Genomic DNA, 55,257 nt, shown 5'->3' on the forward strand with positions numbered 1-55,257 from the left:
GCGAGGTCGCGCCGAAGGTCGAGGCCTCGCCGCCATAGGCGCGCGCCGCGATGTCTGAGGTCGCCTCGCGGGCGAGCGAGGCGATGGCCCGCACGGCGGCGAGCTTCATCGCCTCGTTGATCGTCGTCGCCTGCACGTCCAGCGCGCCGCGGAAGATATAGGGGAAGCAGAGGACGTTGTTGACCTGGTTCGGATAGTCCGAGCGGCCGGTGCAGATCATCGCGTCGGGGCGGACAGTGAGCGCGTCTTCCGGCGTGATCTCGGGATTGGGGTTCGCGAGCGCCAGGATCAATGGCTTCGGCGCCATCTGCTTGGCCATCTCGGGCTTGAGCACGCCGGCGGCGGAGAGGCCGAGGAAGATGTCGGCGCCGCCGATGACGTCGCTGAGCGTGCGGGCGTCGGTCTCCTGCGCATAGACCTCCTTCCAGCGGTCCATCAGCGTGTTGCGGCCCTTGTAGACCACGCCGTCGATATCGCTGAGCCAGATGTTCTGGCGCTGCGCGCCGAGCTCGACCAGCAGGTTGGTGCACGCCAGCGCCGCCGCGCCCGCGCCGGAGACGACGATCTTGACGTCGGCGATCTTCTTGCCCGCGAGGTCGAGTCCGTTGAGGACGGCCGCGCCGACGATGATCGCCGTGCCGTGCTGGTCGTCGTGGAAGACCGGAATCTGCATCCGGGCCTTGAGCTGCTCCTCGATCTCGAAGCATTCCGGGCCTTTGATGTCCTCGAGATTGATGCCGCCGAAGGTCGGCTCCAGCGCCGCGACGACCTCGACGAATTTCTCGATGTTCTTCTGTTCGACCTCGATGTCGAAGCAATCGATGCCGGCGAATTTCTTGAAGAGGACGGCCTTGCCCTCCATCACCGGCTTCGAGGCGAGCGGGCCGATATCCCCGAGGCCGAGCACGGCCGTGCCGTTGGTAATGACGGCGACGAGGTTCTGGCGCGAGGTCAGCTCGGCGGCTTCGGAGGGATCGTCGACGATCGCCTCGCAAGCCGCGGCGACGCCCGGCGAATAGGCGAGCGCCAGGTCGCGCTGGTTGCCGAGCGGCTTGGTCGCCTGGATCTCGAGCTTACCCGGGCGGGGCTGGCGGTGATAGACGAGCGCGCCCGAGCGCAGATCGTTCGAGAGAGTGCTTTTCATCGCGCGCCTTCATCCCCGCAGTCGGAATGTTGCTGGTCGCGCGAAAGCCCCCATGCCGTCAAGCCGTCGACACCGCTAGCAGTTTCGCCGGAGCGGAAAGGGTGGCGCAGGCGCGAACTTGAATCAATTTGGCAAGATGCTGAATCGGCATGCGAGAAATTGCACGCAAGCGCCGGAAACGATTCGACAAATCTCCGGCGCCAGATCAGCTTACGATTCAGAACGCCTTGAAGGTGATGATCGTGTGGGTGTCGGCGATCTCGGGGATCGACTGCACCTTCTGCGCGACGAAATGGCCGATATCGACATCGGCCCCGACATGGAACTTGGCCAGGATGTCGTAATTGCCGGCGGTCGAGTAGATCTCGGAGGCGATCTCGCGATCGGCCAGTTCGCTGGCGACCTCGTAGGTCTTGCCGAGCTTGCATTTGATCTCGACGAAGAAGGTCTGCATCGCGCACTCCGAAACTTTGATGCCGTCTGGATAGAATCCTGGATGGGGTGAGATCAAGCGCCGGCGAGCGCGGCGATCCGGCGGGTCATCGCATTCTCGGGATCGGTCAGCCCCGCGATCACCGTGAAATGGTTGGCGTAAGGGATCGCTTCGTAACGTGTCGTCACACCTTCCAGCCCCCAGACATCGACGAGACGGCGGCTCTGCTTGTGATACTCGTCGCTCTCGACACCGCCGACCACGGCATCCATGGTCAACCGCGACGGTGCCGGCCAGAACAGCGGGCTTTCCAGCTCCGCGGCAGCGAGGTCGAGATTCAGCGCGTTGTTGATGCTGGTCTCGGTCAGCGGCTTCAGGTTGTAGAGGCCGGAAATGCCATAGGCGGCCGGCACGAGCTGGTCCGGCAGGTCGGGATCGACATTCTTCCAGTCGGTGGCGAGCGCGCAGGCGCTGAGATGGCCGCCGGCAGAGTGCCCCGTCGCGACCACGGGCAGGCCGAAGCGCCGCCAGAGCGCCGCGGCCGCCTGCTGCAATTCCCAGACGATATGGCCGAGATGGACCTGCGGGCAGAGATCGTAGCCGACGACTGCGACCGGCAGGCCGAGCCGGTTCAGCCCGCGCGCCATATGCGAGAAATAGCTGCGGTCGAGCGCCTGCCAGTAGCCGCCATGGATGAACATGACCAGCGCATTGCCGCGGATCGAATCGGGCTTGAACAGGTCGTAGGCTTGGCGCGCGCCCTCGCCATAGGAGACGTCCAGCTCGCACAGGGACTCGGCGCGATAGGCGGCGGCATCGGTCTGCCAGCCGGCGATGATGCCGGGATGTTCCGGCACGCGAGCGCGGTTGTTGTATTCGGTTTCGTAGTCGGGCGACATCGATCGTCCATCGCTGAAGGGCGCGTTTGGCTGGGCCGCACCGTGGCAGCCCGGCGCGCTTCGCGCCAGCGCTTTTGACAGGACCCCGTGTCGGCGCCAAAAGGCGGCAAGCTCGCAGCAGGCGGGCAATTGGAGGTCGCCATGGAAAACCCTGTGCTTGCCGAGGTCACGCGCGGCAATGTCGTCGAATCCCGCCATCGCGGCGCGGCGATCGTCGTCGATGCCGATGGCGGCGTGGTGTTTTCCGCCGGCGATGTCGAGCGCCCGGTCTTCCCGCGCTCGGCCGTCAAGGCGATCCAGGGGCTGCCCTTGATCGAGAGCGGCGCCGCCGATCGCTACGGGCTGACCGAGGCCGAGATCGCGCTCGCCGTCTCCTCGCATTCCGGCGAGCCGCTCCATGCCGAGACCTCGCTCGCGATGCTGCGTAAGGCCGGCCGCGATGCCGGTTGCCTGGAATGCGGCGCGCATTGGCCCTCGAATGAGCTCGTCTCGCGCGCCCTGGCCAAGTCGGGTGCCGAGCCGAGCGCCCTGAACAACAACTGCTCGGGCAAGCATGCCGGCTTCGTCTGCCTGTCCTGCAACATGGACGAGGATCCCAAGGGCTATGTGAAGGCGAGCCATCCCGTGCAGCAGGCCGTGCGCGGCGCTTTGGAAGCCGTGACCGGCGCCGCCCATAGCGCCGATCGTATGGGCACCGACGGCTGCTCGATCCCGTCCTACGCCGTGCCGCTTTCGGCGCTGGCGCTGGGCTTCGCCCGGCTCGGCACCGGCCGGGGCTTCGGGCCGGAGCGGGCGAAGGCTGCGGCGCGCATCCGGGCAGCCGCGGCGGCCCATCCCTTCATGGTCGCCGGCACGGGCCGTTACGACACGCGGCTGATGGACCTGCTCGGCGCGCGCGCCTTCACCAAGACCGGGGCCGAGGGTGTCTATTGCGCCGCGCTGCCGGAGCTGGGCTACGGCATCGCCTTGAAATGCGATGACGGCGCCGGCCGTGCCGCCGAGATCGCGCTCGGCGCTTTGATCGCCCGCTTCCTGCCGATGGACGAGGCCACGCAGGCCGCCTTCGCGCCGCTGCGCGAAACCGTGCTGAAGAATTGGAACGGCATCGAGGTCGGCCGCATCCGCGCGCCCGCGGCCTGAGACTGGCTCAGCGCACCGCGTTGTTGGCGACCACGACCCCCGATGCCTTGGCATCGGGGGTCTTCGTCAGGTCGCCGGTGACGGGCTTGCCATATTCGGTGCCGATGACCGCGCCGTCGCGGGCCTCGGCGATGACGTTGTTGGCGATCAGCGCGTTGCGCTCCTTCGGCACGAGCGAGACCGAGATGCCGATCCCGGCCTTGCGGATGATGTTGCCGGTAGCGGCGAGGTTGCGCATGCCCCAGGACCAGCCGAGCGCGATGCCGGCATCGCTGACATCCTCGACGATATTGCCAGTCACCGCCGCTTCCGCCTCGACATGGATGCCGAAGCCGCCGACCGGGTCCTTGGTGTAGGGCATGCTGGCCCGCTTCGCCCTGCGGATGATGTTGTTGGCGCAGACCGCGATCCGCCCACCCTGGTCGAGATTGGTCATCGTGGCGCCGGCCGCGCAGTCCTCGACGAGGTTATTGGCGATGATGGCGCCTTCGAAGGCGAACTCGCTGTAGAGACCGACCTCGCCGCAGCGCCGCCCCTGATTGCCGAGCATCTGCACGCCCGAGCCGGAATTGTTGCGGATGAAGGTCATCGCGCAGTCGCGCAGCTGGTTGCCCTCGATGATGACGCCGCCGGCGCGGAAGGCGCTGATGCCGTTGCCGTTCTGGCCGCTGCCGCCGCCATCGGCGCGGATGCGCAGGACATGGTTGTTGCGCACGATCGAGCCGTCGTCGCCCGGCTGGCTGCGCCAGATCTGGATGCCGTTATTGCCGCAATCCTCGACGCGGTTTTGTTCGATGGAGAGCCCCTTCGAATCGATCGAGAACAGCGCCGCATCCCGCATGTTGCGGAAGCGGCTCGCCGTGATTCGCCCACCGCAGCGATCGAGCGTCAGCCCGACCGAGCCGGCCTTGGCGAAGGCGCATTCCGAAATCGTGATCTCGCCGACATTCTCTGCCGCCAGCAAGCCGCTGCGCTGGGCCGCGGGAATGTCGAGCCCGTCGAAACCCAGGCCGGACAGTGCGGCCCGGCCAATATTGCGGGCGATCAGGACGGACTGGCCGCTAGCCGTGACGAGATGGGTTTCGCCGGGCACGCCGACGATCCGCGCATTCTCGGGCAGGGCGACGCCGCCGATCCGATAGCGGCCGGGCGGCAGCAGCAGTGGAGCCCCGCGCTCGGCGGCCTGCTTCAGAGCTGCCTGCAGCTGTCGCGACTGATCCTCGGTGGCGCCCGGGCGCAGTCCCAACTGGCCTGCGTCGAGCCCGAGATGGCCCAGCGGGCCGGCCGCCGTCCCGCGCGATTGGGCATGGGCAGGCAGAACGGCAGAGACCGTGCCGAAAAGGCCCATCGCCAGCACGCCGCGTCGGGAAAGCTCCATGGAAACTCCTGTTCCATCTGCCCGGATCAAGCCGCATGCCAGCGTGACTTGTGTCGATCTGGAACCGCGCTGCCCGGTGCAGGTGCTATAATCCAAGCGCCCGCGCGATCTCGTCGGCGGCTGCCGTCGGGGGCAGGCGCCCGGCGGCGACGGCGGCTTCAAGCTCCGGCGTGCGGGCCTTGAGCGCGGAATCGTGCCGGAGCTTGGCCTGCAGCCGGTCCTGCACCATCGCCCACATCCATTTCACGTCCTGCTTGCGGCGCTTCTCGGCGATCAGGCCCTTGGCCTCGAAGCGGGCATGGTGCCCTTCGATCTTGGACCAGAGGGCATCGAGGCCGAGCCCGGTCAGCCCCGAGATCGTCACGACCGGCGTGCTCCACAGCGGCGAGGCCGGCGCCAGGATGTGCAGTGCGGCCTTGTATTGAGCCGCAGCCGCGCGCGCAGGCGTCGCGCCGTCGCCATCGGCCTTGTTCACCGCGATCATGTCGGCGAGCTCGATGATGCCCTTCTTGATGCCCTGCAATTCGTCGCCGGCATTGGCCAGCATCAGCACGAGGAAGAAATCGGTGAGGTCGGCGACCGCCGTCTCCGACTGGCCGACGCCGACCGTCTCGACCAGGATCACGTCGAAGCCGGCGGCCTCGCAGAGCAGCATGGTCTCGCGCGTCTTGGCAGCGACGCCGCCGAGCGTGCCAGAGGAGGGGGAGGGGCGGATATAGGCGTTGGCGTCGACGGCGAGCCGGGCCATTCGCGTCTTGTCGCCGAGGATCGAGCCGCCGGTGCGGGTGGAGGAAGGATCGACCGCCAGCACCGCGACCTTGTGTCCCTTGTCCGTCAAATAGGTGCCGAGCGCATCGATCGTGGTCGACTTGCCGACGCCGGGCACGCCGGTGATGCCGACCCGGATCGCGCGGCCGGTATGGGGCAAAAGCCGCTGGATCAGAGCCTGCGCCTGCACGCGATGGTCGGCGCGGCGTGATTCCGCCAGCGTGATCGCGCGTGCCAGAGCCGCCCGCTCGCCGGCGAGGATGGCATCGCCGAGCGGATCGGCTGGAGAGCTGCTGTCGACCATCGTGCCAGTTAGCAAGTCGCATGAGCGGGCGACAAGGCGTTCCGCGCGCTTCACTTGCTTCATCACTGTGTCATGCGCGCCTCTTGTGAATCCGCAGCGGCGATGAGACGACTCGGCGATGATGAGCGTGGCGATGCGGTTTCGTGCTTTCTGTTTGGCGCTGTTTCTGCCTCTGGCGCTCGTGGCCTGCGGCACGCCGCGTGTTCTGGAACTGAGCGAGGCGCCGAAGGCGGACATCGCTGGAACCGTCCAGATCTATGTCGCGACGACGCGCGAGGTCTCGGCGCAGCCGGTCTATTTCAGCGGGGAGCGTGGGCCGAAGCTCTCCTTCGCACGCCTCGACATCACCGTGCCGCGCGCCCACAAGCCCGGCAATCTGGAACTGCCCGATTCGGGACCGGGCGACCCCGCCAAGCATTTCACCGCGACCTATATCCAGAGGCTCGATCTCGCGCCGGTCGTCTCCGACGTGCGCAAGGAGCTGATGCAGCGCCCGGCGTCCCAGCGCGACGTGCTGGTCTTCGTCCACGGCTACAACACGAATTTCGCCGATGCGGTCTATCGCTTCGCCCAGATCGTCTACGATTCCGGCTTCAAGGGCGTGCCGGTGTTGTTCTCCTGGCCCTCGCGGGGGCAGCTCCTGGCCTATCCCTATGATCGCGAAAGCGCTTTCTATTCGCGTGATTTCCTCGAGCTGAACCTGCGCGCCATCGCCCGCGATCTCGGCACCTCGCGCATGGATATCCTGGCCCATTCAATGGGTACGCTACTGACGCTCGAGACGCTCCGCCAGGCCGCGATCCGTGGCGATGGCAGTTTCGGTGGCAAGCTGCGCGACGTCATGCTCGCTGCCCCGGACGTCGATCTCGACGTGTTCAAGACGCAGATGCGCGCGATCCGGCGGCCGATAACGGTCTTCGTCTCGGCCGATGACCGGGCGCTCGACTTCTCCCGGCGCTTCGCCGGCGACAAGACGCGGTTGGGCGCGGTGTCGAGCAAGGACACCGAAACGATCGCGGAGCTGGAAAAGCTCGGCGTAAGGCTGATCGACCTGTCCGAGGTCTCCTCCGGCGACAGCCTCAACCACGCCAAATTCGCGTCCTCGCCTAAGGTGGTGCAGCTCATCGGCCAAAGGCTGCAGCAGGACAGGGGCATCGGCTTCTCGGGGCCGCAATTCGGCGACCGGGTCGGCGATATCGCCGGCGGGGTTATCGGCACGGTCGGTTCGACCGTCGGGCTCGTCGTCACCGCGCCGATCCAGATCATCTCCGGCGGCAAGTGATGTCGCCTGGATGCAACGCCTGCGTCGCTGCACAACGACGCGAGCGTGCTTGCCCCATTCTGGCCGCGTTGGCCTGCCTTTAGAGGTCCGGCCGCCAGCGCGGCCTCTCAAATTCTGACCGGATGCCTGTCTCCATGCCCGTTACAAGGCGCGCCTTCTCATGCAGCTCGCTGGCTCTTGCCGCGTTCCTGCCGCTTGGCCTTGCCGCTTGCGCTCAGAGCGAGGCGAGCGTGTCCCCCTTCCAGGAGCCGGAGCGCGCCGACAGCTCCGCGCTCGGCAAGGACCCGCGGCTGCTCGTCATGACGACGCGCCAGTCGACCGGCAACGCCGCGCCCTATTTCAGCACCGATCGCGGTCCCCTGACCTTCGCCGTCGCGCAATTGTCGCCGCCGGGACGCGGTATCTCGGGGCGTGTGTCATCGGCCGTCAGCGGCGATTGGGCCGTGCTCGGGGTCTCGCGCGAAACCACGAGCGACGCGGTGCGGGCCTTTTCCGACGCCGTGAACGGGCGCGACGTGCTGCTCTTCATCCATGGTTTCAACGAGACTTTCGAGACCGCCGCGCGCAGCGCCGGCCAGCTCTCCCATTCCCTGGAGTTCCAGGGCCGCACCGCCCTGTTCACTTGGCCCTCCGGCGGCAAGCTCTTCGACTACGCCTATGATCGCGAGAGCGCGCTCTGGTCGCGCGACGGCTTCGTCCAGTCGCTGCAGGCGCTCGTCGCCAATCCGACGGTGGGCCGCATTCACATCGTCGCGCACTCCATGGGCACCTTCCTGACGCTCGAAGGCCTGCGCGAACTGCGTGATTCCCAGGACGTCTATGCCCGCATCGGTTCGGTGGTGCTGGCCTCGCCCGATGTCGATATCGACGCTTTCGAGCAGACCGTGAAGCGGCTTGGGACCCTGGCCCAGCGCATGACCGTCATCATCGATCCCGGCGATCGGGCGCTGGCCGTCTCCGCCCGTATCGCGGGCGGCGTCGCGCGCGCCGGCGCGGCGGACCGCTCGCGGCTGGAGGCCTTGGGCGTCAGGGTCGCCGACACCTCCGGCCGGGGCTGGAGCATGCTGCGTCACGACCTCTTCCTGTCCAATAGCGAGGTCACGCAGGTGGTGCGCCGCGCCATGGATCGCGGCGGCTAGGCCATGGCGCGCGGACCTCGCTGAAAGGTGCTATCTGCTTTTCGGTCGGGTGCGAGAACGGAGCGGGCGGAATGACGCGACTGAGCAGGGCATTGTTGGTCACCGCACTGGCGCTCGGCTTCGGCCTTTCCGCCGCATCGGCCGAGACACCGGCGCTTTTCGCCCAGACCGGGGCGGCCGAGAGCAGCTACACCGATCTGCTGCCGGCCACGATCGCGGTTTCGAGCTACGCGCCGCCGGCCTGCGCGGCCAAGCCCTGTCCATTGTTGATCGCGGTTCATGGCATGGGCCGCAACGCGAAAGGTGCGCGCGACGCCTGGAAAGCTGCGGCCGATCAGGCGGGCTTTCTCGTCCTGGCGCCGCGCTTCGACAGCGACCAGTTTCCCAGCCGCCTGTTCCAGCAGGGCGGCGTGCGCGGTGAGCCGGACAAAGCGAAATGGACCTTCGGCCTGATCGAGCGGCTGTTCGATGCCGCCCGTGCCAGCGGCCGCGTTTCCGGCGACACCTATACGCTTTTCGGGCACTCCGCCGGAGCCCAGTTCGTGCATCGCATGCTGCTGCTGATGCCGGAGGCGCGCATCGCGACGGCGGCGGTCGGCAACGCCGGCTACTACACGCTGCCGGCTCTGCAGGGCGAGCGGGCCTATCCTTATTCGCTCAAGGGTACGCCTGCCACCGACGCCACGCTGGCCCGTGCCTTCGCCAAGCCGATGCTGGTCATGCTTGGCGATCAGGACATCGATCCCAATCACCATCAGCTCAACAAATCCCGCGGCGCCGAAGAGCAGGGCGCGACCCGCTTCGCACGCGGGCAGCATTTCATGGCCGCAGCCAAGGACGAGGCGCGTCGCCTCGGCGTGCCGCTCCACTGGCGTGAAATCGATGTGCCCGGCGTGGCGCATCAGCAGAGCCGCATGGCCAAGGCTGCTGCGGCGGAGCTGTTCGGCGCCCGTTGAGCGCTGTTAAACCGCCGGCAGGCCGGAGCGCTTCTTGATCGTCGCCAGCGCGAAATTGGATTCGACCGACTGGATGCATTTCAGTCGTGTCGCCTTCTGCTTCAGGAAGCGCTCATAGCCCTCGATGCCGTCGGTGACGACGCGCAGCAGGTAATCCTGCGAGCCGGTCATCAGGTAGCACTCGGCCACCTCGCTCCAGGTTTCGACCGCCTTCTCGAACTCGGCGATCTGCTCCTGATTCTGCTGCGTCAGCCTGACCGAGACGAAGACGCTGAAGGGCAGGCCATAGGCCTTGGGGTCGACGACGGCGGTATAGCCCTGGATGACGCCAGTCTCTTCCAGCCGCTTCAGGCGCCTGAGGCAGGGCGTCGGCGACAGCCCGACCCGTTGCGAGAGGTCCTGGTTGGTGATGCGCCCGTCCTCGCGCAGCACGGCGAGAATCCGGCGGTCGATGCTGTCGAGCACGATATGCTCCATCCCTGTCAAAATTGAGCAGAAAGCTGCTCATAGCAGATTAGGATGATGCTGATCGGCCAAGCAATGGCGCGCTGAAGGGAATAATCTGGTGCCAGAAAACGGCCTGCGTCGCAGGATCGCAAGGGAGACGGCCATGAGCGCAGACAACTACCACAAGGACCGGATCGCCAACCGCAAGCTCCATCCCGAGACGCTGATGATGGGCTTCGGCTATTCGCCGGCCATGTCGGAAGGCTCGCTCAAGCCGCCGGTCTTCCTGACCTCGACCTTCGTTTTCGAGAACGCCCAGCAGGGCAAGGATTTCTTCGACTTCACCTCCGGCCGGCGCCAGCCCAAGCCCGGCGAGAAGCCCGGTCTCGTCTATTCGCGCTTCAACCATCCCAACATGGAGATCCTCGAAGATCGCCTGGCGATCTGGGATGAGGCCGAGAAATGCGCCGTCTTCGCCTCGGGCATGGCCGCGATCGCGACGACATGCTTCGCCTTCCTGCGGCCCGGCGACACGATCCTGCATTCCCGCCCGCTCTATGGCGGCACCGAGACGCTACTAAAGAACCAGATGGGCGCTTTCGGCGTCACGCCCTTCGGCTTCACCGACGGGCTCGACGTTGCGCAGATGCGTCAGGTCGCGAAGGACGCGGCTGCAAAGGGCCGCGTCGCGATGATCCTGGTCGAGACCCCCGCCAACCCGACAAACGGCCTCGTCGATCTCGCGGCCTGTAAGATGATCGCCGACGAACTGGAGAAGTCGCAGGGCCATCGCCCTCCCGTTGTCGTCGACAACACGATGCTCGGCCCGAAATACCAGAAGCCTCTGAAGCAGGGTGCCGATCTCTCGCTACTCTCGCTGACCAAATATGTCGGCGGCCATTCCGACCTCGTCGGCGGCTCGATCAGCGGCTCCGAGGCGCTGGTGCGGCAGGTCAAGGCCTGGCGCGGCTCGCTGGGGACGCAGCTCGACCCGAATTCCTGCTGGATGCTGATGCGCTCGCTGGAAACGCTCGACATCCGCATGAGTCGCGCCAACGAGAACGCCAAGCTGGTGGCGGAATACCTCGAAAGCCACCCGAAGGTCGCCAAGGTCCATTATCTCGGCAATCTCAAGGACGGCGACCCGCGCAAGGCGGTCTTCGACCGCCAGTGCACGGCGGCCGGCTCGACTTTCGCCTTCGACGTCAAGGGCGGCGAGAAGGAAGCCTTCGCCGTGCTCGACAACCTCCAGATCATGAAGCTCGCAGTCAGCCTCGGCGGTACCGAGACGCTGGTCTCGCATCCCGCGGCGATGACCCATTCCGGCGTCGCCCGCGAATTGCGCGAGGAAATCGGCCTGACCGATGCCTTGATCCGCATTTCGGTCGGCATCGAGAATATCGAGGACCTGATCTCGGATCTGGCCCAGGCCTTCGAGGCGGTTTGACCGCTTCGGAGCTCTAAACCCCGACCCGTCCCCAGCCCGGCAGCTTCAGCGCCGGGCTGCGCAGGTCGAACCCGGCGACGAGGCCGAGCAGGTTGATCTCGATGCCTTCGACCCAGCCGACCGTCACACCGGCAAGCCCGTAGAGCGAGGCCTGGATGCCGGTGCGGCTGGCCGTCAGCCCGGCGAACAGGCCGTCGGCGCGCCAGTCCTTGCCGAGCGCGGTCGGCGGCAGCGCCTGATGCAGCTCCGGCACCTCGGCCAGGACATGCTGGACGAAGCTGTTCGAGTTAGGTCCCGGCCAGGCGAGGTAGCTGCCGGGGCTGGAATAGGCGTAATCGGCCACGGCTGCCCTAATGCGCGGGATGAGCTGCTCGGCTGCCTCGCCGCGGATTTCGACGACCGGCTCCGGCGTGTTGCCGAACCAGCGGCCATCGGCCTCGCGATGATTGACCCTGACCGGCGTGCCCCAGCCGACGACGTCGAAGCGGGTATAGGCGCTGGCGCCGCGCTCCTTCACCACGATCCAGGAGTGATGCGCGAAGATGCCGCGCCAGCGCCCGACGCGCGCGGCGAAGACATGCACCGTCGCTTCCGGCTCCAGCGACGCCGCCGGCAGGAGCTTCGCGCTCGTCCAGTCGGCGCGCTGCCAGTCCGGCGCATGCGTCTGCCAGATCCACCAGCCCGCATGACTTGCGAGTGGCAGCAGGAATGCGATCGCGAAAAACAGCAGGAAGCGGCGGAAGATGCGCATCGGTACGGTATGTGCATCACGGCGCAGGCCGGCAAGAACCCGGCGCATCACGCTTGCGTCAGGCGCGCCTTGCCTGTGCGCGGGCATCCGGTCGCGCCCGATCGCGGTTGATGCCGGGGGGAAAGCTGGTAGCGTGCGCGCCGTCTGAGCTTGATGGAGGGGCAGATTGGGTAAGACGACGCGACTGGCCGGGGCTCTTGCCGCCTGTGCTATCGGACTGGGGCTTCTCGCCGCGCCAGCGGCCGCGCAGGACAAGCAACTGCGCATCTTCAACTGGTCCGACTATGTCGATCCTGAGGTGCTCGACGCCTTCAAGAAGGAAACCGGCATCACCGTCGTCTACGACACGTTCGACCAGATGGAGACGGTCGAGACCAAGCTTCTCGCCGGCAAGACCGGCTACGACCTGATCGTCGTCACCGCCTCCTTCCTGCCGCGCCATATCCCGCTGGGCATCTACCAGCCGGTCGACAAGGACAAGGCGCCGAACCTCAAGAATCTCTGGCCGGAAATCCAGACACGGCTGTCGAAATACGATCCCGGCAACAAATACGCCGTGAACTACATGTGGGGCACCACGGGGATCGGTTACAATACCGCCAAGATCAAGGAGCGTCTCGGCCCCGACGCGGTGATCGATAGCTGGAAGATCGTCTTCGAGCCGGAGACGCTGAAGAAGCTCTCCAATTGCGGCGTCCATGTGCTCGACGCGGTCGAGGAGATGTTCCCGGCGGCTTTGCGCTATCTCGGGCTCGATCCCGACTCGAAGAACGAGGCCGATCTCAACAAGGCCGGCGAACTCCTGCGCAAGATCCGCCCGCATATCCAGAAGTTCCACTCCTCGGAATACATCAACGCCCTTGCGAACGGCGATATCTGCCTCGCCGTCGGCTATTCCGGTGACATCCTGCAGGCCAAGAAACGCGCCGAGGAGGCCAAGAACGGCGTCCAGATCGCCTATTCCATCCCCAAGGAAGGCGCGTTGATGTGGTTCGATTCCTTCGTCATTCCGAAGGATGCGGCCAATGTCGATGCGGCGATGAAGTTCATCGACTTCGTCAACCGGCCGGAGATGGCGGCGAAAAACTCGGACTTCATCCAGTATGCCAACGGCAATCTCGCCTCGAAGCCGTTCCTCTCGGCGGCGGTGCGCGACAATCCCGGCATCTACCCCTCGGATGCGGTGATGGGACGGCTCTATACGATCACGCCCTATGACCAGAAGTCCCAGCGGTTGGTGAACCGGCTCTGGACGCGCGTGAAGACCGGCAAGTGACCGGCTTCGGACAGGTCGCGGGCACCATGAAGAAGACCTCGCCCGGCAGCGTGCGCCGGGCCTTTCAACCCTGGAACGATCCGGCGGCCAAGCCGCTGGTCGAGTTCCGGGGCGTGACCAAGCGTTTTGGCGAGGTCACGGCGGTGGACGATCTCTCGCTCGCGCTCTACCCGCGTGAGTTTTTCGCTCTGCTCGGGCCATCCGGCTGCGGCAAGACCACGCTGATGCGCATGCTCGCCGGCTTCGAGAGGCCCGATGCCGGCGCGATCCTGCTCGACGGGCAGGACATCACTGGCATTCCGCCGCATCTGCGGCCGATCAACATGATGTTCCAGTCCTATGCGCTGTTCCCGCATCTCAGCGTGGCCAGCAACATCGCTTATGGGTTGAAGCGGGAAGGGCTGCCGCGCGCCGAGATCGAGCGGCGCGTCGAGGAGATGCTGGCGCTGGTCAAGCTCTCCGGTCTTGGCGGCCGCAAGCCACATCAGCTCTCTGGCGGCCAACGCCAGCGCGTCGCGCTCGCCCGTTCGCTGGCCAAGCGGCCGAAGCTGCTGCTGCTCGACGAGCCGATGGCGGCGCTCGACAAGAAGCTGCGCGAGCAGACCCAGTTCGAGCTGATGGACCTGCAAAGCGAGCTCGGCCTGACTTTCATGGTCGTCACCCACGATCAGGACGAGGCGATGACCATGGCCGACCGCATGGCTGTGATGGATCACGGCAAGCTCGTCCAGATCGGCCCGCCCGACGTGATCTATGAGGCGCCCGCCAATCGCCACGTTGCGGAGTTCGTCGGCGACATCAATATCTTCGAGGGCCGGATCGTGGCGGTCGAGGGCGAGCTGGTCCGGGCCGAGACGCCGCATGTCGGCACCGTCGAGCTCGACGAGGAGGCGCCGGCCCTGAAGCCGGGCGAGCCGCTCGTCGTCGGCATCAGGCCGGAGAAGATCGAGATCGGCCATGATGAGCCCGCGCAGGCGGTCAACAAGGTTACCGGCGAGATCTGGGATATCGGCTATCTCGGCGACTTCACCATGATCCAGGTGATGCTGGGTGGGCAAGACGAACAGGGAAAAGGCGGCCCGCTCGTCAAGGTGGCGCTCGCCAATCGCACGCGCCGGCTGGCCCGGCCCTTCGCCTGGGATGACAAGGTCTGGCTCTCCTGGGATATCGAGGCCGGCGTGGTGCTGCCGCCATGAACGCGGTCGCTTCGTTGCAGCGGTTGCGCCGGCTCGTCGTGGCCGTGCCTTATCTCTGGTTGGCGCTGTTCTTCCTCGCGCCGTTCGCCGTTGTGCTGCGCATGGCCTTCTCGCAGGCCGCGACGGCCCTGCCGCCCTATGCGCCGCATTGGGAGGGCTTGGCGCAACTCGGCGACTTTCTGTCCCAGCTCGACATCGCGAATTTCAGCCTGCTCGGCGACGATCCGCTCTACTGGCAAAGCTATCTCTACTCCCTGCGCATTGCGGCGCTGACGACTGTCTTCGCGCTCGCGATCGGCTATCCGCTCGCCTATGCGATGGCATCAGTGCCGGCTCGCTGTCGCGGCCTGCTGCTCGTTTTCGTCATCCTGCCGTTCTGGACCTCCTTCCTGATCCGCGTCTACGCCTGGATCGGCATCCTGAGGCCGGAAGGATTGCTCGATGCGGTGCTCGCCTTCCTCGGTTTCGAGGGCGAGCCCTTGCGCCTGCTCAACACCGAGACGGCGGTGCTGCTTGGCATGGTCTATTCCTACCTGCCCTTCATGGTGCTGCCGCTTTTCGCGACGCTGGAGAAGCTTGATCGCGGCCTGCTGGAGGCGGCCTCCGATCTCGGCGCCACGCCAATCACGGCTTTCCTCACGGTGACGCTGCCGCTCTCGCTGCCAGGCATCTTCGCAGGCTCGGCGCTGGTCTTCATCCCGGCGGTCGGCGAGTTCGTCATCCCCGATCTGCTTGGCGGCCCCGATACCGTCATGATCGGCAAGGTGCTCTGGAACGAGTTTTTCTCGAACCGCGATTGGCCGTTGGCTTCGGCGGTGGCGGTCGTGCTCCTCTTCGTGCTGGTGCTTCCGCTTGTCCTGCTTCAGCGGGCTCGCCTGAGCCGGGAGATCGCGGCATGAGCCGGCTCGGCCCCGGATTGATCCTGGCGCTGATCGTCGGCTTCGCCTTCCTCTACCTGCCGATACTGACGTTGATCGCCTATTCCTTCAACGCCTCGCGGCTGGTGACGGTCTGGGGCGGTTTCTCGACGCATTGGTACGGCGCGTTGATGCAGAACGGGCCGCTGCTTGATGCCGCCTGGCTCTCGATCCGGCTTGGTTTCGTTTCAGCGACGCTGGCGACGATCCTCGGCACGCTGGCCGCGCTCGCGCTCGCCCGTCACGGGCGCTTCCGCGGGCGCATGCTGTTCTCAGGCATGGTGCTGGCGCCGCTCGTCATGCCTGAGGTCGTCACCGGCCTGTCATTGCTGCTGCTTTTCGTCGCCGCCGATGTCGAGCGCGGCTTCTGGACGGTGACGATCGCCCACGCGACCTTCAGCCTCGGCTTTGCCTGCATCGTCGTGCAGTCACGGCTCACCGGTTTCGATCGCTCGCTGGAGGAGGCTGCTCAGGATCTCGGCGCGACGCCTTTCGTCACCTTCTGGACCGTGACACTGCCCCTGATCTGGCCGGCGGTGGCGGCGGCCTGGATGTTGGCCTTCACGCTCTCGCTCGACGACCTCGTCATCGCGAGCTTCACGACGGGGCCTGGGGCGACGACGCTGCCGATGCGGCTCTATTCGGCGGTCAAGCTCGGCGTCTCGCCCGAGATCAACGCCGCCTGCACGATCATGATCGGCGCGGTCGCTGTCGTCGTGATCGCGGCTTCATTGCTTTTGAAGCGCGAGCAACTGACCGGCAGTTAAACGGCGGCTGAACGGCGCCCTCAAAGCCCGTTCAGCCACGTCATGCGAATGTCCGATCCGTGGCAGGGCGAACCCTGCGGGAACAGGACATGAGACCATGTTTGGCAATCGCGCCCGGATCGGTTTGGCAGCGCTCGCGCTCAGCGGTGCCGTTCTCGCAGTCTCGGCCTTCGCCGGGGCAGGCGAAGCCCAGGCCTTCGGCGGCTACGAGCGCTCCTATGATGGCCCAGCCTATGGCTATGGCTGGCGTCCGGCGCCGCCCGCCGTCTACGGCTTCTGGGGGCAGCGCCGCTGGCATCGCTATTATGACGGTTACGGCATGCGGCCGCCTCCGCCGCGCTACGGCTATGGTTACGGCTGGCGGTAAGTGTCGCCACGTCGGTCGTGACCATGGGGCGGGCGCTGTCGGCTGGCAGCGCCCGCCTTCTTTCATTCAGCCGCCGTCCGCTGGGCGTAGCCGAGGCGCTCGTTCAGTTCCTGCAACAGCTTCTCGGCGGCGTCCGCGATCACGGTGCCGGGCGGGAAGATCGCCGAGGCGCCGGCCTCGATCAGCGCATCGAAATCCTGCGGCGGGATGACGCCGCCGACCACGATCATGATATCGGGCCGACCAGCCTTGGCGAGCGCTGCCTTGAGTTCCGGCACCAGAGTCAGGTGTCCTGCCGCGAGCGAGGAGACGCCAACGATATGGACGTCGTTCTCGACCGCCTGCCGCGCGGCCTCGTCGGGGGTGGCGAAGAGCGGCCCGATATCGACGTCGAAGCCGAGATCGGCGAAGGCCGAGGCGATGACCTTCTGGCCGCGGTCGTGCCCGTCCTGCCCCATCTTGGCGACGAGGATGCGCGGGCGGCGTCCATCCGCTTCCTCGAAGGCTTCGCACATCAACTGGACGCGCGTGACGGCTGGGTTCATCTCGCCGACCTCCCGCTTGTAGACGCCCGAGATCGCCTTGATCTCGGCCCTGTGGCGCCCGAAGACCTTCTCCATAGCCATGGAAATCTCGCCGACGGTGGCCTTGGCGCGGGCGGCCTTCACCGCGAGATCAAGCAGATTCCCGTTGCCGGCGGCACCATTGGTCAACGCGGTCAACGCGGCCTGCACCTCGGTCTCGCTGCGCTCGGCTTTGAGGCGCTTGAGCTTGTCGAGTTGCTGGGCGCGCACGGCGGCGTTGTCGACCTTGAGCACGTCGATCGTCGCCTCGTTGTCTGGCTTGTAGCAGTTGACGCCGATGATCGCCTGCTGGCCGCCATCGATGCGCGCCTGCGTCTTGGCGGCGGCCTCCTCGATGCGCAGCTTCGGGATGCCGGCTTCGATGGCCTTGGCCATGCCGCCGAGCTTCTCGACCTCCTGGATATGGCCCCAGGCCTTCTCGGCAAGCTCAGCCGTGAGGCGCTCGACATAATAGGAGCCGCCCCATGGGTCGATGATCCGGGTCGTGCCGCTCTCCTGCTGCAGCATGATCTGGGTGTTGCGGGCGATGCGGGCCGAGAAATCGGTCGGCAGAGCCAGCGCCTCGTCGAGCGCGTTGGTGTGCAGCGACTGGGTATGGCCTTGCGTGGCCGCCATCGCCTCGATCATCGTGCGCGGCACGTTGTTGAACACGTCCTGCGCCGTCAGCGACCAGCCTGAGGTCTGGCAATGGGTGCGTAGCGGCAGGGATTTCTCGTTCTGCGCCCCGAAATCCTTGACGAGCTTGGCCCAGATCAACCGGGCGGCGCGCATCTTGGCGACTTCCATGAAGAAGTTCATGCCGATCGCCCAGAAGAAGGACAGGCGCGGCGCGAAGACATCGACGGAGAGGCCCGCACGCTGGCCGGCGCGGATATATTCGACCCCGTCGGCGAGCGTGTAACCGAGCTCGAGATCCTGCGTCGCTCCCGCCTCCTGCATGTGATAGCCGGAGATCGAGATCGAGTTGAACTTCGGCATGTTGGCCGAGGTGAAGGCGAAGATGTCGCCGATGATCCGCATCGAGGGCGAGGGCGGGTAGATATAGGTGTTGCGGACCATGAACTCCTTGAGGATGTCGTTCTGGATGGTCCCCGAGAGCTTGGCCTGCGGCACGCCCTGTTCTTCCGCCGCCACGATATAGAGCGCCAGCACCGGCAGCACGGCGCCGTTCATCGTCATCGACACGCTCATCTGGTCGAGCGGGATGCCGGAGAACAGCGTGCGCATGTCATAGATCGAGTCGATCGCGACGCCGGCCATGCCGACATCGCCGGCGACGCGCGGATGGTCGGAATCATAGCCGCGATGGGTCGCGAGATCGAAGGCGACCGACAGGCCCTTCTGCCCGGCGGCGAGGTTGCGCCGGTAGAAGGCGTTCGAATCCTCGGCCGTGGAGAAGCCGGCATACTGCCGGATCGTCCAGGGCTGGTTGACATACATCGTCGGATAGGGGCCGCGCAGATAGGGCGCGATGCCCGGCAGCGTCTCGACGAAGGGCAGGCCGTCGCGGTCCGCCGTTGTATAGACCGGCTTGACCGGGATATCCTCGGGCGTCTGCCAATTCTCGCTCGTGGGCAAGGCGCTGGCGGCAGCGCGAGTCCCTGCGGCGTAGGCGAGTTTCGTGAAATCCGGGATCGCGGTCATGACTGGCTCCCGTCGGTCCTGTCCCACCAATGATGGAAATGATGCACCGGTCCGTGGCCGTGGCCAACCTCGACCTGATCGGCTGAGGAGATGGCTGCCGAGATATAGGTCTTGGCGTGGCCGACGGCCTCTGGCAGCGCCAATCCCTTGGCGAGATTGGCGGCGATGGCGGAAGAGAGTGTGCAGCCGGTGCCATGGGTGTTGCGCGTCGCGAGGCGCGGTGCGTTGAAGCGCTGGCGGGCGCCGCCCGCGAGCAGCAGGAGGTCGCTGCTGATCTCCCCGGTGCCGTGGCCGCCCTTGACCAGCACATTGGCTGCGCCCAGCGCCACGAGCTTCTCGGCCTGCTCGTCCATCGCCTCATCGGTCTCGGCCATGCTCGTGCCGAGCAAGGCGGCGGCTTCCGGCAGGTTCGGCGTGATCAGGGTCGCCAGCGGGAAGAGATGGGTGCGGATCGCCTCGACAGCCGCGGTTTCGAGCAGGCGCGCGCCGGAGGCGGCGATCATGACGGGATCGAGCACGACATTCTTCGCGCCGTGGCGCTTCAGCCCGGCCGCGACGGTCTCGATCAGCTCGGCCGTCGCCAGCATGCCGATCTTGACGGCATTGATGTCGAGATCCTCGAACACGGCGTCCATCTGCTGGGCGACGAAATCGCGCGGCACGGCATGAATGGCGCTGACGCCTCTGGTGTTCTGTGCGGTCAGCGCGACGATGACGCTGGCACCATAGACCTGATGCGCCGCGAAGGTCTTGAGATCGGCCTGGATGCCGGCGCCGCCGCTCGAATCCGAACCGGCGATGGTGAGGGCGATGGCAGTCAAACTCTTGTCTCCGGTCAGGCGCCTGCGATGGCCTGCGCTTGCGCGAGCATCGCGATCACATCACAGCCCATATAGATGAACGAGGTCACGCCGGCCTTGTTCAAGGCTTCTGTCTCGGCCGGGCGACCGGCGAGCCAGACGGTGGCGCCAGCCTTGGCGAGCGCCTCGGCAGCCGCTGCGCCTTCGGCGGCATAGGCCGCGTCCGAGCCGCACAGGCAGGCGAGCTTCGCGCCCGAGGCACGGAACGCTCCGACGAGAACATCGAGATCGGTCGCGCTGTCCTTGGCGAAGCCGTCGCCGCTTGGCGCAGCGAGCCCACCGGCCTCGAACAGGTTGCGGGCGAAGCCGGCGCGCGCGGTGAAATCGGCGATCGGACCAAGCGTCGCCAGGAAGACGACCGGGCGCTGCGACTGGGCGTCGGCCTTGTCGCGCAAAGCCTCGAACGGTTCAGCGAGCCGGAGCGAGGGCAGGGGCTCGGCGCGCAAGCCCGTGGCGGGCGCCGCCAGCGCATCGGCCCGGCCGGCGCCGTCAACGAAGGAGCGGATGATCTCGCCCTGGTTGCGCTCGGCTAGGCTGCCTTGCACGCGCCTTCCGTCTAGTTTAACCGGCGCGACGGCGAGGACGGCCGCTTTCTCCTCGCGGATATTCGGGAATTCGCTGGTGCCGGTGATCGGCTCGCGCCGCGTCGCCACGGCTTTGGCGCGGGCGGCGCGTTGCTCTGCGAGCGTCTTCTGGAGATGGCCCTCGACCATGGCTGCGACAATGCCGGAGAGATCGCCGCTGCGCTGCCGTTCGATCTCCTGAAAGGCCTGCCAGCCATGCTCGCAGAGCGTCTGCGTCAGCGTCTCGAAACCGCCGGCACCGGCTGCGGGGTCGGCGACGCGCCAGAGATTGCTCTCCTCGAGCAGGATGAGCTGGGTGTTGCGAGCGACGCGGCGCGCGAAGCCATCGGGCAGGCCGAGCGCGGCGGTGAAAGGCTGGACGGCGATCGAATCGGCGCCGCCGACCCCGGCTGCGAACGCTGCGACGGTGCCGCGCAGCAGGTTGACGTTGGGATCGCGCTTCGTCAGCGAGCGCCAGGCCGTCTCGGCATGGATGCGGGCCGGCTTCGGTGACAGGCCGCAGGCCTGCTGGATGCGGTTCCAGAGCAGGCGCGCGGCGCGGAATTTCGCCACTGTCAAGAATTCGTCGGTATCGGCGACCAGCGTGAAGGCCAGCGCATCGCGCGCCTCGGAAAGGCTCATCCCCTGCGCCTCGAGCGTGCGCAGATAGGCAACCGCCGTGGCGAGCACCGTGCCGAGTTCCCGCGCCTCGCTCGCGCCGGCTTCGTGATAGGGGCGGCTGTCGACCTCGATGAAGGGCCCGGTGAAGCCGCGCTCCTTCAGTGTGCGGATCGTCGCCGCGAGCCGGCGGCCGAGCTCTGGCCAGGGGGCTGCGAGCGTGCCGCGGCCGGCGAAGACGCCGATCGGATCGAGGCCGAATGAGACCGAGAGTTCGCTCGGCGCGTGTCCGCGCTTCTGGATCAGGGCGGCGAGCAGGAGGGCATTGATGCGGCCCTGCGGGGCAGGGTCGAGCCGCAGGCGGATCAGGTCCAGCATCACGCCCTGGAGCGCGGCATCAAGCGTCGCGACATCGTCGGCGAGGAGGCCGTAGCCGCGTGCCGCCTGCGCGCCTGCGAAGCTGATGGTTAGGGTGTCGGCTCCCCCCTCGAGATCGGCGAGAGCGAGCGTCCGTGCCTCGCCCGGCTGCGGATGGTCGAGGCGGGCCGCGACATGCCAGCGCCCGATCTCTGCGCGCAGCGCCCGCGCAGGTGCTGCGGCGGCGGGATAGAGCGGCTCGATGCGGATGCCGTCGGCGGTGCGGCCGACGAGCTTCTTCTCGAAATCGGCGCCCTTCAGGACCTTGTCGACCGCCGCGCGCCACGCGTCATGCGATGGCGCCGCGAAAGCGTCGAGATAGGGAAGGTCGGATGGGGCAGCCGAGTTCATGCGCGCCTAAGCTCCTCTTCCGCACAATGTGCAGCCGTGGAGCGCTGATTGCCATGGGTGCGCGCGCACCGCTATCCCTACTTCGTCGCAAAGCAGGTGCGAGAATACAAAAACGCCGCGGCGCTATCCTGAGACAGCATCGCGGCGTTCGGGGATTCTGCTGAGATCAGACGAACTGGCCGAGGCCGGGAATCGCGCCGACGATGGCGCCCATCGCGTCCTCACCGGCCTTTTCGCGGCCGACGGCGAACATTTCCTTCGAGACGCTCTGGATCTGGCCCATCGAGAGGCCGGCGCTCATGAGCTGTCCACCGAGCGCCATCACGCCGCCGCCACCGCCCATCAGGCCACCGATCGCGCCGAGCATGCCGCCCTTGGCGCCGCCTTCGGCATCGGCGAGCGCCTGCGCGCCCGGCAGCGCCGCCATCAATTGGCTGATCTCGGCAGCCGGACCTTCCTTCTGCAGGAAGGCGAGGATGATGCCGACACCCTTGCGGGCGAGCTCTTCATTGATGCCGGCGGCAGCCGCCACGCGCGTGAGCAATTCTTCCATGGTACCCAAACCCCTCGCCAGAATGGCTTCGCCACGAAGCCTTCGAAAAATAGTTTACATGTTTACGATCTGATTTCCAACGGCCCCGGGCTTCCGCCTTCTGCGTCGTTTGGTTACACCCTTGCCGGACCGGCACGAAACCTGATGGGCGAATTTCAATGGCGGATGATGGCGCGATTCTGATCGGCAAGAGCGGCAAGCCTGAAAACCTTCTGCTCAAGCTCGCCAATCGCCATGGGCTGGTGACTGGCGCGACCGGCACCGGCAAGACGGTGACGTTGCAGGTGATGGCGGAAGGCTTCGCCCGCAACGGCGTCCCGGTCTTCGCGGCCGACATCAAGGGCGACCTTTCTGGCATCGTCGCCCCCGGCGATTCCAAGCCGCCCTTCGTCAACCGGGCCAAGGAACTCGGCCTGAAATACGAGCCCGACCAGTTCTCGACTGTCTTCTGGGACGTGTTCGGTGAGCAGGGCCATCCGGTTCGCGCCACCATCTCCGAGATGGGTCCGTTGCTGCTGGCCCGTCTGCTCGACCTCAACGACACGCAGGAAGGCGTGCTCAACATCGCCTTCCGCATCGCCGACGAGCAGAAGCTGCTGCTGCTCGACCTCAAGGACCTGCGCGCGATCCTGACATTCATTGCCGAGAACGCGCAGGAATTGACCACCAAATACGGCAACGTCACCTCGGCGACGGTCGGCACGATCCAGCGCGCCTTGCTCGTGCTGGAGAACCAGAAGGGCGATCTCTTCTTCGGCGAGCCGGCGCTCGACATCAACGACCTGATGAAGACGGATCGCGACGGCCGCGGCATCGTCAATATCCTGGCCGCTGACAAGCTGATGAACAATCCGCGGCTCTACGCCACCTTCCTGCTCTGGCTGCTCTCGGAGCTGTTCGAGCAGCTTCCCGAGGTCGGCGATCTCGACAAGCCGAAGCTCGTCTTCTTCTTCGACGAGGCGCATCTGCTGTTCAATGGCGCGCCCAAGGCGCTGCTGACGGCGGTCGAGCAGGTCGTTCGCCTGATCCGCTCGAAGGGCGTCGGTGTCTATTTCGTCACGCAGAACCCGCTCGATATCCCCGACACGGTGCTGGCCCAGCTCGGCAACCGCGTCCAGCACGCGCTGCGCGCCTTCACGCCGCGCGACCAGAAGGCGGTGCGCGCCGCCGCCGAGACCTTCCGCCAGAACCCGAAGATCAACACGGAGGAGGCGATCAGCCAGCTCGCCGTCGGCGAGGCGCTGATCTCGATGCTCGAAGGCAAGGGCTCGCCCGAGATGGTCGAGCGCGCGCTGATCGCGCCGCCGATGGCGCAGGTCGGTCCCTGCACCCCGCAGCAGCGCCAGCAGGCGATCAACACCTCGCCCGAAAAGGGCAAGTACGACACCATGATCGACCGCGAGTCGGCCTATGAAGTGCTGCTGAAGCGCAAGAACCTCAACCCGGACGGCTCGCCGATCGAGGCCTCTGCGGACGGCGGTGCTGGCGGCGGCATCCTCGACACGATCGGCGGCTGGCTCGGCGGCGGCGCTCCGCAGCAGCGCCCGAAGACGGGGCCGGGCTCGCGCGGCGGCCCGCTGCCGCAGAGCATGACCGAGAAGATCATCACCTCGGCCGCCCGCTCGGCCGCGACCTCGATCGGCCGACAGGTCGGCACGGCGATCCTGCGCGGGATTCTGGGGTCGATGTCGGGGAAACGGTAAGCGTTGTCCGTCATGGTCGGGCTTGTCCCGACCATCCATGTCTTCCTTCATCGAATGCGGTGTTTAAAACGTGGATGCTCGCCACGAGGGCGAGCATGACGGTTGGCATGGTGTCGCCAGCTCCAGTGCCTGGCTTTGGTGCTGCCTGAATTGGTGGTGCCTACCTGAAGGCGCGTCCTACGCCCCCGTCGCGAAGTCGTAGATCAACTTCATGTTCAGCACGATGATGATCGCGGCGATGAAGCCTGCGGTCAGGCTGAGCCAGCGGGGGGCGACGAGCGCGCCCATCTTGTCCTTCGAGGCCGTGAACATCACCAGCGGAACCACCGCGAAGGGCAGTTGCAGGCTGAGCACGACCTGGCTCAGGATCAGCAGCTTCGCCGTCTGGCTCTCGCCATAGATCAGCGTGACCGCTATCGCCGGGACGATCGCGACGAGGCGCGTCACCAGTCGCCGCATCCAGGCCGGCAGGCGGATGCGCAGGAAGCCCTCCATCACGATCTGGCCGGCCATGGTCGCGGTCACCGTCGAGTTCAGGCCGCAGCAGAGCAGGGCGATCGCGAAGAGCGAGGGCGCGATCGAGGCGCCGAGCAGCGGCTGCAACAGCTCCTGTGCCTTGCCGAGCTCGGCGACGTCGTGGTGCCCGGCCTTGTAGAAGGTCGCAGCGGCCAAGATCAGGATCGAGGCGTTGATCAGCAGCGCGAAGCACAGCGCGACGGTGGAGTCGATTGTCGCGAATTTCAGCGCCTCGCGCTTCTCCGGCAGCGTCTCGCCATAGGCGCGGGTCTGCACGATGCCGGAATGCAGATAGAGGTTATGCGGCATCACCGTCGCGCCGATGATGCCGAGTGCGATGTAGAGCATGTTCGGGTTGGTCACGATTTCCGTCGTCGGCGCGAAGCCGCGGATGACCTCGCCCCAGTTCGGATCGGCCAGCGCAATCTGGATGCCGAAGCACAGCGCGATGACGCCGAGCAGCGTGATGATGAAGGCCTCGATCCAGCGGAAGCCGCGCGTCTGCAGCCAGAGGATAACGAAGACGTCGAAGGCGGTGATCAGCACGCCGATCTCCAGCGGGATGCCGAAGAGCAGGTTGAGGCCGATCGCGGTGCCGATCACTTCGGCGAGGTCGGTGGCGCAGATCGCGAGCTCGGCCAATAGCCAGAGCGGCCAGGCCATATAGGGCGGATAGGCATCGCGGCAGGCCTGGGCGAGATCGCGGCCGGTGGCGATGGCGAGGCGCGCGCAAAGCGACTGCAGGATGATCGCCATCAGGTTGGAGACCAGCGCGACGACGAGAAGCGTGTAGCCGTACTGGGCGCCGCCGGCGAGCGAGGTCGCCCAATTGCCGGGGTCCATATAGCCGACGGCGACCAGATAGCCCGGGCCGAAGAAGGCGAGGAACTTGCGCCAGCTCGACGACGTCGGCGTGACCGCGACCGTCCGGAAGACGTCGGTCAGGGAAGGCTCGCCGCGCGATCGCAGCCAGATGGACGTGGATTCCGGCGAGCCTTGGGACATGAAAAGAGCCTTGCTGCAACTTGGTTGCAATAAGGGGTATCGACTCGTGGCGGGGCTGTCAACGTAATTGCAAACGATTGGCAATTAGGATTGGTGAGGAGGTGCGGGCCTGCCCGGCATGCGCGAATAGAGGCTGACGCCCGCTGCGGCGCTTGCCATGATGGCGTCACCTGAATCGCATCCGATGGCTGCCATGACCAAGCTTCCCGCCATTCTCGCCCGTCTCGATGATGGGCTCGACGCCTCGCTCGACCGTCTTTCCACCTGGCTTGAAATCCCCTCGATCGGCACCGACCCGGCCTTCAATGTGCAGACCCGCGCCGCTGCCGAATGGCTGCGGGCCGATCTGGAAGGGCTCGGTTTCAAGGCGGAGCTGCGCGAGACCGGCGGGCACCCGGTCGTCCTCGCCCATCGCCCCAAGCCCGGCGCGCCGCATGCGCTGTTCTACGGCCATTACGACGTTCAGCCCGTCGATCCCGTCAGCCTCTGGGACACCGACCCGTTCAAGCCGGTCGTCCGCGAGCTGGAGCCTGGGCGCAAAGTCATCTCGGCGCGCGGCGCCTGCGACGACAAGGGCCAGGTGATGACCTTCGTCGAGGCGGTGCGCGCGACGCTCGCTGAGACCGGCGATCTGCCGATCGGCCTGACGATCCTCGTCGAGGGCGAGGAGGAGTCCGGCTCGGTCAACCTGCCTGGCTATATCAAGGCCAATGCCGCCGAGCTGAAGGCCGATTATGCGCTCGTCTGCGACACCGGCATGTGGGATCGCGAGACCCCGCTGATCACCTCGACGCTCCGTGGCATGGTCTATCAGGAGGTGACGCTGACGGCGGCCGACCGCGACCTGCATTCCGGCCTGTTTGGCGGCGCTGCCGCGAACCCGATTCACATCCTCGCCCGCATTCTCGGCGAGATCCACGATGAAACGGGCCGCATCACCATCCCCGGTTTCTACGAGGGCGTGCACGAGCCGACCAATGCCCAGAAGGCGGAATGGGCCGATCTCAACCTGACCGAGAAGGACTTCCTCGGCCAGGTCGGCTTGAAGCACTCCATCGGCGAAAAGGGCCGGATGCTGATCGAGCAGATCCAGTCGCGCCCGACCTGCGACGTCAACGGCATCTGGGGCGGCTATACCGGCGAGGGCAGCAAGACGGTCATTCCAGGCCAGGCTTCGGCCAAGGTCTCGTTCCGCCTCGTCGGCGACCAGGACCCGGCGAAGATCGCCGCGGCCTTCCATCAATTCATCCGCGAGCGCCTGCCGGAGGATGTGACGGCCGAGTTCATCAGCCATTCCGGTTCGCCGGCCTTGGCGGTCCCTGTGGACTCGCCGATGCTCCAGAAGGCGCGCGTCGCGCTCGCCGATGAATGGGGCGGCCGCGTCGTCTCGATCGGCAGCGGCGGCTCGATTCCCGTCGGCGGCGATTTCAAGCGCACGCTCGGCATCGACACGCTCTTCGTCGGCTTCGGCCTCGACGACGACCGGGTCCATTCGCCCAACGAGAAATACGACCTGTCTTCCTTCCACAAGGGCCAGCGCTCCTGGGCCCGCATCTTGCAGGCTCTCGGTTCATGAAATCTGTCTGCGTCTTCTGCGGCTCCAATCCCGGCAATGACCCCGTCTATGCGGCGGGCGCGCGCGCCATGGGCGCCGAGATCGCCCGGCGCGGCCTGACGCTGGTCTATGGCGGCGGTGCGGTCGGCCTGATGGGCATCGTCGCCAATGCGGCGATGGAGGCAGGCGGCGAGGTCCACGGCGTCATTCCCCAGGCGCTGAAGGACAAGGAGGTCGGCCATGTCGGGCTGACCCGGCTCGAGGTCGTCGACACCATGCACACGCGCAAGGCGCGCATGGCCGAGCTCTCGGACGGTTTCATCGCCATGCCCGGCGGCATCGGCACCTTCGAGGAACTGTTCGAGATTTGGACCTGGGGCCAGCTCGGCATTCACGCCAAGCCGCTCGGCCTGCTCAATGTCGCGGGCTTCTACGATCCGCTGGCGACCTTCCTCGACCGCACCGTCGAGGCCGGCTTCCTCAAGCAGAACCACCGGGCGATGGCGATGACCGATACGGAGCCAGCGACGCTGCTCGACCGCATGCAGAACTATGTGCCGGCTGCGACCTACAAGTGGATCGAGAAGGAGCAGGCCTGACACCGGTCAGGCGATGCATCTCAGGATTGTAGGAATTTTGTCCTTGACATCGTGGCGCTGATCCGGTAGACATCAGGAACGCTCACGAAATCTGCCCGAACGAAGCCGCCGCGCTCTCCAGCCGGCGGCTTTTTCGTGCCCGTCATCGGGAAGGACGCGATGGCCGAAGAGGAAAACGCAACGCCGCAACCGGCTGCCGAGCCGAAGTCGAAACGGAGGGTGATCTCGCGCAAGGCGGTGGTGGGCCAGCTCTGGCGTGCCGCCAAGCGCCAGATCGACACGCACGAGGAACATCTCGCCGACCTGCCGAAAGGCGCGACCGCCAGCGAAGCCGACGCCAAGGCGCTGGCGGTTCTCGCCCGCACCGTGCGTGAGCTGGTCGCTATCGAGGAGCCCCAGACCACGAGGAAGGACAAGCGTTCGGATGACCCTTCCGCTGCCGACGATCTGCGACATGTCGCACAGCTCCGTCAGGATCTTGCTCGACGTCTTGAAGCCCTTGCCGCTCAGGACGCGGGTGAGAATTCTCAAGAAGCTGATGCCGACGGCGATGCCGGATGACGTCGAGCTCATTTGCAGTACCTGGGAGATCTGGGCACGGGCCGATCAACTGCCGCCCGAACCACTGAAGCCGATCTGGCTCGTTCTTGGAGGGCGAGGGGCCGGCAAGACCCGAACCGGCGCCGAATGGGTCAAGGGCATGGCTCTGGGCCATCCCCCTTTCGCGGATGCGCCGACGGAGCGGATCGCCCTCGTTGGCGAAACGCAGGCGCAGGTCCGCGACGTGATGATCGAAGGCGTATCCGGATTGCTCTCGATCCATACACGCTGGGAGCGGCCGATATGGCAGCCCTCGCTGCGCCGCCTGCAATGGACGACTGGCGCGATCGCACAGGTCTTCACGGCAGAAGATCCGGAAGCATTGCGCGGGCCGCAATTCGGCGCGGCCTGGTCCGACGAACTGGCGAAATGGCCGAACCTCGGGGAGTGCTGGGACATGCTGCAATTCGGACTGCGTCTCGGCGACAACCCGCGCCAGGTCGTGACGACCACACCGCGCCCGCTGCCGTTGGTGAAGCGCCTGCTGGCCGAGCCGTATGTCGCGGTGAGCCGGGCGCGGACGCAGGACAACCGCTACAACCTCGCCGCCGAGTTCGTCCGCATGGTGACGCAGGCTTATGGCGGGACGCGGCTCGGCCGGCAGGAGCTCGACGGCGAGATTGTCGAGGAGAGCCCGGACGCGCTCTGGACACGGGCCATGATCGAGGCCGCCCGCGAGCGCGAGACACCCGCGCTGGCACGGATCGCGGTCGCGGTCGATCCGCCCGCCACCTCCTCGCAACGGGCCGACCGATGCGGGCTCGTCGTCGCCGGCGTCGACCATGGCGGTATCGGCCATGTGCTGGAGGACGCGACATTGGCCGGCGCCCGGCCGCAGGAATGGGCGGAGAGGGCGGTCGCGCTCTATCGGCGCCATGAGGCGGATGCGCTGGTCGTCGAGGTCAACCAGGGCGGCGAGATGGTCGAAAGCATCATCCGCGAGGTCGATGTCGGCGTGCCCGTGGTCTCCGTGCGGGCGACGCGCGGCAAGTATCTGCGCGCAGAGCCGGTCGCCGCGCTCTATGCGCAAGGCCGCGTGCGCCATGCCGGGGCCTTTCCCGCGCTTGAGGACGAAATGTGCGCCTTCGGCCCGCGCGGCCTCGAAACTGGCCGTTCGCCGGACCGGCTCGACGCACTCGTCTGGGCGCTGACCCATCTGATGCTGGCGCCGAAGGCCCGGCCGCGGGTGCGGGGAATGTAGCTCGGCCGTCATTCTCGGGCGGCGAGAAGCGCCGATTCGGGAATCTCGGGACGAGAAGACACTGATTTCCGAGATGCCCGCGGCTCAAGCCCGAGCAAAACGGCTCGTCGTTTCACGCTCCAACAGCGAGACATCCATGTTCGATTTTCTTCGCAGCCTGCGCGGCCGAGCCGCGCCGGGCCAGAAGCGCTCGCGCGTCGGGCCGCTGATCGCGCTGCACGAGGCGGGGCGCGCCGTCTGGACGCCCCGCGATTATGTCGCGCTCTCGCGGGAGGGCTATGAGCGCAATCCGGTCGTGCATCGCTGCATCCGCCTGATCGCGGAGGCGGCGGCGCAGACTCCGCTCATCGCCAAGGTCGGCGCGCGCGAGATACCGGAGCATCCGGCGCTCGCCCTGATCGAGAGGCCCAATCCGCGCCAGGGCGGCATCGCCTTCCGCGAGATGCTCGTCGGCCACCTCATGGTCGCCGGCAACGCCTATGTCGAGGCAGTGAGCGTCGGACGCGAGCCGCGCGAACTCTATGCGCTACGGCCCGACCGGATGCGTGTGGTGCCCGGCCGCGACGGCTGGCCGGAGGCCTATGACTACACGGTCGGCGGCGACACGGTTCGCTTCCGGCAGGACGAGGGTGGCCTGCCGCCGATCCTGCATCTGACGCTGTTCCACCCCGTCGACGACCATTACGGGCTGTCGCCGATCGAGGCGGCGGCGGTCTCGCTCGACATCCACAATGCCGCCGGCAGCTGGCACAAGGCCCTGCTCGACAACGCCGCGCGACCCTCCGGCGCCCTGGTCTATGACGGACCGGAAGGCGCGACCCTGACCGAGGCGCAGTTCGAGCGGCTGAAGCAGGAGCTGGAGGACTCCTTCCAGGGGGCCCGCAATGCCGGCCGCCCGCTGCTGCTCGAAGGCGGACTGGACTGGAAGCCGCTCTCGCTGACACCGGCCGAGCTGGACTTCGTCGCGGCCAAGGGCGTCGCGGCCCGCGAGATCGCGCTCGCCTTCGGCGTGCCGCCGCTGGTGCTCGGCCTGCCGGGGGACAATACCCACGCCAATTTCGCCGAGGCCAATCGCGCGCTCTGGCGCCAGACGGTCATTCCGCTGGTGCGCCGCACCGCGCAGTCCCTGGCGCAATGGCTTGGGCCCGCCTTTGGCGACGAGTTGGTGCTCGAGCCCGATCTCGACGCCATCGAGGCGCTGGCCGAGGAGCGGGAATCGCTCTGGCGCCGGCTCGGTGCCGCGACGTTCCTAGACGAGGACGAGAAGCGCGAGGCCGTCGGCTATGGCCGGCGCGCCTTCGGGAAGGAGGCCTCATGAACATGCTCGAACAGGTCGTCGCGGCCTTCGTCGGCCGTGCCGATGTCGGCCATCTCGGCCTTTTGCTCTGGGCGGCGAGCGCCTCGGGGCTGGCCTGGCTCGTCCTGCGCGAGCTGACCGCCGCCAACCGACGTTTCGACGATTTCGTCCGCGAGCTCAACCGCTTCAACGCACGCCACGAAGGGGACCCCTCATGAAAGGCAGAAACGGTGCGGCCAAGCCGCCGCCCAAGGCTCCCGCGCCAGCCCGTGCGGGGAGGGCGCCGCGCGGCGGCGCGCCCGTCGAGACCTTCAGCCGCTTTGTCCGTCAGCTCGCCAAGCTTGAGAGCGAGCGGACGAAGGGCGGCCGGGACGGCGCGGAGGGCGATCGATGACGCGGTTGAGCCCGGCCCGCGCCTCGTTCGAAGCCAAGTTGCTGCCGGTCCAGCCGTCCCGGATCGGGCTCGACGGCGTCTTCGAGGGCTATGCCAGCCTCTTTCGCATTCCCGATCTCGGCAAGGATATCGTTGAGCCCGGCGCCTTCCGCGAGAGCCTGCAGCGGCGCGGGCCGGGCGGCGTGAAGATGCTCTGGCAGCATGATCCGGCCGAGCCGATCGGCCGCTGGTCGAGCCTGATCGAGGACAGCCGCGGCCTGTTCGTGCGCGGCCGGCTGTCTCTGGCCGTCGCCCGTGCCCGCGAAATCCATGCGCTGATGCGGGATGGCGCGATCGACGGGCTGTCGATCGGCTTTCGCCACGAGAAGGCCCGCACCGAACCGCGAACCGGCCTGCGCCGGCTCGAACGCATCGATCTTTGGGAGGTCTCGGTCGTGACCTTCCCGATGCTGCCCCAGGCCCGGATCGCCGCCGTCAAGGCGACCTGGCCCTCCGCTTTCATCTGACCCATCACCCCCAGGAGAGACCATGAACCACCTCAATACCGCGCCTGAAACCAAGGCTGCCGGCGCTGATCTCGCGCTGGCCTTCGAGGATCTGCGCTACACGTTGGAAAACTACCGCACCACCAACGAGGAGCGCCTTGCCGGGCTGGAGGCGCGCCAGGGCGCCGACCCGCTGACCGAGGAGAAGCTCGTCCGCATGGATGCGGCGCTCGACGACACCATGCGCCGGATCGACCGGCTGACGCTGGAGCGCGCCCGCCCGGCGCTGGGGCATGACGGCCCGCGCGATCCGCTGACGGCCGAGCACAAGGCGGCCTTCGGAGCCTATGTCCGCACCGGTGAAGCCGGCGGCCTGAAGCGACTGGAGGCCAAGGCGCTCTCCGCCGGATCCGGCCCGGATGGCGGCTATCTCGCGCCGGCGACCGTCGAGGGCGAGATCCTGCGTCGCCTGGCCAATGTCTCGCCGATCCGCTCGCTGGCCACGGTTCGCACGATCTCGTCGGGCACCTACAAGAAGGCGTTCTCGACCACCGGTCCGGCCTCTGGCTGGGTGGCCGAGACGGCGGCCCGGCCGCAAGGGTCTTCGCCGACTCTGGCCGAGCTCTCCTTCCCGGCCATGGAGCTCTACGCCATGCCGGCGGCGACCCAGACCCTGCTCGACGATGCCATCGTCGATATCGATCAGTGGATCGCCGAGGAGGTCGAGAGCGTCTTCGCCGAGCAGGAGGGCGCGGCCTTCGTCAATGGCGATGGCGTCGACAAGCCCAAAGGCTTCCTGGCCTATCCCACGGTCGCGGATGCCAGCTGGAGCTGGGGCAATATCGGCGTGCTCAACACCGGCGTCGCCGGGGCCTTTCCCGCTTCGAATCCCTCCGATGTGCTGGTCGATCTCGTCTATGCGCTGAAAGCAGGCTTCCGCCAGAACGCTTCCTTCGTGATGAACCGGAAGACGCAAGGAGCGATCCGCAAGTTCAAGGACGCCACCGGCAACTATCTCTGGCAGCCCCCGGCCTCGGCCGGTGCTCCGGCGACGCTTCTCGGCTTCCCGCTGGTCGAAGCGGAGGACATGCCGAACATCGCCAACAATGCCGTCTCGATCGCCTTCGGCGATTTCCGGCGCGGCTATCTCGTCGTCGACCGGGCGGGCGTCCGCATCTTGCGCGATCCCTATTCGGCCAAGCCCTATGTGCTGTTCTACACGACCAAGCGCGTCGGCGGCGGTGTCCAGGATTTTGCCGCGATCAAGGGGCTGAAATTCGCCGTTTGATTTCACTCAGCGCGAGAACCACCAGCTGAAGGCCGCGCGCGGCTCGGCCGCCTGCTCCGGCGGCGCTTCGCTGCCGATAGCCCGCAGCCGCGCGCTGCCTTCGGTGATCCAGCTACGATATTCGCTGACCGGCGTGATCGCGGTGAAGCCGCCGCAGATCAGGCGAGCCTGCGTCTTCAGCGGGCCGCTCGACCAACTCACGATGCCGACGAGATCACGCGAGCGGGTGCCGCTGCCGCGCAGCACCGGTCCGCCGGAATCGCCGCGGCAGGCGCCGGCGCCGGGCGTCTCGCCGCGGTTCTCAGCATCGACGGCGACCTTGACCGTGTTCTGCGTGGTGTAGTTGCCGGCGTTGACGAGTTGCGTCTCGCGCAGGCGTCGCGCTGTCTTCTTGTTGTTCTCCGCCGACAGCCCGTAGCCGGCCATGGTGATGGTCTCGCCCTGCCAGAGGCCACTGCCGAGCGTCAAAGGCTCGATGTCGCCAGGCAACGGTTGGGCCAGGCGCAGCAGCGCAAGGTCGGTGCCGGGTTGGGTGCGCGGCGTCGTGCCGGGCACGAAGCTCGGGTGTGGCAGCACCGCGACCACCATCTGGCGGCGTGCTCGGAAGCGGGTGTCGAGGCTGACGACGCTGATCGAGCCGCCGCCCATCAGGCAATGCGCCGCGGTGAGCACGATCTCGGGCGCGATCACCGCGCCCGAGCAGAGCTCGCCGCGGCTGGTTTCGACCCGGACGGTCGAAGCGCGAGCGCCGAGGGCATCACGGGAATCGACACCACCAACCACGGCCCACGCCGGACAAGTGGCGCTGATGGCCAGGAAACACGCAAGGGCGAGCGACGAGCGAGAGATCATGAAACGAACCAATGGACCGGCCGATCAATCTAGGCTGTGGCGCGCAACAGTCCAGCCCCGTCAGCGGCGGCGAGTCCAGCGGGCGCTTTCGCCCCATTGCGACAGGGTGGAATCGATCCAGCCGCGTTGCGGAGCGACCAGGACACCCTGGCTGAGCAGGCCGCATTGGCGCCCGGAGGGGCCTGTCGACCAGCTCGTGACCGCGACGATGCCGTCATCGCCGAAGATCGGACCGCCGGAATCGCCCTGGCAGGCACCTGCGCCCGGTCGCTTGCCGCCACCGGCTCCGTCGGCGGCCCATAGCAGGATGCGTCCGGGGCCGTAAGGCTCGACGGCCGTCAGCGCTGCCGAGCGATAGGTGCCGGTGCTGCGCGCCTCGCCTTCGCGGGAGACGCCGTAGCCGGCAAGCGTGACGCTGCTGCCGGCGCGCGGCAACGAGCCGTCGACAAGATCGGCGGCGCTGAACCGGCCGGGCAGAGGCTCGGGCAAGCGGATCAGGGCGAGGTCGATCGTGCGGCGGCGACTGCGGATCGCGCCAGCGTCGAATTCCGGATGCATAGCGACCGTTGATGGCACGACGAGGACAGGCTCGCCGCCGTCGCGCCAGTGAACACGCAACTCAGCGCCACCGGCCGCGCAATGGGCGGCGGTCAGGATGGCGCGCGCCGACAGGACGATCCCGGTACAGACCCCGCCGCGGGCATTGAGCACCATCAGGGTCGAGCCGGCCGACGGCCCGCCTTCCTGCCCGGCCACGACGGCCCGCGCCGGGAGGCTCCCGAAGCTTGCGGCGGCGCAGGCGAGGCCGATGGCGGCGATCCGGTTGGCGATATGCATCGGGTGCTCCTCTCCGAGAGAGCGCTGATAGCGCGCCCGGCGCCGCAGATGAACCCTCTCGACTGCGGCTTCGCGGTCGAACCCACGCAATCCAACGAATGAAGGGGGCGCTCATGACGCCGCTTGCCCTGGGCCCGCCGGCGATGGAGCCGGTGACACTCGCCGAGACCCGCCAGTTCCTGCGCCTTGACCAGACCGATGAGGACGCCTTGCTGGCCACCCTGATCACCGCCGCCCGGCTGATGATCGAGGCGGCGTCGGGGCGCTGCCTGATCGAACAGTCCTGGCGCATCGTGCTCGACCGCTGGCCGTCGAGTGGCGAAATCCGCCTGCCGTTCTCGCCGCTGCTGCGGATCGACGCGGCGCGTGTTTATGACGTGCTGGGTTCCGCTCAGACCGTCGCGGCCGCCTCTTTGACACCGGACAAGACCGCCGATCCGCCGGTCATCCGCCTGACGGGCGAGGTGCCCGAGACCGGCCGTGCCCATGGCGCGATCGAGATCGATGTCGCCACCGGCTTCGGAGCAACGGCTGCGGCCGTGCCCGCGCCGCTGCGGCAGGCCGTGCTGCGCCTCGCCGCCCGCTGGTTCGAGCAGCGCGGCGATGTCGCCGGGCGCGATGCACAGGCCTTGCCGGCCGCGATCGCCGCGCTGGTCGCCCCGTTTCGTCGCGGGAGGCTCTGAATGGCACAGGAACCTGCCGCCATCGGCCGGCTCAGGCGCCGGCTCGTGCTGGAGGCGCCGGTTTCGTCGCCCGATGGACTCGGCGGCGCGACGCAGGCCTTCGAGGCCGTAGCTGCGCTCTGGGCTCAGGTCGAATGGATCTCCGGCACCGAGGCCTGGCGCCAGGGCCGGCCGGAGCAGTCCCGCAACTATCGCATCACCATGCGCTGGCGCGATGACGCCGATGCCGGCCGGCGGCTGCGCGACGGCGATCGTCTGTTCGACATCCGCTCTGCCGCCGACCCCGATGGCGCGCGTAGGCGCCTGATCTGCCTCGTCGAGGAGGTGACGCCATGAGCGATGCCGTCCTGGCCCTTCGCGCTGCTGTGCAGGCACGCCTCATCGCGGATTCGGCTCTCACTGCGCTGATCGGCCCCGACCGCGTCTTCGACGAGGCCCCGCGCGCTGCCCGCGGGCTCTATGTCGTCCATGGCGAGGTCGAAGCCCGCGACTGGTCGACCGGCAGCGACCGTGGCTGCGAGCAGGAACTCGCGCTCGTCGTCTGGGCCGCGCAGAGCGGCTCTTCGCGCCAGGCGCTGGAGGCGGCTAGCCTGATCGTCGCGGCGCTCGATCAGGTCGATCTCGCCCTGGACGGGCACGCGCTCGTCAATCTGCGCTGGCTGTCGAGCCGGCTCGCCCGCGAGACGCGCAACGGATTGCCTCAGGTGACGATCCGCTTCCGCTCCGTCACCGAAACGCTCTAGCTGAACAAAGGAGAAGCCGCATGGCGGCACAGAAGGGCAAGGACCTGCTGCTCAAGGCAGGGGATGGTGCCGGCGGCTTCGTCACGGTCGCCGGCCTGAGGGCGCGGCAGATCGCGTTCAACGCCGAGACCGTGGACGTGACGCATTCGGAATCGGCAGGGCGTTGGCGCGAATTGCTGGCGGGTGCCGGCGTGCGCCGCGCCAGCATCAGCGGTGCCGGCATCTTCAAGGACGAGGCCTCGGACGCGCTCGTCCGCCAAAGCTTCTTCGACGGGGTGATCCGCGACTGGCAGATCGTCGTCCCGGATTTCGGCACGATCGCAGGGCCGTTCCAGCTCACGGGCCTGGAATATCGCGGCGACCATGCCGGCGAGGTCACCTTCGACCTGTCGCTGGAATCCGCCGGGCTGCTGGCCTTCGCGGCGCTTTGAGGAGGCGGCCATGGTCAATCGTCATCGCGGCGAGACCGCGCTCATGGTCTCCGGCGAAACCCTGCCGATGCGTCTCACCCTCGGCGCGCTCGCCGAGCTGGAGCATGCCTTCGCTGTCGACAGCCTGCCGGCGCTGGGCGAGCGCTTCGTCGAGGGCAGGCTGTCCGCCCGCGACATCATCCGCATCATCGCCGCAGGACTGCGCGGAGCGGGCCGGGCGATCCGCGACGAGGATGTCGCGGAACTCTCCTTCGACGGCGGCTTGAGCGGCGCGATCAAGGCGGCGATCACGCTGCTTGAGGCGACCTTCGGTGAGGGTGGGGACGCAGCCCGCCCTCCGCAACCGCCGGCGTAGCTGCGCCGGCGGGTTTTCCCTGGGACGAGGTGATGGCCTTCGGGCTCGGGCGGCTGGCCTGGCCGCCCGATCGTTTTTGGGCAGCGACGCCGCGCGAGATCGCGGCGGCGCTGCGGGCCCATCAGGACCGGTCCCGTGGTTCAGCCCCGGAGCGTCCGGCGCTGGCGGCGCTGATGGACGCCTTTCCAGACGCCTGAGGCGGCACTTCCAACCAATCGATCGAGGTGATGGTCATGACGGACAATGACGGTATCGAGTCGGGAGGACGCCTCTCCGACCTGAGGACGATGGACCGGTTGACGCAGTCGCTGAGCCGGTCGTCGGAGAGCTTCGGCAAGTCGATCGTCAGCGCCTTCTCGCGCGGCGTCGTCGAGGGCAAGCGCTTCGAGGATGTTCTGCGCAGCGTCGGTCGCTCGATGACCGACAGCCTGCTCAAGACGGCGCTGAAGCCGCTGCAGACCGGCTTGTCGAGCTTGCTCAGCACCGGCGTCAAGAGCCTCAGCGGCCTGTTCGGCGGCATCGGCCTGGGCGGCTCTGGAGGTGGAGGCATTTCGGTCGCGCCCTTCGCCGAGGGCGGCATCGTCTCCTCGCCCTCCTATTTTCCGACCGGACGCGGACTCGGCCTCATGGGCGAACGCGGCGCGGAGGCGATCATGCCACTCGCTCGCGGGCCGGACGGGCGCCTCGGCGTGCGGGCCGGCGGAGGACAGGGGCGGCCGCTCAACGTCGTCGTGCAGGTCTCGACCCCCGATGCCGACAGCTTCCGCCGCTCGGAGGCCCAGGTCTCCGCGGCAATCGCCCGCGCCGTCGCGCGTGGCCGGCGGGCTCTCTGAGGGAGGGGAAGCATGCCGGATTTCCATGAGGTCCGCTTTCCGCTCGATGTCGCACGTGGTGCGAGGGGCGGGCCGGAGCGTCAGACCCAGATCGTGACGCTCGCTTCCGGGCGCGAGGTCCGCAACAGCCGCTGGGCGCATTCGCGCCGCCGCTACGATGCCGGGCTCGGCATCCGCAATCTTGACGCTCTGGCGGCGGTCGTGAGCTTCTTCGAGGAGCGTCGCGGTCGCCTCCACGGTTTTCGCTGGCGCGACCAGCTCGACTGGAAGAGCTGCCGGCCCTCGCAGGAGCCGGCTCCAACCGACCAGGTGATCGGGGTCGGCGACGGTGTCGCGGCGAGCTTTCAGCTCTGCAAGACCTACGGAACAGGCGCGTCCGCCTATAGTCGCGAGATCAGCAAGCCTTGCGATGGCACGGTCAGGATCGCCATGGACGGGGTCGAACTGGCCGGCACCGCCTTCTCCTGCAACCTCTCGACCGGGCAGGTCACTTTCGCAGTCGGATCGATCCCACCGGCTGCTGCCGTCCTGACCGCCGGCTTCGCCTTCGACGTGCCCGTCCGTTTCGACACAGACGCGATCGAGGTCGATCTCTCCGCCTTCGCGGCCGGCGAGATTCCGCGCGTTCCCGTGGTCGAGATCATCCCGTGAGGCTCGCCCATGCGTGACATTCCCTCCGGTCTTGCCGCCCATATCGAGACGGCTGCGACGACCCTCTGCCATTGCTGGAGCTTGACGCGCCGGGACGGACTCGTGCTCGGCTTCACCGATCACGATCGCAAGCTGTCCTTCGACAGCATCGATTTCGCCGCGACGACCGGCCTCGAAGCGGCGGAAAGCGCGGCGGAACTCGGCTTCGCTATCGGCGGAGGCGAGGTCGCCGGCGCCTTCGCCGCCCTCGGCCTGAACGAGGCCGATCTCGCGCGGGGGCTCTATGACGATGCGCGTGTTCGCGTCTGGCTCGTCAATTGGGCGGATCCTTCTCAGCGGGTTCTGCAGGAGGAGGGCTTCGTCGGCGAGATCAAGCGCGGGGAAGCAAGCTTCACCGCCGAAATCCGCAGCTTCGCCAAAGCCTTCGACGAGGAGCGCGGACGGCTCTACATGCGCTCCTGCTCGGCCGATCTCGGCGACGCGCGCTGCGGTGTCGCCCTGGTCGCGGCGGAAGCCGAGGTTGCCGAGAGCGATGGTCGCCTCTCGCTGTCGGCGGAAGGCGTGGACTCCTATGCTGATGGCCACTTCACCGGCGGCCGGCTGATCTTCACCAGCGGCGCGAATGCCGGCTTCGCCACCGAGGTGAAGCGGCATGGCCGCGAGGGGGCGCAGGCGCTGTTCCAGCTCTGGCAGGCGCCGGCTGCGGCGATCGTGGCTGGCGACGGCTTCCGGGTCACGCCGGGTTGCGACAAGAGCTTTGCGACCTGCCGCGCCAAATTCGCCAATGGTGTGAATTTCCGCGGCTTCCCGCACATGCCGACGACCGATTTCATCATCGGCGGTGTCCGGCCCGGCGACGGGGTGCTCGATGGCGGGAGCCTGTTCCGATGAGGCGCGACGAGATCGTCGATGCCGCACGGCTCTGGCTGGGCACGCCCTATCATCATCAGGCTTCGCTGCGCGGTGTCGGCTGCGATTGCCTCGGGCTGGTGCGCGGCGTCTGGCGCGATCTTTGCGGCGACGAGCCCGAAGCGCCGCCGCCTTATTCGCCGAGCTGGGCCGAAAGCCTGCGGCAGGAGACGCTGGCCTTGGCAGCGCAACGGCATCTGCAGCCGTTGGCGACGGCAGAAGCGCGAGCGGGCGACGTGCTGCTCTTCCGCTGGCGCGAGCATCTGCCGGCCAAGCACTGCGCGATCCTCGCAAGCCCTGATCGCATCATCCATGCCCATGACGGCGCCGCCGTCGCCGAGGTCGCCTTTACCCCTTGGTGGCGGCGCCATCTCAGCCATGCCTTTTCCTTCCCCGGAGTGACCGACTGATGGCGACGCTTCTTCTCCAGGTTGCCGGCGCCGCGCTCGGATCGGCCCTGGGCGGGCCGGTCGGCGGCGCGATCGGCCAGGCGTTGGGCGGTCTCGCCGGCGCTACCATCGATCAGGCTTGGATGGGCGGCGCCGGTGGCGGGAACAAGGTCGTCGACGGCCCGCGCCTCAAGGAGATCAACGGCCTCGCCGCGACGGAGGGCGCTGCGATCCCGCGCCTTTACGGCCGCGCACGGCTCGGCGGCCAATTGATCTGGGCGACGCGCTTCGAGGAGGAGGTCTCTGTCTCGATCACGCGTACCAAGAGCGGCGGCAAGGGCGGGCGCGCGAAGAAGACCTACGAGACGACCTACAGCTACCATGCCAATCTCGCGATCGGCCTCTGCGAAGGGCCGATTGCCTTCATCAGGCGCATCTGGGTCGATGGGCGCGAACTCGACGTCCAGACCGTGCAGATGCGCGTCCATCACGGCTACGAGACGCAGCAGCCCGATCCGTTGATCGCGGCGAAGGAGGCGGGCGAGGCTCCGGCCTATCGCGGGCTCGCCTATGTCGTGTTCGAGCGCTTTCCGCTGGCCGATTACGGCAATCGCGTGCCGCAATTCGATTTCGAGGTCGTGCGCGCCGTCGAGGGGCTGGGTGGCATGATCCGCGCGGTCGCGTTGACGCCGGGCGCCGGCGAGTTCGTCTACGACATTCGCCCGGTCAGCCACGAGCCCGAGGCCGGCGTCACAGAAAGCCTGACGCGCCACCAGCTCTATGGCGGCAGCGATGCCGATACCGCGCTCGGCCATCTCGTGGCGCTTTGTCCCAACCTGCGCCGCGTCTCGCTGGTCGTGTCCTGGTTCGGCGACGACCTGCGTGCCGGAGCCTGCACCGTGGCTCCCCGCATCGAGATCCCGCACAAGCCGACGGTCGGAGCGGAATGGTCGGTCGCCGGGCTGTCGCGCTCTTCGGCCCGCGTCGTCAGCCAGGTCGATGGCCGGCCTGCTTTCGGCGGCACGCCCTCAGACGAGAGCGTCGTCGCGCTGATCCGGCGCCTGCGCTTCGATTACGGGCTGGAGGTCGTGCTCTATCCCTTCCTGATGATGGATATCCCGGCCGGAAATGCGCTGCCGGATCCCTATTCGGATGCGGCCAGCCAGCCGCGCTATCCCTGGCGCGGGCGGGTCACCTGCGATCCCGCGCCCGGCGAGCCGGGAAGCCCCGAAGGCAGCGCCGCCCTCGCTACGCAGATCGCCTCCTTCGTCGGCACGGTCGTTCCCGCTGATATGACGATGGCCGGCGCGAGCGTAAGCTGCGCCAAGCCGGACGAATGGTCCTATCGGCGCCTCGTCATGCATTGCGCCGCGCTGGCCCAGGCTGCCGGGGGCGTGGAGGGCTTCGTCATCGGTTCCGAGATGGTCGGGTTGACGCATCTGCGCGGCGTGGGGGGCTATCCGATGGTCGATCAGCTCGCGACCATTGCGCAGGACGTGAAGACGATACTGCCGGGGTCGGTACTGACCTACGCCGCAGACTGGACCGAGTATGGCGCGGATGTCCGTGACGATGGGGAGACCATCGATTTCCCGCTCGATCAGCTCTGGGCCTCGCCCGCCATCGGTGCGATTGGCATCGATTTTTATCCGCCATTGTCGGACTGGCGTGATTCCGGCGATCATGCCGATGCCGCGGTCGCGCGCGGTCCGGCCGATCTCGCCTATCTGCGCCAGCGCCTGACCGCTGGCGAAGCCTATGACTGGTACTACGCCGACGAGGCCGACAGAGCCGCGCAGGCGCGCCTGCCGATCACGGACGGCGCCCATGGCAAGCCCTGGATCTACCGGCCGAAGGACCTTTGGGGCTGGTGGAGTCAGGCCCATATCCGCCGTGTTGGCGGCGTCGAGACCAGCGCGACCCCGTTCGTCCCCGGCGCGAAGCCGATCTGGCTGACCGAGATCGGCGTGCCCGCCGCCGACAAGGGCGCCAATGCGCCCAACATGTTCCCCGATCCGAAATCGGACGAGGGCGGCTTTCCCCCGTTTTCGAGTGGAGCGCGCGACGATCTCGTTCAGGCGCGGGCGCTGGAGGCGATCATCTCCGGCTTCGATCCCGCACGCGCGGGGTTCGATGTCGCTCGAAATCCGGTTCATCCAGTCAGCGGCATCCGCATGGTCGATCCCAACAGGATCTTCGTCTGGAACTGGGATACGCGGCCTTTTCCCGCCTTTCCCGACCTTTCCGGCATCTGGGCCGACGGGGCGAATTTCGAAACCGGTCACTGGCTGAACGGGCGCCTCGAAGGCACGCCTGTCGATCGGTTGGTGACGAAGCTCCTGGCTGATTTCGGGCTGCCGCCGGCCGATCGGACGGTGGTCGATGGCTTCGTCGACGGCTATGTGCTGGACCGTCCGATGTCGGCCCGGCAGGCATTGGAGCCTCTCGCCCAGAGCTTCGGCTTCGACGCGGTCATGAGCGCCGGTGCCCTGCGCTTCGAGGGCAGGGGCGGCAAGGTCTCGCGCCTGCTCGGCCCGGACGATCTGGTTCCGGATCGCGACGGCGAGCCCTTCACGCTCAGGCGCAGCCAGGAGACGGAACTGCCGCTCGAATTGCGCCTCGGCTTCAGCGACAGCGAGGCCGATTACCGCAACGCCGCCGCGCGCTCGCGCCGGCTGGCCGGTGCGGCCCGGCGCGAGGTCGCGGTCGAAACCGCGATCGTGACGCGCTCCGCCGAAGGGCGACGCCTGGCCGATCAGCGCCTTCAGGAGGCCTGGGCCGGGCGTGAGACGCTGGAATGTGAGCTCTCGCCGCGCTGCATCGCGATCGAGCCCGGCGATGTCCTGTCCGTCCCGATCGAGGCCGGCAACCGCCTGTTCCGCGTCACCCGCATTGCCGACGGCCCGACGCGGCGGATCAGCGCGCGCGCCGTCGAGCCGGCGATCTATGTCTCGGCCGGAGCGACCGGCGGCCCGCGCCCGCCACGGACGCCTCCGGCCTTGCCCGGGCGACCGCTGGCCGTGCCGCTCGCCCTGCCGATCGTCACCGTTCAGCCGCCGCCCTTGCTGTCGCTCGCCGCCTTCGCTGCGCCCTGGCCGGGCGCGCTGGCGATCTGGCGCGCCGACGGGGCAGGACTGTTTGAGCTCGACGGTTTCGTCGAGGCGCCGTCGATCGTCGGCGAGACCTTGACCGCGCTGCCGCCGGGGCCGCTCTGGCGGACGGACCACCGCGCCGTGCTGGAGGTTCGGCTGCGCGGCGGCGTTTTGTCCTCCGTTTCGCCGGAAGCGGCGCTTGCCGGGGCGAACGCGCTCGCCTTGGTCGGGGCTGATGGCGTGGTCGAGATCGTCACGGTGTCTCAGGTCGAGCTCATCGGACCGCAGCGCTTCCGCCTGTCCGGGCTGATCCGCGGGATTGGCGGCAGCGAGGCCGCGGCGGCGCGCCTTCTGCCGGCCGGCGCCCGCGTCGTGGTGCTGGATGGTGCCGCGGTCGCGTTGACCGCCGATCTCGCCGATCTCGGCCGGGTGCGGCGCTATCGCGTCGGCCCGGCCCGCGACGATGTCGGCGATGCGACGATGGTGGAGCTCGAAGCCTCGATCGCGGGAGAGCCGCTCTTTCCGCTGTCTCCCGTCAGACCGAAAGCACGGCGAACCGGAGATGGTATGGTCCTGAGTTGGTCCCGGCGCACACGAATCGACGGCGATTCCTGGGAGCTGGTAGAGGTGCCGCTGGGGGAGGAGAACGAGCGCTACGAGCTCGGCATTCTCGACGGCGAGGATGTGCTCCGTACCGAAATCGTGAACGCGCCCGGATGGGTCTATCCGGCCGCGCAGGAGTACGCGGATTTCGGCGCGCTCCAGCCGGATATCGCGCTCTCGCTCCGTCAGCTCAGCGCCACGGTCGGGCGCGGGCGCGAATGGCGTGGACGGATCTCCGTGCGCTGATCTACTGTGAGTTGTGTATGAGGCGATGCATTCATGGCGCATTCAGGCGGGTGGGATTAGCCCATGTCGATGATGCCGGTCGAACCGATCCTTGCTCTTGCGCTCATCGCCTCCCAGCCGATGCCGGTCATCCGCGTCGACGATGCGTCGCCGATCTCCTGCCTGTCTTCCGAGGAAACGCGCGATGCCGTCGCCGAAGGGCGCGTCATGCAGCCGGCCGAGGCCTCGCGCCATGCCCGCCACGCCGCGCCGGGTGAGGTCGTCCGCATCAGGCTCTGTCGACAGGGCGATGATTTCGTCTATGTGGTGACGACGCTGAAGCGTGACGGCCGCGTCGCGAGGGTGACGCTGGAAGGACAATCCGGCAAGATCGCCACCATCCGCTGACGGCCGTCGCGGCTACCCCCAACTGGAGCGACCCTACCGTGAGATTGCTCGTCGTCGAGGACGACAAGGACCTCAACCGCCAGATCGTGACCGCGCTGGAGAATGCCGGTTATGCCGTCGACAAGGCTCTCGACGGCGAGGAGGGGCTCTATCTCGGCGAGACCGAGCCCTATGATGCGGTGATTCTCGATCTCGGCCTGCCGAAGGTCGACGGCGTTGCGGTGCTGCAAGGTTGGCGCCGCGCCGGCAAGACCATGCCGGTGCTGATCCTGACGGCGCGCGACCGCTGGAGCGACAAGGTCTCCGGCTTCGACGCAGGTGCCGACGACTATGTCGTCAAGCCCTTCCATATCGAGGAATTGCTGGCCCGTGTCCGGGCGCTGCTGCGCCGCGCTGCCGGGCATGCCACCTCGGAACTGGTCTGCGGTCCCGTCCGGCTCGATACCCGCGCGAGCCGCGTCGTCGTCGACGGCAACCCGGTCAAGCTCACCTCGCACGAATACCGCCTGCTCTCTTACCTGATGCACCATCAGGGCCGCGTAGTGTCGCGGACCGAGCTGGTCGAGCATCTCTACGACCAGGATTTCGACCGCGATTCGAATACGATCGAAGTCTTCGTCGGCCGACTCCGCAAGAAGCTCGGCGTCGACATTATCGAGACCGTCCGGGGCCTCGGCTATATCGCCGCCGCTCCGGAAAAGGTCTGATCGCGGGCGATGCCGCTCAAGTCCCATCGCTATTCGCTGGGAACGCGGCTGTTCTTCTCGGCGGCGTTCTGCTGCGTGCTGATCCTGGTGCTGGCCGGCGTCGGCCTCACCACCTTCTATCGCCGCTCGGCCGAGCGCGGTTTCGACGAGCGGCTCTCGGTCTACATCAAGCAGCTTGTCGCCGACCTCGCCGCCCCGCCCGAGACCGAGCGCCAGACGGTCGGCGATCTCGGTGAGCCGCGCTTCGATCTGCCCCTGACCGGCTGGTATTGGCAGATCACCCGCCTCGACGGAGAGCGGCCGAATGTCCGCGCCTCGCGCTCGCTGGTCGGCGGGCAATTGCCCAAGCTACTCGACCAGCAGATCGCGCCGAACAGCCGGGGCTTGCGTGAAAGCTATGTCTCCGGCCCCGATGATCGCCGCCTGCGCATCCTGGAGCGCGAGATCGATGTCGGCGAGGACGGGCGCTTCACCGTCGCGGTCGCGGCGCCCGCCGACGAGATCGAGGGCGATATCCAGGATTTCCGCTTCGCGCTGGCGATGACCTTCCTGCTGCTCGGTATCGCCTTGGTCGCCTCGACGCTCGTGCAGGTCCGCTTCGGCCTGCGCCCGCTGGTGCGTTTGCGCTCCGCCGTTGGCGCCGTCCGGACAGGCGAGAATTCGCGGATCATCGGCCAGTATCCGCCCGATCTTGCGCCGCTCGCGAGCGAGCTCAATCAGCTGATCGACGCCAATCACGAGATCCTCGACCGCGCACGCACTCAGGTCGGCAACCTCGCGCATGCGCTCAAGACACCGCTCAGCGTGATGATGAACGAGGCCGGCACGAGCGGCGACGGCCAGTTGCCCCAGACCGTCCGCGCGCAGGCGGCGATCATGCGCGATCAGGTCCAGTATTATCTCGACCGGGCCCGGGCTGCAGCTCTGTCGGGCGCGCTGGGCGGTGTGACCGAGATCGCGCCCTCGCTCGACGCGCTGCTGCGAACTTTCACCAAGATCTCGCAGGGCAGGGGCATCTCCGGCTCCCACACGATCTCGCCGAGCTTGCGCTTCCGAGGGGAGAAGCAGGATCTGGAGGAAATGCTGGGCAATCTCCTGGACAATGCCTTCAAATGGGCGAATGCGACGGTCGAGGTTTCGCTGGCGAGCGAGAAAGCGGGCGATACCGAGCGGATTGCTCTATTGATCGACGATGACGGCCCCGGCTTACCGGAGGAAGCGATGGCGGAGGTTCTCAAGCGCGGCCGCAGGCTCGACGAGACCACGCCGGGCTCCGGCCTCGGCCTCTCCATCGTCGTCGATCTCGCCAAGCTCTATGGCGGTGGTCTGACTTTGCATCGCTCGCCGCTGGGCGGATTGAGGGCGCGGCTGGAACTCCCTTCGGTTTAGACGAATTCTGTGCCGCGTGACCCTTTGTCACCATGAACCTGAGCGGATGATTGGCTAAGAACGCCGCATGATGATCTGGGCCATCTTTGCAGCCATGACGGGAGCGGCGGTCTTCGCCTTGCTCTGGCCGCTGAGCCATGGCCGGGCGCAGGGCTTCGCCGACGTGGCCGATGCCCGCAGCCTCTATCGCTCCCAGCTCAAGGAGATAGACCGCGATCTTGCGCGCAAGCTGATCGGCGATGAGGAGGCGCAGGCCGCCCGCACCGAGGCGGCGCGGCGCCTTCTGCGCGCCGCCGGCGATGACACCGGCCCGGCCGGTGAAACCGAGCCCTCGTTGCGTCGTCGAAGGGCGAGCTCGGCCTTGATGCTCTCGGTCGTTCCGCTTCTGGCTTTGCTGATCTACGGGCTCTACGGCTCTCCCGGCCAGCCCGATCAGCCGCTGGCCGCGCGATTGGAGAGGGCAGGTCCGCAGCAGGATTTCGCTCTCGTGCTCGCGCGTATGGAAGCGCATCTCGCTGCCAATCCCGGTGATGCCAAGGGCTGGTCGCTGCTCGCGCCGATCTATTTGCGCCAAGGCCGCTATGATGAGGCCGCGAAAGCCTTCGCTGCCGCTGTCCGCTCCGGCAAGCCTGATCCGGAACTCTATGCCGGGCTGGGCGAGGCCCGCATCATGGAAGCTGGGGGGGTCGTGACGGCCGCTGCGCGCGAGGCCTTGGCCGAATCCGTCAAGCTCGACCCGAAAAGTCCGCGCGCCCGCTATTATCTCGCGCTCGCCAAGGAGCAGGACGGCGATGGTGAAGGCGCGCAGGCCGCGCTGACCCAGCTTCTGGCCGAGGCGCCCGCAGGTGCCGACTGGGCCGGTGCCGTCCGCGCCCGGCTGGAGCGCATGCAGGCCGATGCCGGCCGCAAGGCGGTGGCAGCGCTTCCCGAAGCCGAACGTCAGGTGGCGATCAAGGGGATGGTCGATGGCCTTGCCGAACGTTTGAGCGCTGGCGGTGGTACCTTGCCCGAATGGAGCCGTTTGATCCGTGCCCGCGTTGTCCTGGGCGACAAGCCCGCGGCGCTGCAGGCGATGAAGACCGCGCGCGAGCGGCTGGCCGGGGACAAGGATGCGCTTGCGGCGATCGAAGCGCTCGCCGATGAATTGGCCTTGAAGGAGGCCGCGCCATGACGATTGCCCAGCCAACGCGGCCGCTCCCGGCAAAGCGCCGCTTCACCCGCAAGCAGCGCAGGCTGACCCTGATCGCGGCGGCTGGCGCGGTGCTGTGCCTGGCGGCAGGCCTCGTCCTCTTCGCGATGCGCGACACCATCGTGTTCTTCTACGGCCCGACCGAGATCACCGAGAAGGGCGTGCAGCCCGGCACGCGCATGCGCCTTGGCGGCCTGGTCGAAACCGGCTCGGTCCAGCGCAATGGCGGCCAGCGCGTCACCTTCGCCGTCACCGATGGCAAGAGCTCGATCAAGGTCGGCTATGACGGCCTGCTGCCCGATCTCTTCCGGGAAGGGCAGGGCGTCGTGACCGAAGGCATCTTCGAGGGCGCCGGGCGCTTCAAGGCGGATTCGGTGCTGGCGAAGCATGACGAGACCTATATGCCGCGCGAGGTCGCCGATACCTTGAAGAAGCAGGGGCATTGGCAGCCTGGCAGTGCCGGCGCGCCCGCAACCACGCCGGCAAAGCCGTGAGCCTGATATGATCGTCGAGATCGGCCATTACGCACTGGCGCTCGCGCTCGGCGTTTCCGTGATTCAGGCGGTGGTGCCGTTCTGGGGCGTGTTCCGGCAGGACCGGACGCTGGCCTCGGTCGGCAGCAGCGCCGCGCTGGTTTCATTCGGGCTGGTCGCCTTGTCCTTCGCAGCTCTGGTTGCGTCCTATGTTCGCTCCGATTTCTCGGTCGCGAACGTTGTGGCGAATTCCCATTCGGCGCAGCCGCTGATCTACAAGTTCACCTCCGTCTGGGGCAACCACGAAGGCTCGATGCTGCTCTGGGTGCTGATCCTGACGCTGTTCGGGGCGTTGGTCGCGCTTTCGCGACACTCGCTGCCGCCACGCCTGAGGGCCGGCGCGCTCGCCGCGCAGGGGCTTGTTGCGGTCGCCTTCCTCGCTTTCACCCTGCTGACGTCGAACCCGTTCCAGCGGCTTGCCCCCGTGCCGGCCGAGGGGCAGGATCTCAACCCGATCCTGCAGGACCTCGGGCTCGCGATCCATCCGCCGCTGCTTTATATCGGCTATGTCGGCTTCTCGATCACCTATGCCTTTGCCGTCGCCGCCTTGATCGATGGGCGCATCGACGCGATGTGGGCGCGCGCGGTGCGGCCCTGGACGCTGCTGGCCTGGACCTTCCTGACGCTCGGTATCGCGATGGGGTCCTACTGGGCCTATTACGAGCTCGGCTGGGGCGGTTGGTGGTTCTGGGATCCGGTCGAGAACGCCTCCTTCATGCCCTGGCTCGCGGGCACGGCCCTGATCCACTCGACGGTGGTGATGGAGAAGCGCGACGCGCTCAAGGTCTGGACGATCCTGCTCGCGATCCTGACCTTCTCGCTCTCGCTGCTCGGCACCTTCATCGTCCGCTCGGGCGTGCTGACCTCGGTGCATTCCTTCGCCACCGACCCGGCACGCGGCCTCTTCATCCTCTTCATCCTGATCTTCTTCGTCGGCGGTTCGCTCGCGCTCTTCGCCTGGCGCGCTCCCCTGCTGCGGCAGGGCGGGTTGTTCGCGCCGGTGTCGCGAGAGAGCGCGCTCGTCGTCAACAACGTCTTCCTGGCGACGGCCTGCGCCACGGTCTTCGTCGGAACGCTCTATCCGTTGCTGCTGGAGATGCTGACCGGCGACAAGATTTCGGTCGGCGCGCCCTTCTACAACGCGACCTTCGTGCCAGTGATGGTGCCGCTGCTGCTGCTGCTGCCGATCGGCCAGTCGCTCGCCTGGAAACGCGGCGACCTGCTCGGCGCGGCGCAGCGCAACGCCATGGCCTTCGGGCTCGCGGTGCTGGCGGCGTTGGCATTGCTGTTCTTCATGCGCGGCGGGCCGGTCATGGCGCCGCTCGCTGTCGGTCTCGGTGTCTTCCTCGTTCTCGGTGCCGGCTTCGATCTCGGCGAGCGCATCGTGACGCGCGCCAGTGGCTGGCGGGCGATGCTGTCGCGGGCACGAGGCCTGCCGCGTTCTGCCTGGGGCACGGCTTTGGCCCATGCCGGCATCGGCCTCAGCATCATCGGCATCGCAGCCCAGGCCTGGAGCAGCGAGGCCATCGCCGTCCTGAAACCGGGCGAGCGCCTGACCAGCGGGCGCTACACCATCGTCCTTGAAGGGATGTCGCCGCGCACCGGGCCGAATTTCCGGGCCGAGGTCGCCCGCTTCCAGCTCTTCTCCGGAGACCGCGAGCTCACCCTGGTCGAAGCCTCCAAGCGCGTCTACACGGCCCGCGCGATGCCGACGACGGAAGCCGGCATCCGCACGGACGGCCTGAGCCAGGCCTATGTCAGCCTCGGCGAGGCGCAGGATGGCGGCGTTGCGGTGCGCCTCTACGACAAGCCTTTGATCCTGCTGATCTGGATCGGCTCGCTCGTCATGGCGTTTGGCGGCGGGCTCTCGCTGACCGATCGGCGCTTCCGGCTGGCGGCGCCGAAGCGTGCCGCGCCGGTCGCGGCCGCGCAGCCGGCGGAATAGGCCGATGCGGCGGATCGCACTCATCCTCGGCCTGATGCTGCTCGCGGTGCCCGCTGCCCATGCCGTGCAGCCCGACGAGATCCTGCCCAACCCGGCGCTGGAGCAGCGCGCGCGCGCGATCTCAGGCGGATTGCGCTGCCTCGTCTGCCAGAACCAGTCGATCGACGATTCGGATGCGCCGCTCGCCCGCGATCTGCGCCTTCTCGTCCGGGAGCGCCTCGTCGCTGGCGACGACGACAAGGCCGTGGTCGATTTCGTCGTCGCCCGCTACGGCGATTTCGTGCTGCTGCGCCCGCCCTTCAACGCGCATACGCTGCTGCTCTGGGGCGCGCCCTTCGTCATTCTTCTGCTTGCGGTCGCTTTTCTCTGGCGGCGTGCGCGCCAGCGCATGGTCGAAACGGCCGCGCCGAATGCGCTGTCGGCCGAGGAGAAGGCGAGGCTCGCCGCACTTCTCGGGCCGGAAGACAAGTCTAGCGGCTGATCCCGCAGCGCTGGAACAATTCCTGCGAGTAGGTGTGCAGCGATGCGTCGGGGATCGCATATTTCACCATGCCGCGGGGGGCGGGCTGCGGCGAGGCATAGACGGCATAGACCCGTGCGAAGCAGGTCGCCTCTCGGCCGCTGTAGCCGCGCTGGGCTGCCACCCGCATGCCCGCGCCATGCAGGCCGCCCCGTGGGCGGGGCGCGCCCGGCACGGCGAAGCGCTGAGCCTCGCGCCGTGCCGCGATATCCTCCAGCCGATCGATTCCGCAACGGGAGCGTTGCTCCGCATTGTAGGCGGGCGTCGAAGGGGCATACCAGCCGCGCCTGCCACCGGATTTCTCGATGACGATGGCATGTTTCGCGAAGACGCGCGCATAGCACGCGGCATTGTCGTATCCCCGCGACTGGGCAACCCGAAGCCCCGCGCTATAGGCAGAGCCTTGCTGGGCCACGGCCGGCCCGCTCAGGCAGGCTGCGACAAACGACATTCCCCAGATCAAGCGCATCGGCATCGTCCCCAGCTCTGACGTAGGGGCACAGACAGGCCGTTCGTCGTCAAGGCGTGCAGGATTGGCCTTAGGTCGAACCTTACGAAACCGTCATCTTCAGGCCAAAGCCGCGTAAGGCGGCAAAGGTCATGGTCCTCCTCACGAGCAGGGCAAAGCACCCTGTCGCTCCACGAGGTTCCGCCATGACGACACAATCTGAAAATCGCAAATCCATCCTGAAGCGCGGCGCCCTTCTCGCCGGCACCGCCATTCTGGGCATCGGCCTCGCCGCCGGCATCGCCGACAGCGCCCTGATGCAGAACCACAGCGCCTTCGCCCAGCCCATCCAGCTCTCGGGCGCCCAGACCTCGCTGCCTTCCTTCGCCGACCTCGTCGACAAGGTGAAGCCCGCCGTCGTCTCGGTCCGCGTCAAGACGCAGGTCGCCGCCGACAAGGACGGCCAGAGCCTGGACGATCTGCCGCCGGAACTGCGCCGCTTCTTCCGTGATTTCGGCGGCGAGGACGGTGGCCGCCAGAGCAAGCCGAAGCCGCAGATCGGCATGGCCCAGGGCTCGGGCTTCTTCGTCAGCCAGGACGGCTATGTCGTGACCAATAACCACGTCGTCGAGCATGCGGTCGAGGTCCAGCTCGTGACCGACGCCGGCAAGACGCTCGACGCCAAGGTCGTCGGCACCGACCCGCGTACCGATCTCGCCCTGCTCAAGGTCAAGGACGCCGGCAATTACCCCTACGTCCAGCTCGCAGATGCCAAGGCGCGCATCGGTGACTGGGTGCTCGCGATCGGCAATCCCTTCGGTCTGGGTGGCACGGTTACGGCCGGCATCGTCTCGGCGCAGGGACGCGATATCGGCTCCGGCCCCTATGACGACTTCATCCAGATCGATGCGCCGATCAACCGCGGCAATTCGGGTGGCCCGACCTTCAACCAGAATGGCGAAGTCGTCGGCGTCAACACTGCGATCTACTCGCCGTCGGGCGGCAATGTCGGCATCGCCTTCGCGATCCCCGCTTCCACCGTCAAGCAAGTGGTCGAGTCGCTGAAGAAGGATGGCACGGTGGCGCGCGGCTTCATCGGCGTGCAGATCCAGCCGGTCACCGGTGAGATGGCCGATGCCATCGGCCTGAAGGAAGCCAAGGGCGCGCTGGTCGCCGAGGCGCAGGGCAATGGCCCGGCCGCCAAGGCCGGCATCCGCCGCGGCGACACCATCACCGCCGTCAACGGCGAGGCGATCAAGGACGCCCGCGAGCTCTCGCGCAAGATCGCGACCTTCGCGCCGGGTACCAAGACCACGATCACCGTCTTCCGCGAAGGCAAGTCGCGTGACGTGACCTTCGAGGTCGGCCGCCAGCCGGCCGCTTGATCGGGATTGCATCGGGCTTCCCCGGAAAGCGGGTTTCGCTTTCCGGTCCGATGCTGAAGCAGGGTCCCTCGGTTTCCTGTCGCCCCAGCCCAGGGATCTTGCCGTCGCGGCGGCAGGCCGGATGTGTATCCTCCGGCCTGCCGTTTTTGCGTTTATTGAGATAGGGTTCGCCAATGCGACTCCTCATTGTTGAAGATGATGCCGAGGCTGCGGCCTATCTGACCAAGGCGCTCCGCGAGGTCGGCCATGTCGCCGACCACGCCGCGGACGGGCTGGAAGGCTATGCCATGGCCGAGGGCGGCGGTTATGACGTGCTGGTCGTCGACCGCATGCTGCCCCGCCTGGACGGGCTGTCGCTGATACGCTCGCTGCGCGAGCAGAAGGACGAGACACCGGCCTTGATCCTGTCCGCGCTCGCCCAGGTCGATGACCGGGTGAAAGGCCTGCGCGCCGGCGGCGACGATTACCTGCCCAAGCCCTATGCCTTCTCCGAGCTGCTCGCCCGCGTCGAGGTGCTGGCGCGCCGCCGTGGCGCTCCGGCTTCGGAGCCCACCACCTATCGCGTCGGCGAGCTGGTGCTCGATCGGCTGGCTCATCGCGTCACCCGCGAGGGGCAGGAGGTCGTGCTGCAGCCGCGGGAGTTCCGCCTGCTCGAATATCTGATGAAGCATGCCGGACAGGTCGTGACCCGCACCATGCTGCTGGAGAACGTCTGGGATTATCACTTCGACCCCCAGACCAATGTCATCGACGTGCATGTCAGCCGCCTGCGCGCCAAGGTCGACAAGGGCTTCGAGCCGCCGATGATCCACACCATCCGCGGCGCCGGATACATGGTCCGTGACAACGCGTGCTGACGTCTCCCCGCCGCCGCGCCAGCGCTTCCTGCCGACGCTATTCCGCACGACGGCCTTCAAGCTGACGGCGGCCTATCTCGTCATCTTCGCGCTCTTCGCCGCCTTCGTGCTCGGCTATGTCGCCTGGAACGCGCAGCGCCTGCTGACCGACCAGATCCGCTCGACCATCGACGCCGAAATTCAAGGGCTCGCCGAGCAGGCGCGCCAGGGCGGCATCCGCCGGTTGGTCAATATCGTCGAGCGTCGCTCGCGGGGGCCGGGCGCTTCGCTCTATCTCGTGACGACGCCGGTCGGCGAGCGCGTCGCCGGCAATGTCGAGGCGATTCCGCCGGGCACGCTCGACAAGCCCGGCGAGAGCGAGATCGAATATTCGCGCACGGCCGAAGGCATCGATACGCCGAGTCGCGCCATCGTCCGCGTTTTCGTGTTGCCGGCCGGTTTCCGTCTGCTGGTCGGGCGGGATCTCGAGGAGCGCGACCGGCTCGGTGCGGTGATCCGCCGGGCGATCGGCTGGTCGCTGGCCCTGATCTTCATCCTTGGCTGTTTCGCCAGCTGGTTCGTGGCGCGGCGCGTGCTGAAGCGCATCGACGGCATGAGCGATACCGCGCATGGCATCATGGAGGGCGACCTCAAGGGTCGGCTCGCCATCACCGGCACCGGCGACGAACTCGACCGGCTCGCGCTCAATCTCAACGCGATGCTCGACCGCATCGGAGAATTGATGGCCGGCATGCAGCAGGTCACCGACAACATCGCCCATGATCTCAAGACACCGCTGACCCGCCTGCGCAATCGCGCCGAGGAGGCTCTGCGCACCGCACAGTCGCCGGATGAGCTGAGGGGCGCGCTCGACGGCGCGATCGAGGAGGCGGACAACCTGATCCGCGTCTTCAATGCGCTCCTGATGATCGCGCGGCTGGAGGCCGGCCGCATCAGCGAGAACATGAGCGAACTCGACATCTCCGAGATCGTCTCCGGCCTTGCCGAGCTCTACGAGCCGCTGGCCGAGGAGGCCGGACTTTCGCTGACCTGCGAGGTCGCTCCTGGCCTGAAAATCCCAGGCAATCGCGAACTGATCGGGCAGGCGCTCAACAACCTGATCGACAATGCCCTGAAATACGGTGCCCCGGAGCGGGGTGGCGATGGCGCGGTGATCGTTGCCGCCCGGCAGGTCGGCGATCAGGTCGAGCTTTCCGTCGCCGATCACGGCCCCGGCATCCCGGAGACAGATCGCGGGCGCGTGCTCGACCGTTTCGTCAGGCTCGACACCAGCCGCAGCAAGCCGGGCTTCGGTCTCGGCCTGTCTTTGGTGGCTGGCGTGGTGCGTCTGCATGGCGGCCAGCTCAGGCTGGAGGACAATGCGCCGGGCCTGCGCGTCGTCATCCTCCTGCCGGCCAATAGCCCCAAGCCTGTGGACACGCCGGCCCTCGCCGAGCCTGCCGCCTCGACAGCGGCGCCAAACCCTGCTGGCCTGCCCAGCCACTGAGGCAGGACGAAGAACGATGGCGGAACGGCTCTGTGACAGGCTCTCGGCGGCGCCGGTTCTGCCGGCGAAGGCCAAGGCCGAGGCGCTGCTGAAGCGCGAGCTGATCGAGCGCCTCCATGACGAGGAAGCGGCTGCGGCGCTCAAGGCGCATCTGGCGGAGCATCCGCTGAGCGCTGCGCTCGTGGCCGGCATCCTCGCCCATTCCCCCTTCCTGACGCAGATCATGCGCTTCGATCCCGTCGGGTTGCTCGCCGCCCTGACAGAAGCGCCGGAGGCTCGTCGCGACGCCCTGCTCGCCGGCATCGCGGCTTTTGCCGGAACAGGTTGTGAAACTGCCGACCTGATGCGGGAGCTGCGCCGCTTCCGCCGCTCGATGGCGCTTCTGATCGCGCTTGCCGATATCGGCGGTGCCTGGGATGTCGAGACCGTGACCGGCGCGCTGACCGCGACCGCCGATATGGCAACGCGCCTCGCCACCAACCATGTCCTGCGTCAGGCCGCCGATCTCGGCCGGATCAATCTCCTCGATCCCGCCGATCCGGGCCTCGGTTCCGGCCTCGTCGTGCTGGCGCTCGGCAAGCATGGCGCGAGCGAGTTGAACTATTCTTCCGATATCGACATCGTCGTCTTCTTCGATCCCGAAGCGGCGGAGGCGGCTGGCGTCGGTGAGCCCACGAGCTTCTTCGTCAAGCTGACCCAACAGATCGCGCGGATCATCCAGGAGCGTACGCCGGATGGCTACGTCTTCCGCGTCGATCTGCGGCTGCGGCCGGACCCGGCCTCGACCCATGTCGCGGTCTCGCTGCCCTCGGCCTATTCTTATTACGAGACGGTCGGCCAGAACTGGGAACGCGCCGCCATGATCAAGGCGCGGCCGATCGCAGGCGATATCGAGGTCGGCCGGCGCTTCCTTGGGGATCTCGCGCCCTTCATCTGGCGCAAG

The 55,257-nt window shown here is 67.3% G+C and carries 55 protein-coding genes and 2 pseudogenes (1 of these 57 only partly in view); 42 read left to right on the top strand and 15 right to left on the bottom strand.

Annotated features, from left to right (window positions below):
• The 3 genes from Q0Q36_RS00935 to Q0Q36_RS00945 form a co-directional block, all read right to left on the bottom strand.
• Positions 1-1,144: malic enzyme-like NAD(P)-binding protein (locus Q0Q36_RS00935; RefSeq protein ID WP_293794905.1), on the bottom strand; the 1,144-nt coding region annotated here is incomplete at its 3' end.
• A gap of 217 nt (positions 1,145-1,361) precedes the next feature.
• Positions 1,362-1,598, bottom strand: a complete 237-nt coding sequence (locus Q0Q36_RS00940) for an Lrp/AsnC ligand binding domain-containing protein (RefSeq protein ID WP_066610093.1) — start codon at positions 1,596-1,598, stop codon at positions 1,362-1,364.
• A gap of 53 nt (positions 1,599-1,651) precedes the next feature.
• Positions 1,652-2,476: an alpha/beta hydrolase gene (locus tag Q0Q36_RS00945; protein WP_293794907.1), complete on the bottom strand. Its 825-nt coding sequence runs from the start codon at positions 2,474-2,476 to the stop codon at positions 1,652-1,654.
• A 141-nt stretch (positions 2,477-2,617) separates the two neighbouring features.
• On the opposite strand from Q0Q36_RS00945, the gene Q0Q36_RS00950 reads away from it, so the two are divergent.
• On the top strand, positions 2,618-3,616 hold the full coding sequence (locus Q0Q36_RS00950; RefSeq protein WP_293794909.1) for an asparaginase: 999 nt from the start codon (positions 2,618-2,620) through the stop codon (positions 3,614-3,616).
• 7 nt (positions 3,617-3,623) lie between these two features.
• On the opposite strand, the gene Q0Q36_RS00955 is transcribed toward Q0Q36_RS00950, so the two are convergent.
• Positions 3,624-4,994, bottom strand: a complete 1,371-nt coding sequence (locus tag Q0Q36_RS00955) for a TIGR03808 family TAT-translocated repetitive protein (RefSeq protein ID WP_293794911.1) — start codon at positions 4,992-4,994, stop codon at positions 3,624-3,626.
• Positions 4,995-5,079: 85 nt separating this feature from the next.
• Positions 5,080-6,066, bottom strand: coding sequence for a methylmalonyl Co-A mutase-associated GTPase MeaB (gene meaB / locus Q0Q36_RS00960; RefSeq protein WP_293794913.1), 987 nt, complete (start codon positions 6,064-6,066; stop codon positions 5,080-5,082).
• A gap of 133 nt (positions 6,067-6,199) precedes the next feature.
• On the opposite strand from meaB, the gene Q0Q36_RS00965 reads away from it, so the two are divergent.
• The 3 genes from Q0Q36_RS00965 to Q0Q36_RS00975 all read left to right on the top strand — a co-directional run bounded on the left by Q0Q36_RS00965 (position 6,200) and on the right by Q0Q36_RS00975 (position 9,443).
• A complete protein-coding gene (locus tag Q0Q36_RS00965) occupies positions 6,200-7,348 on the top strand; it encodes an alpha/beta hydrolase (protein ID WP_265058483.1) in 1,149 nt (382 codons plus the stop codon).
• A gap of 230 nt (positions 7,349-7,578) precedes the next feature.
• The gene (locus tag Q0Q36_RS00970) at positions 7,579-8,487 is read left to right on the top strand and encodes an alpha/beta fold hydrolase (protein WP_293794915.1); all 909 of its coding nucleotides are present in this window, start codon (positions 7,579-7,581) and stop codon (positions 8,485-8,487) included.
• A gap of 71 nt (positions 8,488-8,558) precedes the next feature.
• Entirely contained in the window at positions 8,559-9,443 is an 885-nt protein-coding gene (locus tag Q0Q36_RS00975) for a hypothetical protein (RefSeq protein WP_293794916.1), read from the top strand.
• Positions 9,444-9,449: 6 nt separating this feature from the next.
• On the opposite strand, the gene Q0Q36_RS00980 is transcribed toward Q0Q36_RS00975, so the two are convergent.
• Positions 9,450-9,920 (bottom strand): Lrp/AsnC family transcriptional regulator, encoded by a 471-nt coding sequence (locus Q0Q36_RS00980; RefSeq protein WP_265058486.1) that lies wholly within the window; start codon positions 9,918-9,920, stop codon positions 9,450-9,452.
• Positions 9,921-10,053: 133 nt separating this feature from the next.
• On the opposite strand from Q0Q36_RS00980, the gene Q0Q36_RS00985 reads away from it, so the two are divergent.
• Complete coding sequence (locus Q0Q36_RS00985) at positions 10,054-11,337, top strand: cystathionine gamma-synthase family protein (RefSeq protein WP_293794917.1); 1,284 nt, start codon at positions 10,054-10,056, stop codon at positions 11,335-11,337.
• A gap of 13 nt (positions 11,338-11,350) precedes the next feature.
• Here Q0Q36_RS00985 and Q0Q36_RS00990 read toward each other — a convergent pair whose 3' ends face one another.
• A complete protein-coding gene (locus Q0Q36_RS00990) occupies positions 11,351-12,088 on the bottom strand; it encodes a DUF3750 domain-containing protein (protein ID WP_293795098.1) in 738 nt (245 codons plus the stop codon).
• Positions 12,089-12,272: 184 nt separating this feature from the next.
• On the opposite strand from Q0Q36_RS00990, the gene Q0Q36_RS00995 reads away from it, so the two are divergent.
• The 5 genes from Q0Q36_RS00995 (at position 12,273) to Q0Q36_RS01015 (ending at position 16,611) form a co-directional block, all read left to right on the top strand.
• Positions 12,273-13,364, top strand: coding sequence for a polyamine ABC transporter substrate-binding protein (locus Q0Q36_RS00995; RefSeq protein ID WP_293795099.1), 1,092 nt, complete (start codon positions 12,273-12,275; stop codon positions 13,362-13,364).
• Between the two features lie 26 nt (positions 13,365-13,390).
• Entirely contained in the window at positions 13,391-14,560 is a 1,170-nt protein-coding gene (locus tag Q0Q36_RS01000) for an ABC transporter ATP-binding protein (RefSeq protein WP_293795100.1), read from the top strand.
• Positions 14,557-15,459: an ABC transporter permease subunit gene (locus Q0Q36_RS01005; protein WP_293794918.1), complete on the top strand. Its 903-nt coding sequence runs from the start codon at positions 14,557-14,559 to the stop codon at positions 15,457-15,459. The genes Q0Q36_RS01000 and Q0Q36_RS01005 overlap by 4 nt, the downstream gene beginning before the upstream one ends.
• Positions 15,456-16,244, top strand: coding sequence for an ABC transporter permease (locus Q0Q36_RS01010; RefSeq protein ID WP_293794919.1), 789 nt, complete (start codon positions 15,456-15,458; stop codon positions 16,242-16,244). Before Q0Q36_RS01005 ends, Q0Q36_RS01010 begins: the two co-directional genes overlap by 4 nt.
• A 97-nt stretch (positions 16,245-16,341) precedes the next feature.
• Positions 16,342-16,611 (top strand): hypothetical protein, encoded by a 270-nt coding sequence (locus Q0Q36_RS01015; RefSeq protein WP_293794920.1) that lies wholly within the window; start codon positions 16,342-16,344, stop codon positions 16,609-16,611.
• Between the two features lie 62 nt (positions 16,612-16,673).
• Here the strand turns inward: Q0Q36_RS01015 and scpA are convergent, their stop codons facing one another.
• From scpA to Q0Q36_RS01035, 4 genes are all read right to left on the bottom strand, one after another.
• Positions 16,674-18,839, bottom strand: a complete 2,166-nt coding sequence (gene scpA / locus Q0Q36_RS01020; RefSeq protein WP_293794921.1) for a methylmalonyl-CoA mutase — start codon at positions 18,837-18,839, stop codon at positions 16,674-16,676.
• Positions 18,836-19,660, bottom strand: coding sequence for a bifunctional hydroxymethylpyrimidine kinase/phosphomethylpyrimidine kinase (thiD, locus tag Q0Q36_RS01025; protein WP_293794922.1), 825 nt, complete (start codon positions 19,658-19,660; stop codon positions 18,836-18,838). The genes scpA and thiD overlap by 4 nt, the downstream gene beginning before the upstream one ends.
• Positions 19,661-19,674: 14 nt before the next feature.
• Positions 19,675-21,648, bottom strand: a complete 1,974-nt coding sequence (locus Q0Q36_RS01030) for a methylmalonyl-CoA mutase family protein (protein ID WP_293794923.1) — start codon at positions 21,646-21,648, stop codon at positions 19,675-19,677.
• Between the two features lie 166 nt (positions 21,649-21,814).
• A complete protein-coding gene (locus Q0Q36_RS01035; protein ID WP_293794924.1) occupies positions 21,815-22,201 on the bottom strand; it encodes a DUF2267 domain-containing protein in 387 nt (128 codons plus the stop codon).
• Positions 22,202-22,359: 158 nt separating this feature from the next.
• On the opposite strand from Q0Q36_RS01035, the gene Q0Q36_RS01040 reads away from it, so the two are divergent.
• Positions 22,360-23,904, top strand: coding sequence for a helicase HerA-like domain-containing protein (locus tag Q0Q36_RS01040; protein WP_293794925.1), 1,545 nt, complete (start codon positions 22,360-22,362; stop codon positions 23,902-23,904).
• A gap of 177 nt (positions 23,905-24,081) precedes the next feature.
• On the opposite strand, the gene Q0Q36_RS01045 is transcribed toward Q0Q36_RS01040, so the two are convergent.
• Entirely contained in the window at positions 24,082-25,425 is a 1,344-nt protein-coding gene (locus Q0Q36_RS01045) for an Nramp family divalent metal transporter (RefSeq protein ID WP_293794926.1), read from the bottom strand.
• 193 nt (positions 25,426-25,618) lie between these two features.
• On the opposite strand from Q0Q36_RS01045, the gene Q0Q36_RS01050 reads away from it, so the two are divergent.
• From Q0Q36_RS01050 to Q0Q36_RS01090, 9 genes are all read left to right on the top strand, one after another.
• Entirely contained in the window at positions 25,619-27,001 is a 1,383-nt protein-coding gene (locus Q0Q36_RS01050; protein WP_293794927.1) for a M20/M25/M40 family metallo-hydrolase, read from the top strand.
• Entirely contained in the window at positions 26,998-27,579 is a 582-nt protein-coding gene (locus Q0Q36_RS01055) for a TIGR00730 family Rossman fold protein (protein ID WP_293794928.1), read from the top strand. Before Q0Q36_RS01050 ends, Q0Q36_RS01055 begins: the two co-directional genes overlap by 4 nt.
• A 159-nt stretch (positions 27,580-27,738) precedes the next feature.
• Positions 27,739-28,140, top strand: a complete 402-nt coding sequence (locus Q0Q36_RS01060; protein ID WP_293794929.1) for a hypothetical protein — start codon at positions 27,739-27,741, stop codon at positions 28,138-28,140.
• Complete coding sequence (locus Q0Q36_RS01065; RefSeq protein WP_293795101.1) at positions 28,130-29,380, top strand: terminase family protein; 1,251 nt, start codon at positions 28,130-28,132, stop codon at positions 29,378-29,380. The genes Q0Q36_RS01060 and Q0Q36_RS01065 overlap by 11 nt, the downstream gene beginning before the upstream one ends.
• Positions 29,381-29,516: 136 nt before the next feature.
• Positions 29,517-30,698: a phage portal protein gene (locus tag Q0Q36_RS01070; protein WP_293794931.1), complete on the top strand. Its 1,182-nt coding sequence runs from the start codon at positions 29,517-29,519 to the stop codon at positions 30,696-30,698.
• Positions 30,695-30,895, top strand: a complete 201-nt coding sequence (locus Q0Q36_RS01075) for a hypothetical protein (RefSeq protein ID WP_170843290.1) — start codon at positions 30,695-30,697, stop codon at positions 30,893-30,895. Before Q0Q36_RS01070 ends, Q0Q36_RS01075 begins: the two co-directional genes overlap by 4 nt.
• Positions 30,892-31,071, top strand: a complete 180-nt coding sequence (locus tag Q0Q36_RS01080) for a hypothetical protein (RefSeq protein WP_293794932.1) — start codon at positions 30,892-30,894, stop codon at positions 31,069-31,071. Before Q0Q36_RS01075 ends, Q0Q36_RS01080 begins: the two co-directional genes overlap by 4 nt.
• Positions 31,068-31,577 carry an HK97 family phage prohead protease gene (locus tag Q0Q36_RS01085; RefSeq protein ID WP_293794933.1) on the top strand — a complete coding sequence of 170 codons (510 nt, stop codon included), beginning with the start codon at positions 31,068-31,070 and terminating at the stop codon, positions 31,575-31,577. Before Q0Q36_RS01080 ends, Q0Q36_RS01085 begins: the two co-directional genes overlap by 4 nt.
• Before the next feature lie 22 nt (positions 31,578-31,599).
• Positions 31,600-32,844 carry a phage major capsid protein gene (locus Q0Q36_RS01090; RefSeq protein WP_293794934.1) on the top strand — a complete coding sequence of 415 codons (1,245 nt, stop codon included), beginning with the start codon at positions 31,600-31,602 and terminating at the stop codon, positions 32,842-32,844.
• A 6-nt stretch (positions 32,845-32,850) separates the two neighbouring features.
• On the opposite strand, the gene Q0Q36_RS01095 is transcribed toward Q0Q36_RS01090, so the two are convergent.
• Together Q0Q36_RS01095 and Q0Q36_RS01100 are read right to left on the bottom strand one after the other, a co-directional pair.
• Complete coding sequence (locus Q0Q36_RS01095; RefSeq protein WP_293794935.1) at positions 32,851-33,627, bottom strand: trypsin-like serine protease; 777 nt, start codon at positions 33,625-33,627, stop codon at positions 32,851-32,853.
• A gap of 129 nt (positions 33,628-33,756) precedes the next feature.
• Positions 33,757-34,533, bottom strand: coding sequence for a trypsin-like serine protease (locus Q0Q36_RS01100; protein ID WP_293794936.1), 777 nt, complete (start codon positions 34,531-34,533; stop codon positions 33,757-33,759).
• A 113-nt stretch (positions 34,534-34,646) separates the two neighbouring features.
• Between Q0Q36_RS01100 and Q0Q36_RS01105 the strand changes: the two genes are divergently transcribed.
• The 18 genes and pseudogenes from Q0Q36_RS01105 (at position 34,647) to Q0Q36_RS01190 (ending at position 50,099) form a co-directional block, all read left to right on the top strand.
• Entirely contained in the window at positions 34,647-35,216 is a 570-nt protein-coding gene (locus Q0Q36_RS01105) for a head-tail connector protein (RefSeq protein ID WP_293794937.1), read from the top strand.
• Entirely contained in the window at positions 35,217-35,552 is a 336-nt protein-coding gene (locus Q0Q36_RS01110) for a phage head closure protein (protein ID WP_293794938.1), read from the top strand.
• Complete coding sequence (locus Q0Q36_RS01115; protein ID WP_293794939.1) at positions 35,549-35,959, top strand: DUF3168 domain-containing protein; 411 nt, start codon at positions 35,549-35,551, stop codon at positions 35,957-35,959. The genes Q0Q36_RS01110 and Q0Q36_RS01115 overlap by 4 nt, the downstream gene beginning before the upstream one ends.
• Positions 35,960-35,979: 20 nt before the next feature.
• Entirely contained in the window at positions 35,980-36,390 is a 411-nt protein-coding gene (locus tag Q0Q36_RS01120; protein WP_293794940.1) for a phage major tail protein, TP901-1 family, read from the top strand.
• Positions 36,391-36,400: 10 nt separating this feature from the next.
• Positions 36,401-36,745: a gene transfer agent family protein gene (locus tag Q0Q36_RS01125; protein WP_293794942.1), complete on the top strand. Its 345-nt coding sequence runs from the start codon at positions 36,401-36,403 to the stop codon at positions 36,743-36,745.
• 26 nt (positions 36,746-36,771) lie between these two features.
• Positions 36,772-36,942 (top strand): annotated as a pseudogene (locus tag Q0Q36_RS01130) (phage tail assembly chaperone); the annotation flags it as partial.
• A 36-nt stretch (positions 36,943-36,978) separates the two neighbouring features.
• Positions 36,979-37,578: a phage tail tape measure protein gene (locus Q0Q36_RS01135; protein WP_293794943.1), complete on the top strand. Its 600-nt coding sequence runs from the start codon at positions 36,979-36,981 to the stop codon at positions 37,576-37,578.
• A gap of 12 nt (positions 37,579-37,590) precedes the next feature.
• Positions 37,591-38,229 carry a DUF2460 domain-containing protein gene (locus tag Q0Q36_RS01140; protein WP_293794944.1) on the top strand — a complete coding sequence of 213 codons (639 nt, stop codon included), beginning with the start codon at positions 37,591-37,593 and terminating at the stop codon, positions 38,227-38,229.
• A 9-nt stretch (positions 38,230-38,238) separates the two neighbouring features.
• A complete protein-coding gene (locus Q0Q36_RS01145) occupies positions 38,239-39,120 on the top strand; it encodes a DUF2163 domain-containing protein (protein ID WP_293794945.1) in 882 nt (293 codons plus the stop codon).
• On the top strand, positions 39,117-39,548 hold the full coding sequence (locus Q0Q36_RS01150; protein WP_293794946.1) for an NlpC/P60 family protein: 432 nt from the start codon (positions 39,117-39,119) through the stop codon (positions 39,546-39,548). Before Q0Q36_RS01145 ends, Q0Q36_RS01150 begins: the two co-directional genes overlap by 4 nt.
• Complete coding sequence (locus Q0Q36_RS01155; protein ID WP_293794947.1) at positions 39,548-43,468, top strand: glycoside hydrolase/phage tail family protein; 3,921 nt, start codon at positions 39,548-39,550, stop codon at positions 43,466-43,468. The genes Q0Q36_RS01150 and Q0Q36_RS01155 overlap by 1 nt, the downstream gene beginning before the upstream one ends.
• Before the next feature lie 63 nt (positions 43,469-43,531).
• The gene (locus Q0Q36_RS01160) at positions 43,532-43,855 is read left to right on the top strand and encodes a hypothetical protein (protein ID WP_293794948.1); all 324 of its coding nucleotides are present in this window, start codon (positions 43,532-43,534) and stop codon (positions 43,853-43,855) included.
• 38 nt (positions 43,856-43,893) lie between these two features.
• Positions 43,894-44,562: a response regulator transcription factor gene (locus Q0Q36_RS01165; protein ID WP_265058521.1), complete on the top strand. Its 669-nt coding sequence runs from the start codon at positions 43,894-43,896 to the stop codon at positions 44,560-44,562.
• Positions 44,563-44,571: 9 nt separating this feature from the next.
• A complete protein-coding gene (locus Q0Q36_RS01170) occupies positions 44,572-45,951 on the top strand; it encodes an ATP-binding protein (RefSeq protein ID WP_293794964.1) in 1,380 nt (459 codons plus the stop codon).
• A gap of 67 nt (positions 45,952-46,018) precedes the next feature.
• Positions 46,019-47,122, top strand: a complete 1,104-nt coding sequence (gene ccmI / locus Q0Q36_RS01175) for a c-type cytochrome biogenesis protein CcmI (protein ID WP_293794966.1) — start codon at positions 46,019-46,021, stop codon at positions 47,120-47,122.
• Positions 47,119-47,634 carry a cytochrome c maturation protein CcmE gene (gene ccmE / locus Q0Q36_RS01180; protein WP_293794968.1) on the top strand — a complete coding sequence of 172 codons (516 nt, stop codon included), beginning with the start codon at positions 47,119-47,121 and terminating at the stop codon, positions 47,632-47,634. Before ccmI ends, ccmE begins: the two co-directional genes overlap by 4 nt.
• A 7-nt stretch (positions 47,635-47,641) precedes the next feature.
• Positions 47,642-49,618, top strand: coding sequence for a heme lyase CcmF/NrfE family subunit (locus Q0Q36_RS01185; protein WP_293794969.1), 1,977 nt, complete (start codon positions 47,642-47,644; stop codon positions 49,616-49,618).
• A gap of 4 nt (positions 49,619-49,622) precedes the next feature.
• A complete protein-coding gene (locus Q0Q36_RS01190) occupies positions 49,623-50,099 on the top strand; it encodes a cytochrome c-type biogenesis protein (protein WP_293794971.1) in 477 nt (158 codons plus the stop codon).
• Here Q0Q36_RS01190 and Q0Q36_RS01195 read toward each other — a convergent pair.
• On the bottom strand, positions 50,089-50,589 hold the full coding sequence (locus Q0Q36_RS01195) for a hypothetical protein (RefSeq protein WP_293794973.1): 501 nt from the start codon (positions 50,587-50,589) through the stop codon (positions 50,089-50,091). The genes Q0Q36_RS01190 and Q0Q36_RS01195 overlap by 11 nt on opposite strands.
• Before the next feature lie 203 nt (positions 50,590-50,792).
• On the opposite strand from Q0Q36_RS01195, the pseudogene Q0Q36_RS01200 reads away from it, so the two are divergent.
• The 4 genes and pseudogenes from Q0Q36_RS01200 to Q0Q36_RS01215 form a co-directional block, all read left to right on the top strand.
• Positions 50,793-51,962, top strand: a pseudogene (locus Q0Q36_RS01200) (trypsin-like peptidase domain-containing protein); the annotation flags it as partial.
• A gap of 182 nt (positions 51,963-52,144) precedes the next feature.
• Entirely contained in the window at positions 52,145-52,828 is a 684-nt protein-coding gene (locus Q0Q36_RS01205; RefSeq protein WP_293794974.1) for a response regulator transcription factor, read from the top strand.
• Entirely contained in the window at positions 52,812-54,314 is a 1,503-nt protein-coding gene (locus Q0Q36_RS01210; protein ID WP_293794975.1) for a HAMP domain-containing sensor histidine kinase, read from the top strand. The genes Q0Q36_RS01205 and Q0Q36_RS01210 overlap by 17 nt, the downstream gene beginning before the upstream one ends.
• A 16-nt stretch (positions 54,315-54,330) precedes the next feature.
• A protein-coding gene (locus tag Q0Q36_RS01215; RefSeq protein WP_293794977.1) for a bifunctional [glutamine synthetase] adenylyltransferase/[glutamine synthetase]-adenylyl-L-tyrosine phosphorylase crosses the window boundary here: on the top strand, positions 54,331-55,257 show its 5' portion. Its footprint extends 2,028 nt past the window's final position; 927 of the gene's 2,955 nt are visible here — the first part of the coding sequence; its start codon is at positions 54,331-54,333; its stop codon lies beyond the right edge, outside the window.

The sequence above is a fragment of the uncultured Allobosea sp. genome, assembly GCF_945957345.1.
GTDB lineage: Bacteria > Pseudomonadota > Alphaproteobacteria > Rhizobiales > Beijerinckiaceae > Allobosea.

Coding starts and splice junctions, on each gene's coding strand:
- Q0Q36_RS00985 (WP_293794917.1), top strand. CDS start 10,054: ATGAGCGCAGACAACTACCACAAGGACCGGATCGCCAACCGCAAGCTC.
- Q0Q36_RS01050 (WP_293794927.1), top strand. CDS start 25,619: ATGACCAAGCTTCCCGCCATTCTCGCCCGTCTCGATGATGGGCTCGAC.
- Q0Q36_RS01060 (WP_293794929.1), top strand. CDS start 27,739: ATGGCCGAAGAGGAAAACGCAACGCCGCAACCGGCTGCCGAGCCGAAG.
- Q0Q36_RS00980 (WP_265058486.1), bottom strand. CDS start 9,920: ATGGAGCATATCGTGCTCGACAGCATCGACCGCCGGATTCTCGCCGTG.
- Q0Q36_RS01030 (WP_293794923.1), bottom strand. CDS start 21,648: ATGAACTCGGCTGCCCCATCCGACCTTCCCTATCTCGACGCTTTCGCG.
- Q0Q36_RS01010 (WP_293794919.1), top strand. CDS start 15,456: ATGAGCCGGCTCGGCCCCGGATTGATCCTGGCGCTGATCGTCGGCTTC.
- Q0Q36_RS01040 (WP_293794925.1), top strand. CDS start 22,360: ATGGCGGATGATGGCGCGATTCTGATCGGCAAGAGCGGCAAGCCTGAA.
- Q0Q36_RS01005 (WP_293794918.1), top strand. CDS start 14,557: ATGAACGCGGTCGCTTCGTTGCAGCGGTTGCGCCGGCTCGTCGTGGCC.
- Q0Q36_RS01085 (WP_293794933.1), top strand. CDS start 31,068: ATGACGCGGTTGAGCCCGGCCCGCGCCTCGTTCGAAGCCAAGTTGCTG.
- Q0Q36_RS01090 (WP_293794934.1), top strand. CDS start 31,600: ATGAACCACCTCAATACCGCGCCTGAAACCAAGGCTGCCGGCGCTGAT.
- Q0Q36_RS01145 (WP_293794945.1), top strand. CDS start 38,239: ATGCGTGACATTCCCTCCGGTCTTGCCGCCCATATCGAGACGGCTGCG.
- Q0Q36_RS01205 (WP_293794974.1), top strand. CDS start 52,145: ATGCGACTCCTCATTGTTGAAGATGATGCCGAGGCTGCGGCCTATCTG.
- Q0Q36_RS01170 (WP_293794964.1), top strand. CDS start 44,572: ATGCCGCTCAAGTCCCATCGCTATTCGCTGGGAACGCGGCTGTTCTTC.
- Q0Q36_RS00950 (WP_293794909.1), top strand. CDS start 2,618: ATGGAAAACCCTGTGCTTGCCGAGGTCACGCGCGGCAATGTCGTCGAA.
- Q0Q36_RS00955 (WP_293794911.1), bottom strand. CDS start 4,994: ATGGAGCTTTCCCGACGCGGCGTGCTGGCGATGGGCCTTTTCGGCACG.
- Q0Q36_RS01140 (WP_293794944.1), top strand. CDS start 37,591: ATGCCGGATTTCCATGAGGTCCGCTTTCCGCTCGATGTCGCACGTGGT.
- Q0Q36_RS01110 (WP_293794938.1), top strand. CDS start 35,217: ATGGCACAGGAACCTGCCGCCATCGGCCGGCTCAGGCGCCGGCTCGTG.
- Q0Q36_RS01105 (WP_293794937.1), top strand. CDS start 34,647: ATGACGCCGCTTGCCCTGGGCCCGCCGGCGATGGAGCCGGTGACACTC.
- Q0Q36_RS01075 (WP_170843290.1), top strand. CDS start 30,695: ATGAACATGCTCGAACAGGTCGTCGCGGCCTTCGTCGGCCGTGCCGAT.
- ccmI (WP_293794966.1), top strand. CDS start 46,019: ATGATGATCTGGGCCATCTTTGCAGCCATGACGGGAGCGGCGGTCTTC.
- Q0Q36_RS01000 (WP_293795100.1), top strand. CDS start 13,391: ATGAAGAAGACCTCGCCCGGCAGCGTGCGCCGGGCCTTTCAACCCTGG.
- Q0Q36_RS00990 (WP_293795098.1), bottom strand. CDS start 12,088: ATGCGCATCTTCCGCCGCTTCCTGCTGTTTTTCGCGATCGCATTCCTG.
- Q0Q36_RS01065 (WP_293795101.1), top strand. CDS start 28,130: ATGCCGGATGACGTCGAGCTCATTTGCAGTACCTGGGAGATCTGGGCA.
- Q0Q36_RS01195 (WP_293794973.1), bottom strand. CDS start 50,589: ATGTCGTTTGTCGCAGCCTGCCTGAGCGGGCCGGCCGTGGCCCAGCAA.
- Q0Q36_RS01125 (WP_293794942.1), top strand. CDS start 36,401: ATGGTCAATCGTCATCGCGGCGAGACCGCGCTCATGGTCTCCGGCGAA.
- Q0Q36_RS01120 (WP_293794940.1), top strand. CDS start 35,980: ATGGCGGCACAGAAGGGCAAGGACCTGCTGCTCAAGGCAGGGGATGGT.
- Q0Q36_RS00975 (WP_293794916.1), top strand. CDS start 8,559: ATGACGCGACTGAGCAGGGCATTGTTGGTCACCGCACTGGCGCTCGGC.
- Q0Q36_RS00945 (WP_293794907.1), bottom strand. CDS start 2,476: ATGTCGCCCGACTACGAAACCGAATACAACAACCGCGCTCGCGTGCCG.
- Q0Q36_RS01135 (WP_293794943.1), top strand. CDS start 36,979: ATGACGGACAATGACGGTATCGAGTCGGGAGGACGCCTCTCCGACCTG.
- Q0Q36_RS01150 (WP_293794946.1), top strand. CDS start 39,117: ATGAGGCGCGACGAGATCGTCGATGCCGCACGGCTCTGGCTGGGCACG.
- Q0Q36_RS01070 (WP_293794931.1), top strand. CDS start 29,517: ATGTTCGATTTTCTTCGCAGCCTGCGCGGCCGAGCCGCGCCGGGCCAG.
- Q0Q36_RS01115 (WP_293794939.1), top strand. CDS start 35,549: ATGAGCGATGCCGTCCTGGCCCTTCGCGCTGCTGTGCAGGCACGCCTC.
- ccmE (WP_293794968.1), top strand. CDS start 47,119: ATGACGATTGCCCAGCCAACGCGGCCGCTCCCGGCAAAGCGCCGCTTC.
- meaB (WP_293794913.1), bottom strand. CDS start 6,066: ATGGTCGACAGCAGCTCTCCAGCCGATCCGCTCGGCGATGCCATCCTC.
- Q0Q36_RS01155 (WP_293794947.1), top strand. CDS start 39,548: ATGGCGACGCTTCTTCTCCAGGTTGCCGGCGCCGCGCTCGGATCGGCC.
- Q0Q36_RS00965 (WP_265058483.1), top strand. CDS start 6,200: ATGCGGTTTCGTGCTTTCTGTTTGGCGCTGTTTCTGCCTCTGGCGCTC.
- Q0Q36_RS01055 (WP_293794928.1), top strand. CDS start 26,998: ATGAAATCTGTCTGCGTCTTCTGCGGCTCCAATCCCGGCAATGACCCC.
- Q0Q36_RS01185 (WP_293794969.1), top strand. CDS start 47,642: ATGATCGTCGAGATCGGCCATTACGCACTGGCGCTCGCGCTCGGCGTT.
- Q0Q36_RS00940 (WP_066610093.1), bottom strand. CDS start 1,598: ATGCAGACCTTCTTCGTCGAGATCAAATGCAAGCTCGGCAAGACCTAC.
- Q0Q36_RS01015 (WP_293794920.1), top strand. CDS start 16,342: ATGTTTGGCAATCGCGCCCGGATCGGTTTGGCAGCGCTCGCGCTCAGC.
- Q0Q36_RS01045 (WP_293794926.1), bottom strand. CDS start 25,425: ATGTCCCAAGGCTCGCCGGAATCCACGTCCATCTGGCTGCGATCGCGC.
- Q0Q36_RS01100 (WP_293794936.1), bottom strand. CDS start 34,533: ATGCATATCGCCAACCGGATCGCCGCCATCGGCCTCGCCTGCGCCGCC.
- Q0Q36_RS01035 (WP_293794924.1), bottom strand. CDS start 22,201: ATGGAAGAATTGCTCACGCGCGTGGCGGCTGCCGCCGGCATCAATGAA.
- Q0Q36_RS01190 (WP_293794971.1), top strand. CDS start 49,623: ATGCGGCGGATCGCACTCATCCTCGGCCTGATGCTGCTCGCGGTGCCC.
- scpA (WP_293794921.1), bottom strand. CDS start 18,839: ATGACCGCGATCCCGGATTTCACGAAACTCGCCTACGCCGCAGGGACT.
- Q0Q36_RS01080 (WP_293794932.1), top strand. CDS start 30,892: ATGAAAGGCAGAAACGGTGCGGCCAAGCCGCCGCCCAAGGCTCCCGCG.
- Q0Q36_RS01160 (WP_293794948.1), top strand. CDS start 43,532: ATGTCGATGATGCCGGTCGAACCGATCCTTGCTCTTGCGCTCATCGCC.